Source organism: Flavobacterium jejuense (assembly GCF_006491595.2).
Taxonomy (GTDB): domain Bacteria; phylum Bacteroidota; class Bacteroidia; order Flavobacteriales; family Flavobacteriaceae; genus Flavobacterium; species Flavobacterium jejuense.
The window spans coordinates 173,014-224,815 of sequence record NZ_VEVQ02000008.1; the positions used below are offsets into that span (position 1 = coordinate 173,014).

General features: G+C 30.7%; 38 protein-coding genes (1 of these 38 cut by a window edge). 13 read left to right on the top strand and 25 right to left on the bottom strand.

Annotation, left to right across the window (positions count from 1 at the left end; all coding sequences use genetic code 11):
* Positions 1–819, top strand: the 3' portion of a protein-coding gene (locus FIA58_RS13425; RefSeq protein ID WP_165928923.1) for a TlpA family protein disulfide reductase. The gene continues 528 nt to the left of window position 1, outside the view; the window shows 819 of its 1,347 coding nt (coding positions 529–1,347); the start codon falls outside the window, past its left edge; its stop codon occupies positions 817–819.
* 282 nt (positions 820–1,101) lie between these two features.
* Here FIA58_RS13425 and rodA read toward each other — a convergent pair whose 3' ends face one another.
* The 7 genes from rodA to FIA58_RS13460 all read right to left on the bottom strand — a co-directional run bounded on the left by rodA (position 1,102) and on the right by FIA58_RS13460 (position 8,715).
* Positions 1,102–2,355: a rod shape-determining protein RodA gene (rodA, locus tag FIA58_RS13430; protein WP_140962993.1), complete on the bottom strand. Its 1,254-nt coding sequence runs from the start codon at positions 2,353–2,355 to the stop codon at positions 1,102–1,104.
* On the bottom strand, positions 2,356–4,269 hold the full coding sequence (mrdA, locus tag FIA58_RS13435; protein ID WP_140962994.1) for a penicillin-binding protein 2: 1,914 nt from the start codon (positions 4,267–4,269) through the stop codon (positions 2,356–2,358). It abuts the gene before it with no gap.
* On the bottom strand, positions 4,266–4,769 hold the full coding sequence (gene mreD / locus FIA58_RS13440) for a rod shape-determining protein MreD (protein WP_140962995.1): 504 nt from the start codon (positions 4,767–4,769) through the stop codon (positions 4,266–4,268). The genes mrdA and mreD overlap by 4 nt, the downstream gene beginning before the upstream one ends.
* Before the next feature lies 1 nt (position 4,770).
* The gene (mreC, locus tag FIA58_RS13445; protein WP_140962996.1) at positions 4,771–5,595 is read right to left on the bottom strand and encodes a rod shape-determining protein MreC; all 825 of its coding nucleotides are present in this window, start codon (positions 5,593–5,595) and stop codon (positions 4,771–4,773) included.
* Positions 5,596–5,604: 9 nt separating this feature from the next.
* Entirely contained in the window at positions 5,605–6,633 is a 1,029-nt protein-coding gene (locus FIA58_RS13450; protein ID WP_140962997.1) for a rod shape-determining protein, read from the bottom strand.
* Between the two features lie 57 nt (positions 6,634–6,690).
* Positions 6,691–8,217, bottom strand: a complete 1,527-nt coding sequence (gene purH, locus FIA58_RS13455; protein WP_140962998.1) for a bifunctional phosphoribosylaminoimidazolecarboxamide formyltransferase/IMP cyclohydrolase — start codon at positions 8,215–8,217, stop codon at positions 6,691–6,693.
* A gap of 297 nt (positions 8,218–8,514) precedes the next feature.
* Positions 8,515–8,715 (bottom strand): hypothetical protein, encoded by a 201-nt coding sequence (locus FIA58_RS13460; RefSeq protein WP_140962999.1) that lies wholly within the window; start codon positions 8,713–8,715, stop codon positions 8,515–8,517.
* A 732-nt stretch (positions 8,716–9,447) separates the two neighbouring features.
* Here FIA58_RS13460 and FIA58_RS13465 point away from each other — a divergent pair.
* Positions 9,448–10,698 (top strand): ABC transporter permease, encoded by a 1,251-nt coding sequence (locus FIA58_RS13465; protein WP_140963000.1) that lies wholly within the window; start codon positions 9,448–9,450, stop codon positions 10,696–10,698.
* Positions 10,699–10,758: 60 nt separating this feature from the next.
* Here the strand turns inward: FIA58_RS13465 and FIA58_RS13470 are convergent, their stop codons facing one another.
* From FIA58_RS13470 to lepA, 3 genes are all read right to left on the bottom strand, one after another.
* On the bottom strand, positions 10,759–14,928 hold the full coding sequence (locus tag FIA58_RS13470) for a T9SS type B sorting domain-containing protein (RefSeq protein ID WP_165928924.1): 4,170 nt from the start codon (positions 14,926–14,928) through the stop codon (positions 10,759–10,761).
* 286 nt (positions 14,929–15,214) lie between these two features.
* Positions 15,215–16,696 (bottom strand): pentapeptide repeat-containing protein, encoded by a 1,482-nt coding sequence (locus tag FIA58_RS13475; protein WP_140963002.1) that lies wholly within the window; start codon positions 16,694–16,696, stop codon positions 15,215–15,217.
* Positions 16,697–16,787: 91 nt separating this feature from the next.
* Positions 16,788–18,584: a translation elongation factor 4 gene (gene lepA / locus FIA58_RS13480; protein ID WP_140963003.1), complete on the bottom strand. Its 1,797-nt coding sequence runs from the start codon at positions 18,582–18,584 to the stop codon at positions 16,788–16,790.
* A gap of 147 nt (positions 18,585–18,731) precedes the next feature.
* Between lepA and dusB the strand changes: the two genes are divergently transcribed.
* The 3 genes from dusB (at position 18,732) to FIA58_RS13495 (ending at position 21,031) form a co-directional block, all read left to right on the top strand.
* The gene (gene dusB / locus FIA58_RS13485; RefSeq protein WP_140963004.1) at positions 18,732–19,727 is read left to right on the top strand and encodes a tRNA dihydrouridine synthase DusB; all 996 of its coding nucleotides are present in this window, start codon (positions 18,732–18,734) and stop codon (positions 19,725–19,727) included.
* 538 nt (positions 19,728–20,265) lie between these two features.
* Positions 20,266–20,604, top strand: a complete 339-nt coding sequence (locus FIA58_RS13490) for a roadblock/LC7 domain-containing protein (RefSeq protein ID WP_140963005.1) — start codon at positions 20,266–20,268, stop codon at positions 20,602–20,604.
* Positions 20,605–20,656: 52 nt separating this feature from the next.
* A complete protein-coding gene (locus tag FIA58_RS13495) occupies positions 20,657–21,031 on the top strand; it encodes a hypothetical protein (RefSeq protein WP_140963006.1) in 375 nt (124 codons plus the stop codon).
* Positions 21,032–21,185: 154 nt separating this feature from the next.
* On the opposite strand, the gene FIA58_RS13500 is transcribed toward FIA58_RS13495, so the two are convergent.
* From FIA58_RS13500 to mvaD, 5 genes are all read right to left on the bottom strand, one after another.
* Positions 21,186–21,545, bottom strand: a complete 360-nt coding sequence (locus FIA58_RS13500; protein WP_140963007.1) for a nuclear transport factor 2 family protein — start codon at positions 21,543–21,545, stop codon at positions 21,186–21,188.
* A 54-nt stretch (positions 21,546–21,599) separates the two neighbouring features.
* Positions 21,600–22,493, bottom strand: coding sequence for a pseudouridine synthase (locus FIA58_RS13505; protein ID WP_140963008.1), 894 nt, complete (start codon positions 22,491–22,493; stop codon positions 21,600–21,602).
* Positions 22,494–22,580: 87 nt separating this feature from the next.
* Positions 22,581–23,528: a geranylgeranylglycerol-phosphate geranylgeranyltransferase gene (locus FIA58_RS13510; protein ID WP_140963009.1), complete on the bottom strand. Its 948-nt coding sequence runs from the start codon at positions 23,526–23,528 to the stop codon at positions 22,581–22,583.
* A 54-nt stretch (positions 23,529–23,582) separates the two neighbouring features.
* A complete protein-coding gene (locus FIA58_RS13515; RefSeq protein WP_140963010.1) occupies positions 23,583–24,521 on the bottom strand; it encodes a mevalonate kinase family protein in 939 nt (312 codons plus the stop codon).
* Positions 24,522–24,556: 35 nt separating this feature from the next.
* Positions 24,557–25,633: a diphosphomevalonate decarboxylase gene (mvaD, locus tag FIA58_RS13520; protein WP_140963011.1), complete on the bottom strand. Its 1,077-nt coding sequence runs from the start codon at positions 25,631–25,633 to the stop codon at positions 24,557–24,559.
* An 83-nt stretch (positions 25,634–25,716) separates the two neighbouring features.
* Between mvaD and FIA58_RS13525 the strand changes: the two genes are divergently transcribed.
* The 3 genes from FIA58_RS13525 (at position 25,717) to FIA58_RS13535 (ending at position 27,795) form a co-directional block, all read left to right on the top strand.
* Positions 25,717–26,193, top strand: a complete 477-nt coding sequence (locus tag FIA58_RS13525; RefSeq protein ID WP_140963012.1) for a TspO/MBR family protein — start codon at positions 25,717–25,719, stop codon at positions 26,191–26,193.
* Positions 26,194–26,288: 95 nt separating this feature from the next.
* Positions 26,289–27,215 carry an OmpA family protein gene (locus tag FIA58_RS13530; protein ID WP_140963013.1) on the top strand — a complete coding sequence of 309 codons (927 nt, stop codon included), beginning with the start codon at positions 26,289–26,291 and terminating at the stop codon, positions 27,213–27,215.
* Positions 27,216–27,240: 25 nt separating this feature from the next.
* Entirely contained in the window at positions 27,241–27,795 is a 555-nt protein-coding gene (locus tag FIA58_RS13535) for a hypothetical protein (protein WP_140963014.1), read from the top strand.
* Between the two features lie 33 nt (positions 27,796–27,828).
* Here the strand turns inward: FIA58_RS13535 and FIA58_RS13540 are convergent, their stop codons facing one another.
* The 10 genes from FIA58_RS13540 to FIA58_RS13585 all read right to left on the bottom strand — a co-directional run bounded on the left by FIA58_RS13540 (position 27,829) and on the right by FIA58_RS13585 (position 41,740).
* A complete protein-coding gene (locus tag FIA58_RS13540; protein WP_140963015.1) occupies positions 27,829–29,037 on the bottom strand; it encodes a BaiN/RdsA family NAD(P)/FAD-dependent oxidoreductase in 1,209 nt (402 codons plus the stop codon).
* Entirely contained in the window at positions 29,034–29,711 is a 678-nt protein-coding gene (locus FIA58_RS13545; RefSeq protein WP_140963016.1) for a glycerophosphodiester phosphodiesterase, read from the bottom strand. Before FIA58_RS13545 ends, FIA58_RS13540 begins: the two co-directional genes overlap by 4 nt.
* A gap of 82 nt (positions 29,712–29,793) precedes the next feature.
* Positions 29,794–31,233: an alpha-amylase family glycosyl hydrolase gene (locus FIA58_RS13550; protein ID WP_140963017.1), complete on the bottom strand. Its 1,440-nt coding sequence runs from the start codon at positions 31,231–31,233 to the stop codon at positions 29,794–29,796.
* A gap of 7 nt (positions 31,234–31,240) precedes the next feature.
* On the bottom strand, positions 31,241–32,179 hold the full coding sequence (locus tag FIA58_RS13555) for an alpha/beta hydrolase (protein ID WP_140963018.1): 939 nt from the start codon (positions 32,177–32,179) through the stop codon (positions 31,241–31,243).
* Positions 32,180–32,198: 19 nt separating this feature from the next.
* Positions 32,199–34,040: a glycoside hydrolase family 13 protein gene (locus tag FIA58_RS13560; protein WP_140963019.1), complete on the bottom strand. Its 1,842-nt coding sequence runs from the start codon at positions 34,038–34,040 to the stop codon at positions 32,199–32,201.
* 56 nt (positions 34,041–34,096) lie between these two features.
* Entirely contained in the window at positions 34,097–36,211 is a 2,115-nt protein-coding gene (locus tag FIA58_RS13565; protein ID WP_140963020.1) for a glycoside hydrolase family 97 protein, read from the bottom strand.
* A 1-nt stretch (position 36,212) separates the two neighbouring features.
* Positions 36,213–38,510: a glycoside hydrolase family 65 protein gene (locus tag FIA58_RS13570; RefSeq protein ID WP_140963021.1), complete on the bottom strand. Its 2,298-nt coding sequence runs from the start codon at positions 38,508–38,510 to the stop codon at positions 36,213–36,215.
* 2 nt (positions 38,511–38,512) lie between these two features.
* The gene (gene pgmB, locus FIA58_RS13575; protein ID WP_140963022.1) at positions 38,513–39,169 is read right to left on the bottom strand and encodes a beta-phosphoglucomutase; all 657 of its coding nucleotides are present in this window, start codon (positions 39,167–39,169) and stop codon (positions 38,513–38,515) included.
* Positions 39,170–39,174: 5 nt separating this feature from the next.
* Positions 39,175–40,515 carry an MFS transporter gene (locus FIA58_RS13580; RefSeq protein WP_140963023.1) on the bottom strand — a complete coding sequence of 447 codons (1,341 nt, stop codon included), beginning with the start codon at positions 40,513–40,515 and terminating at the stop codon, positions 39,175–39,177.
* A 202-nt stretch (positions 40,516–40,717) separates the two neighbouring features.
* Positions 40,718–41,740 (bottom strand): LacI family DNA-binding transcriptional regulator, encoded by a 1,023-nt coding sequence (locus FIA58_RS13585; RefSeq protein WP_140963024.1) that lies wholly within the window; start codon positions 41,738–41,740, stop codon positions 40,718–40,720.
* Between the two features lie 226 nt (positions 41,741–41,966).
* On the opposite strand from FIA58_RS13585, the gene FIA58_RS13590 reads away from it, so the two are divergent.
* The 5 genes from FIA58_RS13590 (at position 41,967) to FIA58_RS13610 (ending at position 51,130) form a co-directional block, all read left to right on the top strand.
* Complete coding sequence (locus FIA58_RS13590; RefSeq protein WP_140963025.1) at positions 41,967–44,912, top strand: SusC/RagA family TonB-linked outer membrane protein; 2,946 nt, start codon at positions 41,967–41,969, stop codon at positions 44,910–44,912.
* A 12-nt stretch (positions 44,913–44,924) separates the two neighbouring features.
* A complete protein-coding gene (locus FIA58_RS13595; protein WP_140963026.1) occupies positions 44,925–46,520 on the top strand; it encodes a RagB/SusD family nutrient uptake outer membrane protein in 1,596 nt (531 codons plus the stop codon).
* A 29-nt stretch (positions 46,521–46,549) separates the two neighbouring features.
* Positions 46,550–47,671 carry a SusE domain-containing protein gene (locus FIA58_RS13600; RefSeq protein ID WP_140963027.1) on the top strand — a complete coding sequence of 374 codons (1,122 nt, stop codon included), beginning with the start codon at positions 46,550–46,552 and terminating at the stop codon, positions 47,669–47,671.
* Between the two features lie 50 nt (positions 47,672–47,721).
* The gene (locus FIA58_RS13605; RefSeq protein ID WP_140963028.1) at positions 47,722–50,589 is read left to right on the top strand and encodes an alpha-amylase family glycosyl hydrolase; all 2,868 of its coding nucleotides are present in this window, start codon (positions 47,722–47,724) and stop codon (positions 50,587–50,589) included.
* Positions 50,590–50,680: 91 nt separating this feature from the next.
* Entirely contained in the window at positions 50,681–51,130 is a 450-nt protein-coding gene (locus FIA58_RS13610; RefSeq protein WP_140963029.1) for a hypothetical protein, read from the top strand.
* Positions 51,131–51,802: the final 672 nt, after the last annotated feature.

Sequence of the window (51,802 nt, forward strand, 5' to 3'; positions counted from 1 at the left end):
GAGAAGGCAAGTAAAATAGAGAAAGAATTAATCAAAACGTATTATATTTCTATACTTCAAAAAATCTATCCTCAAGATAAAAGAATTGATGATTTTATGAAAAATATTAAATCTCCAATGGCATGTAATCCATTTTCTTCAATTCTTTTTAACTATACAGACGATAGGATAGAAATGTTTAATTTTAGTAAATTAAACGAAACCAATTACACTAAGGAATATATTGATATACTTTCTATTGGAATATTTAATTTTTTAAGATTTGAAGGCAATAAAGGGAATGAAAAATATAAGTTAGCTAAAGATTGGTTGATTAAAACAGATTTATATAGTAATGATTCAATTTATATTAAAAATGAAATTACACCTAAAGATAGTTTAATATTAAAGCAAAAATTAGAAAAGCTTACTTTTATTGATGTAAAGGATAATCCTTATGGGATTCGTCAAGTTGTTAAAAACAAAACGTCTAAATATTATTTAATTGATTTTTGGACAACATGGTGTTCACCTTGTATTCAAAACATTAAGAGTATACATAAAATGGATTTACCAAAGAATTTAAGTATTATATACATAAGTATGGATAAAGGAAAAGATAAAGGAAAATGGTCAGCTAAATCTGAGGAACTTAATCTCAATAATTCATTTTTATTTGTAGAAAATGAAAGTAATAAAAATATAATTAATGAAATTGAGTTAAACCAATTACCAAGATATATTTTAATTGATAAAGATTTCAATATGTTAAATACAAATATGATTACACCACAAGAAGGAGATTTTTTAAAAGAATTAAAAAGCTATATTAAGGAATAATAAGTTTTCTGCACCTTCAGAAAGCCTAATTTTAAAAAGTACGTTCAGTTTTATGAAAATTATTTTGAAATATTATATTATTTAAGATGTTTAAACTTTATCAGTAATAATACTAGAAGTTATTGTATTAATAAATAGTATAATAACAATAGTGTTTGAAATATTAGTGATAAAGGAGAGTAATGAGGGTAATAAATTAAAGTATGAAAAAATCAAGATTCAATTCAAAAGAATTTAGGAATAGATATTGGCTACGAAATAATTTATTCAGATTAAAATTTATTACCATTCATTTACTTTGTTGGCATCCAGCTTAATAAAAATAAACAGCATAATTGTAAAGGCCCACAAACTAGAACCACCATAGGAGAAAAAGGGAAGAGGAACACCTATTGTAGGAAAAAGTTTTATTAACATAGCTATGTTAACAAAGAAATGCGTAAACAAATAACTAGCAACGCAATAACCATACACTCTACTAAATTTGGTTTTTTGTTTTTCAGCTAGACTAATTATTCGTAAAAATAAAGTTACAAAAAGAAGAATAACTAGAGAACTACCTATAAAACCCCATTCTTCTCCTACAGTTGTAAAAATATAATCTGTGTGTTGTTCTGGTACGAAACCTCCTTTAGTTTGTGTACCTTCTAGGTAACCTTTACCTGTTAATCCACCAGAGCCTATAGCAATCATAGATTGGTTTAAATTGTAACCTTCTTTCTTGACATCAACATTGTCTCCCAAAAGCACATCAATTCTATCTTTTTGATGTGACTCTAAAACATTATTATAAACATAGTTTACAGAAAAAACAAATCCAGAAATAATGATAAAAATAAATAAAAAAAGAATTGGATTTCTAGTAACTTTTCTACTCCTTAAGTAATAAATAAGCATAATTATTGCAATGCAAAGCATTATATATTTAGGGTCTATTTTAAGGGCAACAAAGAAAAGTACAATAGCACCAAAACCTGAAAATAAATACCATCCTGGAAGGCCTTCTCTATTTAGTACAAAAATTAAGGATAAAAAGATCATAGCGCTACCAGCATCAGGCTGTAGTAAGATTAAAAATATTGGCAATAGAATAATACCAAAACCAATAAGTTGATGCTTTACATTTTTTAAGTTAATTTGAGGAAAACTCAAATATTTAGCTAGTAATAAAGCAACTCCAGTTTTAACAAATTCAGAAGGTTGAAATCCAAAACCTCCAAATTTATACCAATTGGTTTGTCCTTTTATTGTAGAGCCAAAAACGAACAAACCTAATAGTAATAAAATACCTATGCCATAAAAAACAAAAGAAAAGCGTTCGAAAATTTTAGCGTCTAAAAAAAGTAAAATAAAAATTAAAGGAATACTCAAAAGAATAAATAGCATTTGCCTTCCATAAATTTGTTTGGTGTCAAATATAGATGTTACTTCAGGAGGTAAGGAGGCTGAATAAATAGTTAGCCAACCCATAGTAACCAAAGTGATATATAACAAAATAGTAAGCCAATCTATGTTCCCTATGCTTTTGCCTCTCATTTAATTTGTTTCTTCTTCTTTTAGTGTTAAACTCTGTTTTGTATTATCTACTGTTACGGTTTCTGTAAATCGTTGATAAATGATGTTCTCAATTTTTTTATATTCGTCTTCTAGTGATCCATTCAACATTCTATTTTCTAAATCTGTTCTTGTTATTTCTCCATTAACATATTTTTCAATCATCAAAGTTGCTATTGGGCCAGCCCAGCGGTTTCCCCAATATCCATTTTCTACAAAAACTGCTATTGCTATAGTCGGGTTTTCTTTAGGTGCAAAAGCAACAAATATGGAATGATCCTTTAATTGATAGGTTTTGCCTCCAACCCTAATTTTGTTTTCAGCTGTCCCAGTCTTTCCACAGATTTGCATGTCTTTTACTTTTAAACTAGCTGCGGTACCTTTGTTATAAACATCAGCTAAACCTTCTATTACAGGGTCAAAATATTTAGAATCGACAGTTGAAATATTCTTAGTGGTGTACTTTTTGTCTAATGGTTTGTCTTTTATTTTCTTTACGATATGTGGTGTGAAAAAATAGCCTTTATTAGCTACTACAGCCATCATATTTGCTAATTGAAGAGGAGTGGTTAAAACTTCTCCTTGCCCAATTCCGTTTGAGATTATCGTAGAGCCTTTCCAACCACCATTAGGATAAATTCTTTGATATGTTTTTGATGTAGGAATATTTCCTTTTTTTCCAATTGGTAAGTCGGTACCCATGTAGTTACCAAGACCAAAACTTTTAACATGATCTGACCAAACATCAACTCCTTTTGAAGAGTTTTTAAATTTATCAATAGTATTTCTATAAACACTACAAAAATAAGTATTACATGAATTGTAGATTCCGTTGTTTAATTTTGATAAACCAGAATCATGGCACTTCATAAAACGACCAGCACCGTATGAGAATCCATGATGACAAACAAAACCTGTTTCTGTATTAATTACTTCTTCTTGAAGACCAATAAGTCCTGTCAAAATTTTAAATGGAGAACCAGGAGGATATTGGGCTAAAAGACCTCTATCAAATAAGGGATTTGCAATTGAATCGCGATATAAAGCAGTATAGTTTTTTGATCTTTGTCTTCCTACAAGTAAGGCTGGATCAAAAGTAGGAGCAGAGACAAGTGCAAGAATTTCACCTGTTTTAGGTTCTATAGCAACTATTCCACCTCTTTTGTTTACCATTAACTCAGTTCCGTATTTTTGTAACTCATAATCAATAGTTAATGTTAAGTCTTTTCCTTGTTGGGCTAGAGTATCAAACTTTCCTTCTTTATATGGTCCAATAACTTTATTGTATTTATTTCTCAATAAATACTTCACTCCTTTTACACCTCTTAGTATGTCTTCATATTCTTGTTCAACACCCTGTTTGCCTATTAAGTCACCACTATTATAATAAGGAGATTTGTTAATAATAGCTTCGTTAACTTGGGTAATGAAACCAAAAATATTTGCCCCAAATGCTACTTGATAATCTCTTAAGGCTCTTTTTTGAGTATAAAATCCTTCAAATTTTCTTTCTTTTTCTTGAAAAGCAGCGTATTCTCTCTTGCTTAATTCTGAAAGAAATACAGAAGGTAATCTTGGACTATAATCAGTTGCTTTTTTTACTTTTTTTATAAATTCTTCTTTGTCTATTTTTAATGAATTACAAAAATCAAGTGTGTCAAAATTCTTTATTTCTCTAGGAATTACCATGATATCATAGGAAGGTTGATTAGCTACTAATAACTCCCCATTTCTATCATATATATATCCTCTTTCAGGAAAATCAAAAACTTTTTTTATGGCATTATTTTCAGATTGAAGTTTTAGTGAATCATCAATTATTTGTAAATAGAATATACGAGCAATTAGAATTATTGCTACTACAATTATAAAAGAGGGTAATACAATTCTTCTCATCGTTTACTAGGTTTAATTAAATAAATTATGAGTAAACAAACAATAAATGAAAGTAAAGTTGAAAATAATGTTCTTGCTATTATTGTAAAAAATAAAGTAATTCTAAAGTACTCAAATGAAAACAAAATAAAGTGATGAATGAAAATAGCAAGTAAAATATAAGACACTCTTTCAGATGTTATTTTATCTGCTATTTTAACAGTTTGGTATTCGTAACTTATACCAAATGCAAAACGAAACAGATTGGGTCTAATGAAAGCAAGAACAGTACAGGCCATGGCATGAATTCCATTTGAATTACTAAACATGTCAATGATTAATCCTAAAAGGAAACTAGTTATTAATAGTATGTTTTTGTTTCCGTTAACGGGAAATAATAATATAAATAAAATATACGGATAAGGATTTGCATATCCTTGCATATTAATATTGTTGAAGACGATTACTTGTAAAAATATAAGTAATACAAATCGAATTATATTTAGAATGTTGTTATTCAATTTATTTAGCTAATGTTTCTTTTTCTAATTTTTGTTTTTCTTCTTTATGAGAGTTACTAATGATGTACACATATCCTAAAGCTGTCATATCATTAAATAATCTAATATTAATAGTGTAATAGTTGGTTTGTTTATTAATAAACAACTGGTCTATTTTTCCAATAGGTATGTTTTCAGGAAAGATATCGGAATTAGCTCCAGTAACAATAGAGTCTCCTTTCTTGATGTTAGCTAACCTAGGTACGTCTATTAATTGAATATAGCCTACATTTTTTCCGTCCCAATTTAAAGAACCAAAATGATTGGAACTCTTTATTTTTGCATTAATTTTTAATTCGGTGTTTAAAATGCTAATTATGGTAGCATAATTTTTAGATGTCTTTTCAATGATGCCTACTATTCCTTTTTCATTTATAACACCCATACTGTTTTTTATACTGTCTTTTTCACCTGCGTTTATGGTTAAAAAATTCTCTTTAACATTGAACGAATTTTTAATGACTTTAGCTTTTGTAACCGTGTAATATAAAGAATCTTTAAGCTTAAGTTTTTTTAAATTAAGTAAAGTGTCTTTCTTGTTGAATAATAATTCTTTTAATCTTGTATTTTCTTCTGCTAAAACTTCATTTTTCTCTTTTAAACTTAAATATTCATTTATTGAATTAATATTTTCGTAAACTCCTCCGGTTAAATTATTAGCACTATTTATGTACTCACTTCTATGAAAAGAATGTGATTGTATAATTAGAGCAAATGAAATGCCCAAAAGCAGCAAAAACAGCAATCTGTAGCTGTTTTTTATAAAGAAATAGAGTATTTGCTGCATGAATTATTTTTATTTTATAAGGATGCTTTTATATTTATTTAGATTTTTTAATGCTATTCCTGTTCCTCTTACTACAGCCCTTAAAGGATCTTCTGCAATATAAACAGGTAAGTCAGTTTTTATAGAGATGCGTTTGTCTAATCCTCTTAACATAGAACCACCACCTGCAAGATAAATACCTGTATTGTAAATATCAGCAGCTAGCTCTGGAGGTGTTTGTGATAACGTTTCCATTACTGCATCTTCAATACGTTGTATCGATTTGTCAAGAGCTTTGGCTATTTCTCGATAAGAAATATCAACCTGTTTGGGTTTACCTGTTAACAAATCTCTACCTTGAACTTGCATTTCTTCTGGTGGACTGTCTAAATCTTCAGTTGCAGCTCCTATTTGAATTTTAATTTTTTCAGCAGTAGTTTCTCCCACAAATAAATTATGTTGGGTTCTCATGTAATATATTATATCATTGGTAAATACATCACCAGCAATTTTAACTGATTTATCACAAACGATACCTCCTAATGCTATAACAGCAATTTCGGTAGTTCCACCACCAATATCAACAATCATATTTCCTTTTGGTTGCATGATGTCTACTCCAATACCTATAGCTGCTGCCATAGGTTCATGAATTAAATAAACTTCTTTTCCGTTTACTCTTTCACATGATTCTTTTACCGCTCTCATTTCAACTTCGGTAATACCAGAGGGAATGCACACTACCATTCTCAATGCAGGTGTAAAAAGTCTTTTCTTTAATGCTGGAATACTCTTGATAAGCATACTTATCATTTTTTCAGAAGCATCAAAGTCTGCAATTACACCATCTTTAAGTGGGCGTATGGTTTTAATGTTTTCATGAGTCTTACCTTGCATCATATTGGCTTCTTTACCAACAGCTATAATTTTTCCAGTTATTCGGTCTCTAGCAACAATAGAAGGACTGTCTATTACTACTTTATCGTTGTGAATGATTAAGGTATTTGCTGTACCAAGGTCAATTGCTATGTCCTCAGTCATGAAATCAAAAAATCCCATATGCTTTTTTAGGGTTTTATATTAGTATAATGTTCGTGTTCTACAAATGTAATAAAATTAATGTTTAAAATGACGTGTTCCTGTAAATACCATTGATACATTATTTTCATTACAATAGGCTATGCTTAATTCATCTTTAATTGATCCACCAGGTTGAATGACGGAAGTTATACCAGCTTTGTTTGCAATTTCTACGCAATCAGGAAATGGGAAGAAAGCATCACTAGCCATAACTGCTCCCGTTAAATCAAATTCAAAAGTAGTTGCTTTTTCAATAGCCTGTTTTAAAGCGTCAACTCTGGAAGTTTGTCCTGTTCCTGAAGCACACAATTGTTTGTTTTTTGCTAAAACAATAGTGTTAGATTTTGTGTTTTTACAAATTTTAGAAGCAAAAATTAAATCTTCAATTTCTTCTTCTGTTGGATTAGTATGGGTAACGTTTTTTAAGTGTTGTTTAGTATCAGTAATGTTATCTTTATCTTGAACAAGCATTCCGTTTAAGCAAGTTCTTATCTGTTTTGTAGGTAAATCAACATCATTTATTACTAATAAAATTCTATTTTTCTTTTCTTCTAATAAGTCGATAGCATTTTTATCGAAAGAAGGAGCGATAACTACTTCACAAAATAAATTATGGATTTCTTCAGCAGTTGCTAAATCAATATTTCCATTAGCAATTAAGACACCTCCAAAGGCAGAAGTTGGATCACCAGCTAAAGCATCTAAGTATGCTTCTTTCATTGTATCTCTTGTTGCTATTCCGCAAGCATTATTGTGTTTTAAAATAGCAAAAGTAGGAGCGTCATTTTTGAATTCATTCATTAAAGTAACAGCTGCATCTACATCTAGTAAGTTGTTGTAAGATAAGGCTTTTCCGTTTAATTTGGTGAACATAGCATCAAAATCCCCAAAGAAAAATCCTTTTTGATGTGGGTTTTCACCATATCGTAAGGTTTCACCGTTAGCAATACTAGTTTTTAAATAGGTTTCATCTGTGTTGAAATAGTTGAAAATAGCTGTGTCATAATGAGAAGAAACATGAAATGCTTTTGTAGCTAATAGCTTTCTTTGTTCTATTGTTGTTGCTCCATTCTCTTTGGTATAGAAATCTAAAAAAGAAGTATATTCTTCCACAGAAGGCACAATTACGGTGTCTTTAAAGTTTTTTGCGGCCGCTCTAATTAATGAAATACCTCCAATGTCTATTTTCTCAATAATATCGGCTTCACTTGCTCCAGAAGCAACAGTTTTTTCAAAAGGATATAAGTCAACTATTACTAAATCTATTTGTGGAATGTTGTATTCTTCCATTTGAGCTACATCTGTAGTGTTGTCTTGACGATTTAAAATACCACCAAAGACTTTAGGATGTAAAGTTTTTACTCTTCCTCCTAGAATAGAAGGATAATCAGTTACTTCCTCTACTGGAACAACTGGAATACCTAATTCTTTAATAAAAGCTTCGGTTCCACCTGTTGAATAGATGGTTACGTGATTTTGGTGAAGCGTTTTTACAATTGGTTCTAATCCAGTTTTATCAAATACCGAAATTAAGGCAGCAGTGATTTTTTTTGTTGTGCTCATAGTGTGTGTTGTGTTGTTGTTACGAATAAAATCAATTTTTTAATCGAATTTATTTGGATATGGTTTTTCGTTTTGCAAAAGTAGTTATACTTATTAAAACTTTCAACAATTATGAACACAGAAAAAAAGATTTTATTAATAAATTATTGTTTAAAAGATGATTTTAATTTTTAAGTGGAAATTTATTAAAATGAGTAGCTGTTTTTTGAACATGTTTGAAGTCTTCTTTTTTAAATAGAACGAATATCGAAAATTGCTTTCAAAATTGTTTTTTACTTATAATTCTCAACGCTTGGATTATAACAATTCTGGTGAAGCTAGAACAATTACATTTTTTAAATAAGCATTGTTGAGTGATTCAAAAACTGCTTCTTGACTATAATTTTCTAATAATGAAGTATAATAAGAAACAGGAAATAAAAGTGTTCTTATAACAAACGTGGAAAAAGTAGAAAAATCATTTATAAAAGGGTGAGTTTTAAGGAAAAATAACTCCATTTATCCAAGTTTAAAAACAATCTAAAACAGATTAAAGAAAGGAGAGAAAGCTCATTAATCCGCGTGCTTTTTAAACACAAACCATCCCCACAAACTTGTCATCTTGACGAAGGAAAGACCCCACATCAACTTCCACTTTCAATTTAAATCAGTAAAATACGCGTGCTTTTTAGACACAAACCACATCCCCAAACTTGTCATCTTGACGAAGGAAAGACCCCACATCAACTTCCACAATCAAACACCTCAAACTAGTTAAATCTCATTAGTTAGATGTTTAGCTTCTTGTGAGTTCCCTCCTTTGTCGGCATGACAAGTTTATGGAAGCGATTTGCTGATAAAAAATGATATAATTAAAAAGACATCAAGACAACACAAATTAAGAAATTTTCAACCACAATATTCACATTCAATCTTGTCATCTTAACTAAGGAAAATCCACATCAACTTCCACTTTCAATTTAAAATCTGCGAAATCTGCGAGCTATTTTATCCCAAACAAACACAACAATCTTGTCATCTTTCCCGAATAGTCGGGAGAAGGAAAGATCCTATAATCAACTTCTACCATCAACCATTCCTTCATCCTTACTTGCTTCTTACTCCCAATCAAAGGTTAATCAAAGGTTAGGATACTAGGAACAAATAGTATGAAAACCAAAATAATCTTTCTTCCTATATTTTGTAACATTTTTTACATTCGCTCTACTAATAAGATAATCAAACTGTATTATGTTATTATATCTTCGATTACTAAAGGAAAGTTTAAGTTTTGCGCTCAATGCATTGCGAAATAACAAATTACGAACCCTATTGTCTCTTCTTGGAGTTACTATAGGTATTTTTTCTATAATAGCTGTTTTAGCAGCTGTAGATTCTATGGATAAAAAAATTAAAGAAGATTTAAGTGATATGGATTTAAATACCGTTTACTTAATTCGTTTTTCTTTTGGTCCTTCAGAGGTACCTAGATGGAAAAGAGAGCAATTCCCAGATGTAACTTATGAGGAATATGAATACATCAGGCGTTCAGTGAATAATATTGATAAGATGTCTTTTAATCTTTTTACACGAAATGAAAATATTAAATATGAAGACAAAACGGTCAATTCCATTCGTGTAAAACCTTCAACAAATGAGTTTATAGATATTGAGCCTATAAAAGTACAGTCGGGTCGTTTTTTTAATGAATCTGAATCTAATTCTGGTGCTCCAGTAATTGTAATTGGTAGTGAGGTTGCAACAGGTCTTTTTGGAGATTTAGATCCTTTGGGTAAAAAGATCAGATTATATGGGCAAAAATTAACGGTTATAGGAGTGTTAAAAAAACAAGGGCAATCTACTTTTGGAGATAGTGGGGATGTGGCTGTTTTTTTTCCAGTTAATTTTTTAAGAAGAATGTATGGAGATAATAATAAAACGATAACACCTGCTATATTAATCAAACCCGAAAAAGGAATTGATATGGAGGAGTTTAAAGCGGAATTAACCCAGAAATTGCGTACTTTTAGAAGTATTAAGCCTGGAGAAATTAATAATTTTTTTATTAATGTGTTATCGGGCTTTACAGACTTTATTGATAATATTATTGGTCAGATGAATATGGTGGGTTGGGGAATAAGTTTCTTTTCACTTTTAGTAGGAGGTTTTGGAATAGCAAATATTATGTTTGTCTCTGTAAAAGAAAGAACTAATCTTATAGGTATCCAAAAGGCATTAGGGGCAAAAAATAAATTTATACTGTTTCAGTTTTTATTTGAAGCTGTTATTTTATCTTTAATAGGTGGTGTAGTAGGAATGCTTCTCGTTTGGCTATGTTCTTTGGGACTTAGTGCAGCCTTAGATTTTGATTTTGTATTAAGTACACAAAATTTATTAATAGGTAGTGGTTTAGCTACATTTATAGGTTTAGTTTCGGGTATTATTCCTGCGATTTCAGCATCTAAATTAGACCCTGTTGAAGCTATAAGAACAGGAATGTAATTCGGTAAGTTCATAATAATAAAAAGAAACGCTTGGATATCCAAGCGTTTCTTTTTATTATTACCTCTTCATAGTAAAGTGAGCTTTAAATGTTCTGCTTTGATCTTTGTATTTGTAATCTAGAATAAACCAATAATCGGTGGAAGGTAGAGCTGTTCCATTATAGGTTCCGTCCCAACCAATTCCGTTTGGAGATATTTGTTTGATTAATTTACCATAGCGATCAAAAATAGAAATTAAGGCATCTGGATTGTCTTTTAAATCAAAAATATTCCATCTGTCATTGTAACCATCACCATTAGGAGTAAAGAATTTAGGATATTTAATAACGGTGAATGTTACTGTGCTGTCTCCACAATTTCCATATATGTCATTAATAGTTATAGTGTGATCTCCAGAACTTACATCAGTAAAAATGTTACTTTCTTGAGATGATCCATCGTCTAATTGATATTCATAAGTTCCAAGTCCATTTATGATATTTACTGTTGCAATGGCAACTTCTTCAAAAGTGTCGGTTACAATTACTTCAGCTACAGCTGTACTGGATTGTGTAACCTCAACTGTTGTAGGGTTGTAAGAACAATCAGGTGCGTTTTCTGGAGTTAATTTAATAGGAATTACATCATAAGTTCCAATTTCATCAGCGGTATATTGAAAGCCAGTTCCCATAAGTGTTCCGTTCAAATACCATTCTATATTGTAATTATTGATGTTAAGGTTACTGTCTTGGACTACTTCTAAAACCGTTGTTTGCTCTACTACATTAGTTTCTGGATTAATACAAATAATTCCATCTTCGACAGAAAAAACGGCTCTTGGATAAACTGTAAACTGAAAATGAGTCTCGTTATTACAATTTACGTTATTAGTAGCTTCTGCATATACCCAAATATCATAAGTTTGACTAGGTGATAATGCGTCTACTGAAAAAGTATAATCATTAGGGTTGATTAAATCAGCAGGATTTCCTCCAGGTTGACTGAAATAATTAATGTTGTAAGTTGTTTGGATAAGTGTAGGTAAGGTAAATTCACCACAATAATTAGTTCCGTCAATAGCTGAAAAATCAATTGAATATGTACTTAAATCGGGTGTTTGTGAAATAGTTACTGTGAAACTTTTTTCTTCCGTACAAGGGAAACGATCTCCATTACTAGCAAATACATATATGGTTTGCGTAGTAGTGATTGTATAATCACTTGTGTTGATTAAATCAGCTGGATTTCCACCAGGTTGTGAATAATAATTGATAGAATAATTATCAGGAAATGGTGGATTATGTGTAAGGGTTTCTAAAGTGAAAGAATCACAATTCGCGATATCATTATAATCTGGTAGTCCAATGTAATTGTAATAAACGGTAAAAGGGATATCTTGGAAACAACCTGTATTTGGGTTAATGTTGTGAATATAAAAGGTTTGTGTTTCATCAAACACCATTGTGTTGTTTACTAAAGTTCCAGTAGCGTTTGGTCCCGTGTAGTAAACCCCATCTATTGGAGTTGTTAGTGAATAAGAAGTGCAATAGTACAAATCTCCAACGGTGTCAACTGTTGGTAACGGATTAATGGTTATAGTAAACGAACTTTCGTTATCACAGCCTGCAGAATTTGCAGGAGTATAAACATAATAAGTTCCTGGAGCATAATTATTACCTGTCAAATCAATCCTATCTCCAGTATTTAACATGGTTCCTGCTCCATTAGGTTCAGTAAAATAATTTCCATTGGTTAGTGCGGGTAAAATATAATAATCACATGTGATGACATCATTTGGACTATCTACAGGAGGAACTGGTAATATGGTTACGTCAAAAGACATGTTATCTGTACAGTTTGGAGCTGTACTGGTATTAGCATAGATATATATAGTTTGCGAATTTGTAATAGCTGTTTGAGCAGGAATAATTGTTCCTGTACCTGTCGGACCTGTGTAATAATTACCTGCGTCTAAAAGAGGTAAAATGTAGCTGCCACAAGCTGTTTGATTACCTACATTATTAATAATATAAATAGTAAAAGTTGTGCTATCACTACAGCCGTTTACATCTGGTCCGTTTGTTATAGTTATTGTTTGTGTAGTTGTAATAGCATCACCTATATTTAGGGGGTTCCCTTGTTCGTTAAAATAACTTCCATTAGTTAAAGGTTGTAAGTTGTAACTCACACATGTTGTGACATCGTTTAAAGAATCTACTGGAGGTAATGGGTGAATGATTAAGGGAAAGGCTTCTTCTTTGCAAAATGTTCCATTTACTTCGGCATAATAATATATGGTTTGATCTGTAGTAATTATAGTTCCAGAAGGAATAAGCACATTATTAGTATTGGCTGGTCCACCAGCTTGTTCATAAAAGTCTCCCACAATAGGATTAGGAATAATAAATTGTCCACAATGTTCAAGTGGAATTTCATATTCATCAATAAGTGTAATTTGGAAACTAGATTGGTTAGTACAACTATTATTGTCTGGTCCATTAAAAATATAATAAACTCCACCAGCGTCGATTACATCACCAGCGTTATAAGAAGTTCCAGTACCGTCAGGTCCAGAAAAATAATTTCCATTTGTAATGCTAGGTAATGTGTAATTATGGCATTCGATTACATCGGTAATTGTATCAACAATAGGTAAAGGGTTTATGATAATGTCAAAATTACTAATAGCAAAACACTGTGGATTTGTAATGGATTCAATTCTAACCCATACAGTTTGTGTTGATGCTCCAGAGGCTACTGGGTAATTGGTTGGGTTTGTATAATTTCCAGTTCCTCCAGTTTGTGCTTCGTTTTGAGAAGGGTAGAAGTAAAAGCTGTAATTTGTTGAAAGTTGAGGGTTGTTTAGTAAGGTTTGATTTACTAAATCTATTGTTTGACCAGAAGGAGAATCGCAATTTTCAAAATTGTCGATTGTGTTAACAGTTATTGGTGCGCTAACTAATAAATCAAATGGATAAATTGCATCACAAAAACTAGAGGTGTTTGTGTTGAATAAAGCCAAGTAGATTGTTTCATTGCCAGGACTCGAATAATTGGTGATTTGTGCTTGAGGGATAGAATTTGTATTTGAACTAGCATTGGCTAATGAGGTATAGTAAAATACATCATAAATGGTATCATCTATGCCTAAAGTTGTTTCGTTATTTTGTGTTAAATCATAGTTGTAATTTGTACTTCCGTTATTACAAGCAGTTAGATTTAGTGGGCTATTTACAGACAGATCGTAAAAAACTATTTGATCTGTAATTACACAATTAGTATTAGGTTTTGTTAAAGTAACTTCATACAAACCACTTTGGGTAACTGTCAAGGTATTGCTGGTTTCTGATAAAGGGCCTCCGTTTAATGTCCAATTATGGATGAATTCCACATCACTTAAACCTGAAGTTATGGTTCTGCTGTCTCCACTACAGATATTAGAATCTGGACCTAAGTCGATTGTAGTTATGAAGCTGCCAGAAGCTAAAAACACTGCAGAATCATATCTGTAATCTTGATAATCTCCTATAACTAAACGAATTCGATAGGAATTGTTTGGAGTTACTGAAGAAGAAGCATTCATAACGGTTGTGAAACCTCTCATATTTACGGTTGATGCACTAGGATTGTTTACATTGTAGGTACTAAATAAACCTGCATTTGCAGAAGTACAATTACCGTTGTAAGCTTGGTCTCTTATGTTTAATACCGATACAGGAGTAGTTGTAGTAGGAATTACGGCTAAATTAGTAGTTGTATTAGTCGTTAAATCTGTTAGGAAAAAGGCAAAAGTGTCAAAAGAGGCACATTGCCATTGTCCGTATTCATTAGAAGCAAATAAGAAATCAAAACTAAAATTTGATGACAGAGGTACAAAGTCAAATTGTAGGAAAGCCACATCGGTTATGTTTCCAGATTGACCTGTGCTGTTTACTATGTTTTGTAAACCAGGATCTCCAGTGCTGTTTACTTGGCTGTCAAGGTCGCTTCCTGTGTAAGGACCTTCAGAATGTTTAGCAATACCACTTCTAATAATGATACCTTCATTAATTGGAAATGCGGAACCATTGTTGTTAAATGAAGCAACGGATTGACTTGATGAAATAATAACATTAGAAACATCTGTACAAGAGTTTCCTAATAGTAAATCGACTAGTTGACTAGGTGAATTACTGGTATCGTCAACCGTTATAGATTGCGAATAGCATAACATTGGCAATAGCCAAAATAAAATTAGTAGTTTTTTCATTATGATATCTTTGGGGGTGAAAATCATTTTGATGGGTGTAAAATTAAGTATTTTTTTAGTATAAGAAGGTTTTTATTTTAAAAAAGAATTAACATTTGTGTTTTGAAGTTAATTAAGTAACGTGTTGATAATCTTTTTACTAGAACAAATAGTGGTTGTTTATGTGGGCTTTTAAAGGCTGATTTTGATAGTTGAATTAGGTTTTTTTAATGGAGTTGTGAATAGTAGAGAAAAGTAATAAATTTAATTATTGGTTTTGTTGAAACCTAAAATGATGATAGAAAAGTTATACTTTAAATTTTCTGAAAGATTGTATCATTTCATAAATCCCAAAAGCAATAAAAATTTTCCCAAAAATAAAAGGAATCCAGCTCCAAAAACTTTTTATATAAGTTCTTCCTTCTTCTAATGGACTATAGAAATCTGTAATTAAGAAAAAACGAATATATCCTTTTGCAAAATCTTGCCAGTTTCCTATATCGAATGAGTTATTATAATTTTCAGAAATAAAGAAAATGGAAAAGAAAAATAAAGCAATTAAAAGTGTGAAAATTAAAGCTTTTGTCCAACTGTTACCAAAATCTGTTGATAATTTAGTCATATAAAGAATTGATTTATCCATGAAGTTATTTTTCCAGCTTAACTCTTTAAAATAAGTTGCCATTTCATAACTTTTAAATCGATTATAGTCTATTCTATTTTCTGTTTTTTGTAGTTCTTGTTTTATTGTTCGTATAGTTATTTTCCAATATCTAATTTGATTTGATTGCAGGTAAGAATTGTTAAGTAATGAATTAATTTGTGTATAATCAAAATAAGCAACATTATCGAATTTTACTTGTATAAAGAATAATTTATTTAATTTTGAGTTATTAAATGAGGTCGTTTTTTTGAATGAACATTGTGAGAAGTTTAAAATATTTAAAACACAATCATTAAAATATGTTACTCCATTAAAGTCACAATCTGAAAAAAGTAAGATTCCATCTTCATGGTTTTTCAAGTTACTAAAATCGGCTCGTGAATTAAAATGACATGAAATAAATTCAGATAACTTAATGAATTGAGAATTAGTAAAGCTTACATTTTCAAAATAATTATTTAAAAAAAGGGGATGTCCTTTATTTGGTTCAATTTCATTCTTATTATTAATTAAAACATTATTATAGAAAAATACATTTCTAAAACTAACTTTTTTATCAAATCTATTGTTTGTAAAATTTGCAAAGGAAAGTTGGCAATCATTGAATTTCCATTCTATGTAGTCATCACTTATAGCTTTATCTGTAATATTATAAATAAAAGAGAATGAACCATTGATTTGTTTGATTTTTTCTATTCTTAAATTTTTAAAAATACATTTTCTAATTGATATATCTCCATTTAATTTATAAATTGGATTTTCTGAAAAACCATTAATAAAACTAAATGTATCAAATTCACAAAAATCATTACCAAGTGTACGGATGTCTATTTTTGTAATTTTTTTAATATCAAAAAACATTAAGTTTTTTATTTTACAATTGTAGAAATTAATTTCGCAATTGAATTCGCAATGTTGAAAACTTATTGATAAATTTTTATTGTTTAAACCTTGGAAAACCAACTCATTTTTATTGAAAATGCAATCTTTAAAGTGAATTAAGTTGGTGGTAATTAATGATTCATCAATAATGTTTTCTTCTTTAAAAAAATCAAATGTATATCCAATAATAGATTTCCCAGAGTTTATTAATTCAAGAAAATTTTGTCTTTCGTCTGCTGTCATTATGAATCATTTAAAAAAGTAAATTTAAACAAAAAACCCAATAACGAAAGTTATTGGGTTTTTCTTTATTCTATTCTCAATGTTCTCTATATTAATCATTCAACTTCAAAACAGCCATGAATGCTTCCTGTGGAATTTCTACATTTCCTACCTGGCGCATGCGTTTTTTACCTTTTTTCTGTTTTTCTAATAATTTTCTTTTACGAGAAATATCACCACCATAACATTTGGCAGTTACGTCTTTACGTAGAGCTTTTATTGTTTCACGGGCAATAATTTTAGCACCAATTGCGGCTTGAATTGGAATGTCAAATTGTTGTCTTGGAATTAATTCACGTAATTTTTCACACATTTTTTTACCAATGTAATAAGCATTGTCTTCATGAATTAAAGCTGATAAAGCGTCTACAGACTGTGCATTTAATAAAACATCTAGTTTTACTAATTTTGAAGTACGCATCCCAATAGGATGATAATCAAACGAAGCGTATCCCTTAGAAACGGTTTTTAATCTATCGTAAAAATCAAAAACTATCTCTGCTAAAGGCATGTCAAAGTTCAATTCAACACGTTCAGTAGTTAAGTAAGTTTGATTAGTAATAACACCTCTCTTTTCGATACATAGGCTCATTACATTTCCTACAAAATCAGATTTAGTAATGATGGTTGCTTTGATATAAGGTTCTTCAACCCGATCTAATTTAGAAGGTTCTGGTAAATCAGATGGGTTGTTAACAGTGATAGCTGTGTCAGGTTCTTTTTTGGTGTAAGCCAAATACGAAACGTTAGGAACAGTTGTGATCACAGTCATGTCAAACTCACGCTCTAAACGCTCTTGGATGATTTCTAAGTGTAACATTCCTAAGAATCCACAACGGAAACCAAAACCTAAGGCAGCCGAACTTTCTGGTGCAAAAACTAAAGAAGCATCGTTTAGTTGTAATTTTTCCATAGAAGCTCTTAAGTCTTCAAAGTCTTCCGTGTCTACTGGATAAATTCCAGCGAAAACCATTGGCTTTACGTTTTCGAAACCAGTAATCATATTGGTAGTAGGTGTTTTCGCATCGGTAATAGTATCACCTACTTTTACTTCTTTGGCTTCTTTAATTCCAGAAACCAAATAACCAACATCTCCACTTGAAATTTTATTTTTAGGAACCTGATTTAATTTTAAAGTTCCAACTTCATCAGCAAAATATTCTTTTCCAGTAGCCATGAATTTAATTTTCTGACCTTTGGTTATTTCTCCATTAATAACTCGGAAAATAACTTCAATTCCTCTGAAAGGATTATAATGTGAATCGAAAATTAAAGCCTGTAAGGGTTCGTCAGGATTTCCTTTTGGAGCTGGTACTTTGTTGATAATAGCTTCTAGAATTTTATCTACTCCAAAACCAGTTTTACCAGAAGCATGAATAATATCTTCTAGTTTGCAACCTAACAAGTCAATAATATCATCACTTACTTCTTCAGGATTAGCACTTGGTAAATCAACTTTATTTAAAACAGGAATGATTTCTAAGTCATTTTCTAAAGCTAAATACAAATTAGATATCGTTTGTGCTTGAATGCTTTGGGCAGCATCTACAATTAGTAAAGCCCCTTCACAAGCTGCAATAGAACGAGAAACTTCATATGAGAAATCCACGTGACCAGGAGTGTCGATTAAATTTAGAATATATTCTTCCCCATTGTGGATATAATTCATTTGAATCGCATGACTTTTAATAGTGATTCCTCGCTCACGTTCTAAATCCATATTGTCTAGCAACTGCGCTTTTTCTTCTCTAGCTGTAACAGTTTGAGTAGCTCCCAATAATCGGTCAGCCAAAGTACTTTTACCATGGTCAATGTGCGCAATAATGCAAAAATTTCTTATGTTCTTCATCTTCTGATTCTATCAATTTTTCTAAAAAATACTTTCGTATTTAATCTGCAAATATAAAGTAAAGTTTTGACTTAAAAAGGACTAAAGTAGAAAGCTAGAAAGAGAAATAAAAAAAAGTAGTATTTTTGCAAAAAATATTTGAGTGATATGCCAAAAATAGGCAACATAGAATTACCAGAATTCCCACTTTTACTTGCACCTATGGAAGATGTGAGTGATCCTCCTTTTCGTCGTTTGTGTAAGTTGCATGGAGCCGATTTAATGTATTCCGAGTTTATTTCTTCGGAAGGACTAATTCGTGATGCTATGAAAAGTATGAAAAAACTGGATATTTTTGATTATGAAAGACCTGTTGGTATTCAAATATTTGGTGGTGATGAAGAAGCTATGTCTGAAAGCGCAAGAATTGTTGAAACGGTTCAGCCTGATTTAGTGGATATTAATTTTGGTTGTCCTGTAAAAAAAGTGGTTACAAAAGGAGCAGGAGCAGGAGTTTTAAAAGATGTAGATCTAATGATTCGTTTGACAAAAGCAGTTATTAAAGGAACTTCTTTGCCGGTTACTGTAAAAACTCGTTTGGGTTGGGATGAAAATTCCATTAATATAGACGAAGTTGCAGAGCGTTTACAAGATATAGGCGTTCAAGCTTTAACAGTTCATGCTAGAACAAGGGCTCAAATGTATAAAGGACATTCTGACTGGACGCATATTGCTCGTGTGAAAAATAATCCAAGAATTACTATGCCTATTTTTGGAAACGGTGACATTGATTCACCTGAAAAAGCATTGGAATATAAAAATAAATTTGGCTTAGATGGTATGATGATTGGTCGTGCTGCTATTGGTTATCCATGGATTTTTAATGAAATAAAGCATTTTTTTCAAACGGGAGAACATTTGCCATCACCAACAATGAAAGACCGTATTGAAGCTGCAAGAAATCATTTAATCTGGTCTGTGGAATGGAAAAATGAAAGAGTAGGAGTTGTAGAAATGCGTAGACATTATACCAATTATTTTAAAGGAATTCATAGTTTTAAAGAATACAAACAAAAATTAGTCACGACAGATGGTTTGCACCAATTGCTAGATGTTTTTACAGAAATTGAGGAAGTGTTTGGTGATTATCAGTTTACAGAATAGAAAAAGGTCAAACTTTAAAGTTTGGCTTTTTTTAACATAATATATACTCGAGAAAAGTCTTTTTTTTCTTCATTAATTTCTAAAGTTTCAGTTACTCACAATTTCTCTTCTTATTTCATTCCGCTTGGTTAAAAAAAGCAATTGAATACAATTCGTATTTGTTGGTAAGAATTTTTGTTAGGTAGTTTTCAAAGATTTCTTTTTGCTAAATACGCAACTCTTTTTCGATTCAACTCTTTTTTAAGCGATTAATTAATAATGGAATAATTTCAAATAATTATATTAACTGAAAATTTTCTTGAAAAGGCCTCTTTTTTTTGTTATTAGTCCATTTTCAGTAGAATATTTTCTAAATTCAACTAATCTTTTTTGTAAGTCTTTGTTTAGTTTTTTTAAGCTTTTTGTTTTCATGATTATAGTTTTTCTGTAATTAAATGGTGATAATTTAACTTTTTTATGAAGTAAATTTAGTATATTTTTGTTAAAACTCTAAATATATTTTAATAAAAATTTTAATACAAATAAAAACTAAATATTTATGAGCAGTAGACCAAATAAACAGGATTTGAAAAACATGATAACAGATACAGGAGTAGAAAATGTTCTTCTATTTGATATTGATGGAGACTTAATTGATTCAAGTGAATTTGAGTATGATGGAAATTACTCGGCTATGTCTGGAATGATTGCTACCATGTGTAAAGAAATTATTTTGGATCTCGAATATGGAGAAATGGACAAAATTACTATACATGCTGATAAAGGGCTTATAGTTATTAATAAGTTTAGCAAAGATTACTATTTAGCATCGTTTTCCAAGGATGGTTCTAAATTAGGATTGATAATGAAAACTATGGATACTATTATAAATAAATAACAAAGTCTTTAAAAGAAAAATTAAACATCATAAACTAAATAAACAAGAATATATGTCAGATTTTTTAACCACATTCGTAGACGATTTGAAATCAAATGTTTCAGGTTTTATTGCTGTTGCAGTAACTGAAGTAAAAACAGGAATGTCTTACAAATCGTTATCAGTAAATCAATCATTTGATCCAGAATTAGCTTCAGCTTATAATTTAGAAGTTGTAAAGGCAAAAATGACAGCTATTAAAGCACTCGGTCTTAAGGAGGATATTGAAGATATTATGATTACATTGACAAATCAAATTCATATCATTAGTATTTCAGAAAATGGAGAATATTTTGTCTATTTAGCTGTAGATAGTAGTAAGGCTAATTTAGGGATGAGTAGGGCTATTTTGAAAAGGTATAGTAAAGAAATTGCTTCAAAAATGTAAAAAAACTTAATTATTTTACTATAAAAAAACTTAGAAGTTGGAATCAACAACTTCTAAGTTTTTTTTATTTAATGTAAAAATTAAATTAGGTTTTTTTGAAAATGGCTTAAAAAACGACTTTTTTACGTCATTTTATACTTTCTTAATGTGTTTTTTATCCATGATATACTCGAGAAAAAATAATTTTCTCCTCTTTAATTTCTAAGACTTCAGCAACTAATAAATCTTCTTCATTTTTCACTTGACGAATGTATTCCATAAAAACTCTATCTGTATTAGCTGTTAGAGAAGTTACTTTGTAGTGTAATGTTGGTAGTTTTTCAAAGGCATCTTGCCACCATTTGTGCAATGCTTCTTTTCCCTCAATTATGCCATTGGTTTCAGGTTGACGAATTTTTAATTTAGGACTATAATGTTTGGCTTCATCGTCATATAATGCTAATAAATTTTCTAAATTTTTAGTATTAAAAGCTTCAAACCAGCGAATAGCTATTTGTTGTAATTGATTGGACATGTGTTTATGAAAAAAACCACGAATTTCAATGCTTTATTATTCGTGGTTTGTTGTTTATGAGTTTTTTAAATTGATGATTTCTTGTTCGGTAAGGAATCTCCAATTACCACGAGGTAAATTCTTTTTGGTTAAACCTGCAAAAGTTACACGGTCTAGCTTGATTACATTATATTTTAAATGTTCAAAAATCTTACGTACAATTTTTACATTAGCTGTTTTCATTTTGATGCCTATTTCGCTTTTTGGTTCATTTTCTATATAAGTTACTTCTTCTACATATACTCTATATTCATCAATGGTTATTCCAGAAGCAATTTTTTCTAAATCTTCGTATCTTAAGTTTTTATCTAAAGTTACTTGATATAGCTTGGAGGAACGTTGATTTGGTGTAGTGAATTTACGAGCCATATCAGTATCATTTGTAAATAATAATAAACCAGTAGTGGTTTTGTCCATTCTTCCAACTGGTAGGATTTTTGCCTTTGTAGCACCACGAACTAAATCTAAGACATTTCCATCTCCTTTTTCATCATCACCTACAGTAGAGAAATTTTTAGGCTTGTTTAGTAAAATATATTCTTTTTTCTCTGGTGAAATTGTAGAACCATCAAAAACAACTACATCGCTTAGTTTTACTTTATAACCCATTTCCGTAACTACAACTCCGTTAACTTTTACGTTGCCACTTTGGATATAAATATCAGCTTCTCTTCGGCTACACATGCCAGAATTTGAAATGTATTTATTCAAACGCATTTCATCTGGGTTTGATGTTGTTTTTGGAGTTTTAGGAGCTTTGTTCTCTTCTGCTTTTCCTGAAGGTTTAACTGAAAATTTGGAAGGTGTTTTTCTTATTGGAGCATTTCCTCTTGAGTTGCTTGACTTTTTAAAACCACCTTGTCTTCCTGAGCCTGGTCTACTTTTATCATTTCCTTGGTGACGTGACATATTCTATTGTATTTTTTGCAAAGATATAACTAATAAGTTGAATCGCATATTTTTATTATAAATTACAATTGGTTTGTTTATAAGAACTTAAATAAAAGTTGTAATAAAATCATCATAATGTTGTGATAATAATTTTTGTCCGCGTAAAAGGACTGATGGGTCTATTAATATGATGCAAAAAACACCAGCTACAATAATGAATTTTAATAGAAAATGTAATTTAAGAAAATCTGCTTTTTGTTTGGATTTCCAAAGTTGAATAAAAAAATAAAGCAATAAAAGTAAACTGAAATAAAAATAGATGTCCATGTAGCCTACATCATAGACGTCTGTTAAAAAATAGACAGGTATTAAAGTAGTTATTGTTAGTGTAGAAATGATTGTTTTAGCTGTCTTTTCATTAAATAAAACAGGTATTGTTTTGTATTCATTCACCAAATCTCCTTCAATGTTTTCTAGATCTTTAATCAGTTCACGAATTAATATAAGTAAAAACAAAAAGGTAGCATGAGCAAAAATTACATGGTAAAAATTTTTATAGTACATTAAAATACCAAAAAATGGTAAAACTGCTAATATTGCTGCTGTTAGGTTTCCTATTATAGGGTATTTTTTCAATTTATGGGAATAATACCAAATCAAAAAAATATAGCTAGAGAAAAACAAAACGGCTTTCCAAGAAATAAAACTAACAAGAGCTACTATAAAAAAATTAACTGCAAAATATACTTTTAATTTTGTGGATTGACTTACTAATCGGTCAATCATAGCTTTTCTAGGTCGGTTTATTAAGTCTTTTTTGGCATCATAGAAATTGTTGATAATGTAACCTGAAGCTATGGTTAATGAGGATGCTATGACTATTAAGAATAATTGCCAATCAAGTAAGATATCTAAAGCTCTTCTTTCTGGAGCTAAAATAAAAATTGAAGCTAAATATTGTGCCAAAGCTATTACCCAAATATTATAACCTCTAACAACAGAAAAGAAACTGAATATTTTGGTTAACAATAATTTGGATTTACGACTCAGCATTTTTTATCAAAAAATAGACATTTTTCTATAACAAAATTTCGAAATAAGATTCTTTTAAAAATTATAAACGATTTCTAATTTGTAGTCTTTCAGTGATGCTTTTGCTTTTTCAAGGTCTTCTGTAAAGCCAAGAATATAGCCACCACCACCTGAACCACATAATTTTAAATAATAATCGTTTGTTTCAATTCCATTTTGCCAAACTTTATGAAATTGTTCAGGAATCATAGGTTTAAAGTGGTTTAAAACTACTTTTGATAATTTTTTTGTATTAGCAAATAAAGATTTAATATCTCCATGTAAAAAATTTTCCACACAAGCATCTGTATGCTTTATAAATTGTGATTTAAGCATTTTTCTAAAACCATTATCTTTCAGGTTTTCCATGAAAATATTAACCATAGGAGCCGTTTCTCCTACAATACCAGAATCAATTAAGAAAACAGCTCCTTTGCCTTGTGTACTTTGACTAGGAATTCCTGTTGGTTCAATATTATCTTTTGAATTTATTAATATAGGTAAACTTAAATAGCTATTTAAAGGGTCTAAACCAGAACTTTTACCGTGAAAAAAAGATTCCATTTGTGCAAAAATTCCTTTAAGTTGTATTAGTTTGTCTCTAGTTAAATTTTCTAAAACAGTAATTTTATTAGAAGCATATTTGTCATAAATAGCAGCTACTAAAGCACCACTGCTTCCTACACCATAGCCTTGTGGAATACTTGAATCAAAATACATTCCTTTGGAAATGTCGTTTTGTAATGCTGTAATGTTAAAAGTAACTAATTCAGGATTATTAGATTGTAAATCATTTAAATAAACTGAAAACCGTAATAAACTTTCGTTGGATTTTATAGCTTCAGTAGAAGGATTTTCATCTGTTTTTAAAGCTCCTTTATAAAAATTATAAGGTATTGAAAGTCCTTTAGAGTCTTGGATGATTCCATATTCTCCAAAGAGTAATATTTTTGAGTAAAATAAGGGTCCTTTCATAGGTTTTTAATATTGGGTATAGTAAAGATACAAAATTAAATTGATTTTGAACCTGTGCCAATTTGGTCGCAAATATACTGACCATTTTGACAATAGCCAACTAATTCATTCTTAATAAATTCTAAAATTTTTTCTTTTACGTTTTCAGGGTATAAAACATGCACATTTGCACCTGCATCTAGTGTAAAACAAACTGGAATTTGGTTTTGATTTCTGTATTTCCAAATGGCATTGATGATTTCTAAAGTATTTGGTTTCATTAGTATGAAATAAGGCATTGATGTCATCATCATGGCATGTAAAGTCAGGGCTTCACTTTCTACTATTTTCATAAATTCTGAAATATTTCCTTCTTTTAAGGCAGCTTTTATTTTTAATAAATGATCATGCGCTTGTTCAAAACGTCTTTCGGCATAAGTATGATTGTGCATTAAATCGTGTCCAACTGTACTTGAAACTTGTTTTTCTCCTTTGTCAACTAGTAAAATAGTGTCTTGATAAGCTTTAAAATTAGCATGAACTTCAGAAAACTCGACTCCAAATAAATCTGAACTGTTTGTTATTTCAGCATGATTTCCCCAAACCACAACTTTTCCTTTTATACTTCTGCAAGCACTTCCGCTTCCTAAACGAGCAAGAAAAGACGCTTTTTGGTAAAAATAATCCTCAGAAATTGATGGGCTTAATTCTTTTTCCAAACTCATAATGTTCATAGCTAAAGCTGCCATTCCTGAAGCTGAAGACGCTATTCCTGAGCTATGAGGAAAAGTGTTTTTTGTATCTATGGTTAAGTGGTATTCTTTTAAATATGGACAATAAACATCAATACGTTCTAAGAATTTTTGAATTTTTGGTTTAAAATCTTCTTTTGGTTTACCTTCAAATAACAAATCAAATACAAAATCATTTTGGTCTTCTTTTTTTGCAAATGCAATGCTGGTAATGGTTTTACAGTTTTCTAAAGTGAAGCTAACTGAAGGATTAGCAGGTACTTGATTGTCTTTTTTTCCCCAATATTTTACTAATGCAATATTGCTAGGCGCAGACCATTGAAAATGAGCAAAATCTATGGATGTGTATTTAGAAGCGATAAAATCCTTTTCAGATAACATAATTGAAAATTTCAGCAAAAATACCAATTTTTAATTTACTTGTTTGTGAGTTTATTCGTTAATTTGTTGTAAAAAAAATAGAAATGCAAAAGTATTTGAGGGTTATATATGTGGTTGCCATTTGTTTGACAGTTGGTTATTTGTCTAGTATGGTTACTATTGAAAGTGTAAAAACGTGGTATCCAACATTAAAAAAACCTTTTTTTAATCCACCAAATGAGATTTTTGCACCTGTTTGGACAGTTTTGTATATTTTAATGGGAATTGCAGCAGGTTTAGTTTGGAATCAATTAGAGCACAATAAAGAATTGGTAAAAAAAGGACTTTTCTTTTTTACGGCTCAATTATTATTAAATGCCTTATGGTCTTATTTGTTTTTTGGTTTGCATAATATTTTATTAGCTTTAATTGAAATTATACTTTTATGGCTTATTATTTTTGAAACTTATCTGATTTTTAAGAAGATAGATAAAACAGCGGCAAACTTACTTATTCCTTATATTTTGTGGGTTTCTTTCGCATCTGTTTTAACTATTTCTATCTATATTCTTAATTTTTAATTATTATATTTTATTAAAACGTTATTTTTCAGCTTTTTATAGTTGTTTTTTTGTTAATTTTTTATATTTTTGAGAAAAATCAAAACTGTAAAGTTATGTCCAAAAAAGCACTCTATCTTCTTGGGATTTTAGCTACAATCCTTCTTGGAACTTGGTTGTATGTAACTTTTTGTTGTAATTGTTGTTCAGTAGAATGTCCTTCTTTAAAAAAGGAAAACCATTCAAAAGAGAATCCTACTAAAGCAATTCATTTTGCTAAAACTAGTGGTTTTCATTTTACATCTCCTGATTTAAGCTACAATTGCAATAATAATTTTAATTTTTTGGCTTCCAATTTTAATATTTTAATTCCTGTTTCAGATTCTATTGATTTAGGTATTTCTAAATTACGAACAGTACTTGAAAAGAATAATACTACTGTTAAGATTGTTGGAGTTTATGCTAACAATGAAGAGAATAGTTCTATTTTTACTAATCTAGGTTTGGCAAGAGCTAATTCAGTTAAAAATTATTTTTTGAGTAAAGGAATTGCTGAAAAAAATATTGAAATTTCAGAGCAACTTCAAGATGAATTAACAATAAAAGATGATACACTTATAGGGTCAATTCATTTTGAGATTTTAGATTTTAACGTAAATATTTCGAAAATTAAAAATTGGCAAACTATAAAAAAGAATATAAACGCTACCCCTTTAACTTTGTATTTTAATACTGGACAATCTTCGATTACGCTTACTCAATTACAAAAGCAACAGATAGCTGATATAATAGATTACATTAATCATGTTGAAGGTTCAAAAATAAATATTACTGGTCATAGTGATAATGATCCAGGTGTTAGAAATACTAACCAATATTATTCTGAAGAGCGTGCTAAGTTTGCTAAAAAATATTTTGTTTCCAATGGTATTCCTGAAAATAAAATTGAAGCTTCAGGAAAAGGAGAATTACAACCTATAGCAGATAATACAACAGAAGAAGGTAGGGCAAAAAATAGACGTACAGAAATTACTATTAAGTAACAACAACTAACTAAACTATATACTTATGAATTTACCTTGTTTTTTAATTCCTGCCTTGGTTGGTCTTATATGTGGAATATTGGGCTATTTACTTGGAAAAATGTCTTCAAAACCATCGACTATAGATACGGATTCTTTACAAGATGATTTGGATAGCTGTAATAGGAGAAATTCGCAATTAAGACTTGATATAGATAAATTACGCTCTCAATTAAATGATCAATCTAGAGCAAGTAAATCAAATTTAGTTGCGGAGGTACCTGTTTCTGTTTTAATTCCATTTGATGGTTCGGAAGCCAAAGCTGTTTTTGGTAAAAAGATAAATGAAAATGATTTAAAAATTATTGAAGGAATTGGACCCAAAATTGAAGAATTATTTAAAACTTCTGGAATTTTAACTTGGAAATCCTTATCTGAAACTTCTATTGATAGATGTAAAGAGATTTTGAGTAAAGCAGGAGAACGTTTTCAAATTCATGATCCAGGAACTTGGCCTAGACAAGCCAAACTATGTTATGAAGGAAAATGGCAAGAATTAAAAGATTGGCAAGGAATTTTAGATGGAGGAAGAGAACGCTAAAAAATTAAAAACCAGTAAATACTGGTTTTTTTATTAAATAGACTCGCTTATTATAAAGCCACCAGTCCAAGCGTTTTGGAAATTAAAACCACCAGTAATAGCATCGATATTTACTATTTCACCTGCTAAATAAAGATTAGGTAAGATTTTACTTTCCATAGTTTTAAAATTTATTTCTTTCAAATCAATACCACCAGCGGTCACAAACTCTTCTTTAAAAGTACTTTTCCCATTTACTTGAAATTGACCATTTGTTAATTGTTCAGCAAGTAAAATCAATTGTTTTTTTGAAACATCAGCCCATTTTAACTCATTTGAAATTCCAGAAGCAAAAGTTAAACTTTCCCATAAGCGCTTAGGAAAATCAAAAGGACAAAATTTTGAAATTAATTTTTTGTTATTAACTTCTTTTAGTTCTTTTAACTCATCCAAACATTCTTCGAAAATAGTTTCGTTTAACCAATTTACTTGAAGTGTAAAGTGATAGTTTTTGTCGAATAATTCTCTTGCTCCCCAAGCGGATAATCGTAAAATTCCAGGTCCACTCATTCCCCAATGTGTAATTAATAATGGGCCAGAAGCTTTTAAATTACTGCCTTTCACTTTAACTGTGGCAAGAGCGGAAACACCCATTAAATCTTTTATTCGTGAATCTTTGATATTAAAAGTAAACAATGAAGGTACTGGAGGAACAATTGTATGGCCTAAGTTAGTTAACATTTCCCATACTTTAGTATTGCTTCCAGTGGTTAAAATTATTTTTTGACATTGAAAAGTGTCAGAGTTTGTGTCAATTTTCCAACTGTTCTCTTTTTGAAAAATTGATTGAACACTTTGTAGAGTTAAAATGTCAATTTTGAGCTTTTCTGTGGCTTTTATAAAACAGTCAATAATAGTTTGGGATGAGTCCGTTGTTGGAAACATTCTCCCGTCGTCTTCAATTTTTAATTCAACACCATGATTTTCGAACCATTCAATCGTATCACCAGAACAAAATTGATTAAAAGGTCCTTTTAGTTCTCTTTCTCCTCTTGGGTAGTACTTTACTAGGTCATTTGGTATAAAACAAGCATGTGTAACATTGCAACGTCCACCACCAGAAACTCTAACTTTAGATAAAACTTCTTTTCCGCGTTCTAAGATAGCAATCTTGTACTTTTTATTTTTTTCTGCAATATTTATAGCAGTAAAAAAACCAGCTGCACCACCACCAATAATTATTATGTCGTATTTTGAATTCATATCCTATCGGGAAAATCAGAAATGATGCCATCAATATTAAATCTTTTTACATGTTCAATATCTATAGTTTCATTGACTGTCCATGTATTGATTTTTAATCCTTTTTCTTTCGCAAAATTACAATTATCTGTGGTTAATAATGAAAAATGAGGATGAATATGTGTTGCTTTAAATTCAATAGCCCATTCAATGGCTTGTTCAACACTTGCTTGAGTTAATACCGCAAGAGGAATATTAGGATTAAATTCACTAAAATTATAAAGTTCTTCATATTGAAAGCTAGAAATAATAAAATTGGAATACTTCCAGTTTTTATTTTGCACGTATTCTTCAATTATTTTTGAAGTAGGTTGAGCTGTATTACGACCTTTTAATTCGATGTTAATGTTACATCTTTTATCAATTAAATCTAAAGTTTCAATTAATGTAGGAATTTTATGTGTTTCTAAAATTCTTAATCTTTTAAGTTGTTCCAAAGTAAATTTTGCAATTTCTCCTTCTCCGTTTGTTAAGCGTTCTAAAGTAAAATCATGGAAAACAATAAGTTCACCACTTTTGCAAACATGAATATCTAATTCTATAGTATCAACATTTAGTTCGATTGCTTTTTGAAAAGAGTCAAATGTGTTTTCAATACTGTATCCTTTTGCCCCTCTATGACCAATTTTTTGCATAGTTTAAAGATATAAAAAAGCGCGAATCTAATAATAAGATTCGCGCAATTCAAACAAACAAACAGGTAAACATGAACCTGTACTACTGCAAAATTACAAATTTCCAAGATTCCATTTGAACTTTTTGGCCTTTATTTAACGAAAATTTTGTATTTGTGTACATATTTTTGAAATTTCCATCTAATTCTATCGTGAATTCTTGATTGTTTTTTGATAGATTACCTATAAAAATCATTTTTTTACCTTCTTTTTCTCTTTCAAAAGCTAAAATTTTATCATTTGAAGAGGTGGCTATTTTTTTATATGAAGCTTTGTTTTTTCCGCCATGTAATGCTACTTTGGTTGTTTTTAATTCACCTAGTTTTTTAAAAATTTCCCAGTTTCTGCCTTTTTCTTTAGGAATAGAGTCTTTTTCAAAAAATTTTAAACGATGATTTAAACCATATTCGTCACCACTATAGATTAAAGGCATTCCAGGAGTCATGAAGGAAAGAGCTATCATTAGTTCAGAGGCATCACCTAATCTTTCTTCAATGGTTCCGTTCCAAGAATTTTCATCATGATTATCCACAAAATTCATTGCAATATCATCTGTTTCATATTCTTTTGTTGCTTTCTCCATGAAAGCATCCCAATTTGCAACTGTTTCTTTTCCTTGGGCTATTTTATTCATGGTGTGATGTCCTTCCCAAGAATAATACATGTCAAATAAATTTTCTTTTATTAATTCTGGTTGCCAAGCTTCTGCTAACATGAAAATACTTTTTTCTTTTCTTAAAGTAGGAATAGCTTGTTGCCAAAAATCGGTTGGAACATTACTAGCTACATCACAACGAAAACCATCAATTTTTTCGTTTTTTATCCAATATAACATATCATTAGTCATTTCTTTTCGAAGTTCTTGATTGTTATAATTTAAGTCGGCAACATCTGTCCAACCCCAAGTTTCTCCAGTTTCTGGATTAATTGGGTCAATAATTTCTCCTTTTTCATTTTGGGTATAAAATTCGGGATGTTCTTTAATCCAAACATGATCCCAGCCTGTATGATTGGGTACCCAATCTAAAATCACATAGATGCCGTTTTCATGAGCTGTTTTAACTAAATTTCTGAAATCTTCAATAGTTCCAAATTCTGGATTTACTTTTTTGAAATCGGAAACCGCATAATAACTTCCTAAATATTTCGATTGTTCTTCTGCTGGCATTTCTGAGGCAAATTTGCTATCATCACCTCCAGTAGCTTTTCGTTTGGTTTCTGAAATGGGGAAAATAGGCATTAACCAAATAATCTTTACTCCTAATTCTTTTAATTGTGGAATATCTTTGGTAAACTGATTAAAAGTGCCTTCTGATGAATATTGACGGATATTTGCTTCGTAAATAACTGCATTTTCAGTTATTTCCGAAGTAAATGGTTCAATTTCTTGCGTTTTAACTATAGGTATTTCTGTTACTTCTTTTTTCTCCTCTTTACAACTAAATAAAGTTACTAAGAGTAAGGTTAAAATAGTTTTTTTCATTTTATATTTATTTTTCTAATAGGAATAATAAAGGAATATCAAAACGTTTTTGCCATGATAATTCGGAATGATTTTCTCCTTCAAATCGCAAGTTTTTATAGTTTTCGGTTGAATATTCTTTGTTGTAGAAAAGTTGATTTACTGTTTCTTCATATTGCGGATAATATTGATCTAAAGTTTCTGTTCCAAAGTCAAAATAGAATTTGTGCGAATTAGGAGAAGGAATGTTTTCTTTCAAATAAGCAAAAAAGGAATCAGGAATAGGATTATTGTCTTGTGGATACATACCTGGCCAATGTGTTGAAATACAAATTGCACCACTAAAAACATCTGGATATTCACAAATACCATACATAGACATTAAACCACCCATACTAGAACCTCCTATAAATGTGTTTTCAGCATCTTTTAAAGTGAAAAAATTGGCATCGATATATGGTTTTAATTCGTCTACTATAAATTTTAAATAGTTATCGCCTTTAAAACTAGCTTCTGTAATGTTTAACCCTTTTTTCTTCGAGTCTTCGAAAATGGAGTCTTTTATTTTCTTTGGTAAATAATTTAAAGTCTTTTTTGGATATAAATCTAAAAAACGAATTTCTGGAATATTGTGAATACCAACAATAATGAAATCTTTTATTTCTTGTTTGTCTATCAATCGCATTCCAATGTCATCAGCCATCCATTCTTGTTTGTTCCAAGTCGTATTAGCATCAAACAAATTTTGACCATCGTGCATGTAAATAACACTGTATTTCTTTTTTGGAGAATACCCAACAGGAATCCAAACATCCACAGATCTCGGTTTGATTAATTTTGTTGGAAAACTATCTAAACGAATTACATTTCCTTTTACTTTATCTGATTTAGGTAAAATTCTAGGTTTTAGTTTTATTTGAGCAAATGTAAATGTGGTTAGCAATAAAAATAAAAGTATTTTTTTCATCGTGTTGTTTTTTTGAAAGCTAATTTAATTCTAAAATTAAAAAAGATTTACTTTCTATCGCAATTTCTTTATTTAATTCGAAAGTTATATTCGATAAAACATCTTTTCCAGAAGTGTATTTTTTTAAATTTTCTTCAAAACGAGATAGATTTATCTTTTGATTGTCCAAGGAATTGTTAATTACTACCATTACACTTTCAGTATCATTATGACGAAAATAAACGTAGACATTATTTTCTGGAATATAATGTGTTAGTTTTCCAGTATGAATTACGTGTTTGTTTTTTCTCCAGTTCAAGAGTTTTTTAGAAAAATCAAAATATTGTTTTTGAACTGCAGTTCTTCCAGCACTTGAAAATGCATTGTTTGTATCACCTTTCCATCCACCAGGAAAATCTTGACGAATATCTGCATCTCCTTTCCCTTTATCACCAGCCATTCCAATTTCTGAACCATAATAAATTTGAGGAATTCCACGCATTGTTGCTAAAATGGTCATTCCTAACTGGTACTTTTTAAAATCGTTTTTATAGTTTTGATTGAAACGACCTGTATCATGATTTTCTAGAAATATTAATAAATTATTGGGATTATCATACAAGAAATCATTAGCAAAATTATCATAAAACTTAATCATTCCATCATTCCAAGAAGCATTGTCTTCATTAAAAACATTTCCAAAAGCATCATGTAATGTAAAATCCATTACACTTGGTAAATAGGAATTATAACTTTGAATTCTTGAAATAGGGCTGTTTCTTTGCCAATAAGATATTTGTGCTTGATCGTGCATCCAAACTTCTCCAACGATGTTGAAATAAGGATATTCATCAGTGATAGCTTTTGTCCATTTGGCAATGCCTTCTTTGTCATTATAGGAATAGGTATCTACTCGATAACCATCTAAATTAGCATATTCAATCCACCAAATTGCATTTTGAATCAAGTAATTTAAAACCAAAGGATTGGATTGGTTTAAATCAGGCATGCTTGGTACAAACCATCCATCCATGCAATATTTAGCATCGTGTTTTGAACTATTAGTATCATATTGCGTAGTCATTCGATAATTACTTTGAGCATAGCCTGGAAATTGATGAAACCAATCGTATGTTGGCATGTCTTTAAACATCCAATGTTCGGCTCCCCAATGATTCGTTACATAATCTTTGATTAACTTCATATCCCGTTTGTGCATTTCAGCTGCTAATCGTTTGTATTCTTCATTGGTTCCATAACGAGCATCAATTTGGTACACATCAGATTGACCATAAGTATGATACGAATATCCTTTGTCATTATCTTCGCACATTGGAGTACTCCAAATGGCTGTTGCACCTAATTCTTGGATGTAATCTAAATTTTTAATAATTCCTTCTATATCACCACCATGTCTTCCACCTGGTAAACTTCTATTTGCTTCTTCTTGTAATTTTGAAGAAGAATCATTGGCTTCATTTCCATTCGCAAAACGATCTGGCATAAGTAAATATATAACATCTGAAGCATCAAAGCTTTTTCGGTTGGCTGAATTCTCTCTTCGTTTTTTGATTTCAAAATCTTTAGTAAATGATTTTTTACCGCTTTTAAAAGTAAATTTTAAAGTTTGAGCAGTTATATTTTTTGTGTCAATTGTAACGAAAAGATAATTTGGATTTTCCGTTTTTGTAATATTTGTGATTATAATACTATTTGAAACAGAAATGCCATTTTCAGCTATGTTTTTTCCGTAAAATAAAACTTGGACTTCACTTTTATTCATGTTTTCATACCAAAAAGGAGGTTCCATTTTTTCTATTTGAGCAAAAGTAAAATTCACAAAGAGTAAGGTAATCAGTATTTGAAACCAACTTATTTTCATGTCATTATTTTTTAAATAAAAAAGACAGAAGTTAGTTGTCCTCTGTCTTTTTATAATTATTTTATTTCTACAATGCTGATAGCATAACCACCACCAGCTGCTGAAGTCATTTTTAGTTTTGACTTATCCGTTACTTTTTGTTTTGTAATGGTATAAGCTTGGGGATTTGTTTTGTAATCAGCTCCTTTTGCATCTGCATAAATAGTAGCTTCGTATTTTTTACCTTTTTCAAGGAAATCTAAATTTATGGTTGCTGTTCTTGGATTGACTCCATTATTATTTCCAACAAACCAATTATTTGAATTTTTATCTTTCCTAGCTATTGTGATATAATAACCAGGTTCTGCTTCCAAATATTTTGATTCTGTCCATTCTACTGGAACATCTTTTATAAATTGAAAAGCATCTAAAAAGCGATTGTAATTTTCTGGTAAATCAGCAGCCATTTGTAAAGGGCTGTATAGGATTACATATAATCCTAATTGGTTTGCCAAAGTTGTATTTACATGTGAATTGTTATCAGGGTTTATTTTTGAGATGTCCATTTCAAAGATTCCTGGAGTGTAATCCATTGGTCCACCCATTAATCTAGTGAATGGTAAAATAGTGGTGTGATTTGGTTTTGAACCTCCAAAAGCTTGAAATTCTGTTCCTCTAGCGGATTCATTTCCTATCATATTCGGATAGGTTCTGCAAATACCTGTAGGACGAACTGCTTCATGAGCATTCACCATGATTTTATAATCAACGGCTTTTTCTATAACATATTGGTAATGATTTAAAATCCATTGACTGTAATGATGTTCGCCTCTTGGTAACATGTTTCCAACGTAACCTGTTTTTACCGCTTCATAACCATTTTCATTCATAAATTGGAAAGCTTTATCCAAATGACGTTCGTAATTTCTAGCAGAACCAGAAGTTTCATGATGCATAATCATTTTTACCCCTTTCGATTTTGCGTATGCATGAATTCCTTTAACATCAAAATCTGGATAGGGCGAAACGAAATCAAAAACATAATCTTTGGATTGACCAAACCAATCTTCCCAACCTTGATTCCAACCTTCCACTAAAACGCCATCAAAACCGTGAAGAGCAGCGAAATCGATTAATTCTTTAACGTGTTTTGTAGTGGCTCCGTGGGTTCCGTTTGGTTTTGCTTTGGAATAATCTGTAACTCCTAATTGAATAGATGGAAAATCATTGGTGTATGACCACGAACTTTTTCCTGTAATCATTTCCCACCAAACGCCTACATATTTTACAGGTCTTATCCATGAAGTGTCTTCAATTTTACAAGGTTCGTTTAAATTTAATGTCATTCTTGAAGCTAAAATAGCTCTTGCATCATTACTAATTACTAAAGTTCTCCATGGTGAAACACTAGGAGCTTGTATATATCCTTTATCTCCTTTTGCATCTGGTGTTAAGTGCGATTGAAAAACAAAAGTTTTATCATTTAAATCTAAACTCATGCATGAATAATTAATCAAAGCTGCTTCGTGTATATTGATGTAAATTCCATCAGCAGTTTTCATCATTAAAGATGTTTGAACTCCTGTCTCAGAAAATTGTTCTTGAGAAGCATTATCAGTTACGGCTTTTTTGAATAAATTTCTAATTTCAGAAAGTTTAGATTCTGTATAATCATATTCTTGCGTATCATAATCTCCTGGAATCCAAAATGCTGTGTGATCTCCAGTCATGGCAAATTCTGTACGTTCTTCCTTAATTACGAAGTAAACAAGACTTTTTTGTTGAGGAAATTCGTATCTAAAACCTAAACCATCATTGAATAAACGGAAACGAATAATCATTTCTCTTTCTGTTCCGTTTTGTTTCAATTTAACAGCTAATTCATTGTAATGATTTTGAATTTGCGTTTCTTCACCCCAAACTGTATTCCAAGTTTCATTAAAAGTTGAAGGATTTGTGCTAATTACTTTAAAATCATTTAAAAGAGATTTAGTGTCATTTTTTAGTTCTAAACCTAATTTACTTGATTTAATGACTTCTTTGTTTAGATAATTAAGTTGGTACGTTGGAGTTCCATCACTCAATAAGGAAAATTTCATTTCAAAATTACCATTAGGTGATTTCAAGTTTTGTGCATTAGCTCCAAAAAAGGAAACCAAAAGTATGACGATTAATGTTTTACATTTTTTCATTTTAATAACTTTTAACTAATTGTGATTTTCCGTTTATGATAACATCAATTTCTTGATCCCCTTCAACGCTTACTTTTGTTTCTTGATGGTTTACTTCCACCTTAACGATGGTGTTTCTGAAATTTACTTTGAATGAATAAGCATTCCATTCTTTAGGGATTTTTGGTTCAAAGTAAAGTTGGTTGTTTTTTACACGCATACCTCCAAAGCCTTCAACAATACTCATCCAAGTTCCTGCCATTGATGTAATGTGCAAGCCTTCGTGAACTTCTTTGTTGTAATCATCAAGATCCAAACGTGATGTTCGTAAATAAAAAGTATAAGCTTGTTCCATTCGGCCTAAAACTGCTGCTTGAATAGAGTGTACGCAAGGAGAAAGAGAACTTTCGTGAACCGTAAATGGTTCGTAAAAATCGAAATGTTTTTCTAGTTGATCTTTCGTAAAACGATCTTCAAAGAAGTAGAAACCTTGTAAAGTATCAGCTTGTTTGATGTATGGAGAGCGTAAAATTCTATCCCATGACCATTTTTGATTGATGGGACGTTGTGATTTATCTAAATCAGCGACTTTTACTAATTCTTTATCCAAGAAACCATCCTGTTGTAAATAGATTCCATATTCTTCCGAATAGGGGAAATACATATTTTCTGCTACTTTATTCCATGAAATTAGTTCATTTTCGTTTAAATTTACTTTTGTCATTATTCGGCTATAATCAGTAGTGTAATCCGATTTGACTTTTTCAATTTGTTCTACTGCATAATCAATACACCATTTTGCAATATAATTGGTATAGAAATTATTATTTACATTATTTTCATATTCATTTGGACCAGTAACACCAAGAATGACATATTTATTTTTGTGTGTAGAAAAAGTGGCTCTTTGGAACCAAAAACGAGCAATTCCAATTAAAACTTCTAACCCTTTTTCAGGAATATAAGAATAATCACCTGTGTATCTATAATAATTAAAAATGGCAAAAGCGATAGCACCATTACGATGAATTTCTTCGTGAGTGATTTCCCATTCGTTGTGGCATTCTTCACCGTTCATGGTAACCATTGGATATAAGGCAGCACCATTTTTAAAGCCTAAATTATTCTGGGCATTTTCAATGGCTTTATCTAATTGATTGTAACGATATTCCAATAAACTTCTAGCAACTTTTTGATCTTTAGTAGCCATGTAAAAAGGAATGCAATAAGCTTCTGTGTCCCAATAGGTTGATCCGCCATATTTTTCACCTGTAAATCCTTTTGGACCAATATTCAAGCGTGAATCTTTTCCTAAATACGTTTGATTTAAATGGAAAATATTGAAACGAATACCTTGTTGGGCTTTAACATCTCCATCAATAGTAATATCGCTCATTTCCCAAATTTTTGCCCAAGCTTCTTTTTGTTGGTTCAATAATCTTTCAAATCCTAATTCTTGCGCTTTTTGTAATACTTTTTTGGCAGCTATTACTAAATTATCTTCAGTATGATTGGTAGAAACGGTATAGCCTCCTAATTTTTGAATAGCAACGGTTTGTCCTTTAGTTGCCGCAATTTCGTAAGAAAAAGAAATTTTAGAAGCTTCTTTTTTTATTTCCACAGGTAATACATCTGCTGAAGTATTATTAACTGATATGCTATTTTGCATAAAAGTAGCTACAATGAAGTTTGTTTTCAATGTACGAGCGACTATAAATGCTTTGTTTTCATTACTTTTAACAGTTGAGGTTTCCCAAAATTTTTCTTCCCAATTGGTGTCTTCATTTTCAATACCTGAATCTAAGTAAGGTTTGAAAACCACTTTAGCATCTGAATTGATAGCAGTTACTTCGTATTTAATGGCTCCAAGTTCATCAATATCTAAAGAAAGAAAGCGGGTAACATTTATTTTAACTTGGCTTTCATTGTTAAGAACTACTTCAAATGAGCGGTTATACCAACCTTCTTTCATATTTAACTCTCTACGAAAGCTTTTAATCTCTTTGCAAGTAGCTAAATCTAAATTTTCACCATTAATTTCGACATTAATTCCAATCCAATTGGGTGCGTTTAATACTTTGGCAAAATATTTAGGATACCCATTTTTCCACCAGCCCACTTTCGTTTTGTCTGGATAGTATACTCCAGCGATATAACTTCCTTGAAAAGTGTCTCCAGAATACTGTTCTTCAAAGTTTGCTCTTTGTCCCATGGCTCCATTGCCAATACTAAAGAGGCTTTCTGACGATTTTACGCTTGCTGCATTAAAACCCTCTTCGATAATCGACCAGTTATTTGGTAGTATATAATCCTGATTCATTTTTATTTTTTCACTAAATTTTCTAAAAAAGTTGTGTCTATATGAGTAAAGTCTGGAAACACAAATTGTGCTTCATACAATACTTCTTTTTCACCAACTCCTATGCTGATCATATTGGCACTATTAGCCGCTTGAATTCCTGCTACAGAATCTTCAAATACGATACAATTAGTAGGAGTAGCATTTATTTTTTTTGCTCCTTGAAGAAATACTTCGGGATCTGGTTTTGCATTAGTAACATCATTACCATCAACTATAGCATCAAAATAATGTATAATGCTAGTTTTTTCTAATATTGGTCTCGCATTTTTGCTTGCGCTACCTAAAACGATATTCTGTTTATGTTCTTTCAAGTAATTTAAAACCGTTAAGATACCTGGAAGTATTTCAGATTGATCGATTTCTTCAATATAAGAAAGGTATTCTGTGTTTTTTTGAACCAACCATTTGTTTTTATCTTCTTGGGAAGCTTCAATATTACCTAGTTCTAATATTAAATCTAATGAGCGTACTCGACTGACTCCTTTTAGCTGTTCGTTATGTTCTGGAGTAAATTCTATACCTAATTGTGATGCTAATCGTTGCCAAGCTAAAAAATGGTATCTAGCTGTATCAACAATAACTCCATCTAGGTCAAATATGAAAGTTTTAGTATTCATTTTAATTATAAATCTTTTTTATCTTTTACTTTAAGTACTAAAATAGCAGCTATAATGAAACTTAATCCACTAGTAATCAATGCGTATATTGCATGGTCTCCATAAACATATTTAACCAAGGGACCACCAATAAGAGCGTTTACTATTTGAGGGATAACAATAAAAAAATTGAAAATACCCATATATACACCCATTTTTTTAGGATTTATTGATCCAGCTAAAATCGCATAAGGCATTGCTAAAATGCTTGCCCAAGCTATTCCTACTAAAGCCATCGAAGCAATTAAAGATTCTTTGTTAGGCATAAAATAAATAGAAATCAAACCAATACCACCTAAAACAAGTGAAAAAGCATGCGTTTTTTTACGGCCAATTTGTTTAGCAATATATGGAAGTGTGAATGCGACAATTGCTGATACAAAATTATAAACACCAAAAATAATTCCTACCCAATCACCAGCTGATTGAAATGCTTCGCTTTTAGTATCTGTAATTTCCAATCCATATATATGTTGTGCTATTGCAGGTGTTGTAAAAACCCACATACCAAATAATCCAAACCAAGAAAAAAACTGAACCCAACTTAGTTGACGCATGGTTTCTGGCATCTTAGCAAAATCAGTAAAAATATCAGTTAACTTTGATTCTGTAATTGTATCCTCCTTGTCTTGGCTTTCATTATCAAATTGAGATAACTCTTCTGGAGAATATTCTTTTGTTGAAATAACGGTAACTAAAATTGATACTACCAAAATAAGCGCACCAATGATAAAAGAGTAAATTAAATTATCTGGAATAGCTGAAATATCAGTCGAGGAGTTGCTTACACCGAACCATTCATGAAGAACATACGGTAGCCATGATCCTACAACTGCTCCGATTCCAATTAGAGCGGTTTGAATACTAAAACCTTGAGTATGCTGGTCGGCTCTTAAATTATCACCAACTAAAGCCCTAAAGGGTTCCATGGCTATATTAAAGGAGGCATCCATAATCATTAACATTCCTGCGCCTACCCATAGAGCTGGCATAATAGCTATAAAAATTTCTGCTTGTGGCATTAATATTAAACCAATAGAGGCCAATATAGCACCAACTAAAAAATAGGGTTTTCTTCTGCCAAATTTGCTCCAAGTTTTATCACTGTAGTGACCTATGATGGGTTGAACAATTAATCCCATTAAAGGAGCAATTATCCAAAACCACGATAATTCATGTACGTCAGCACCAAAAATTTGTAGTATACGACTTGCATTTGCATTTTGTAATGCAAAACCCATTTGTATTCCTAAAAAACCGAAACTCATGTTCCAAATTTCCCAGAAACCTAACTTACGCTTTTCCATGTATCGTAATGTATTAATTTATTTACGATAAGCGTTTTTGCTTATCAAAACTTATTTTTTTAGAAGTGTATTATAAGCTTTGATTGGATACAAATATATATTTAATTTTAAACTAACAATACATTTTCTTCTTTTTTTTTCAGACCTAAAACAGAAAATAAAAAACATAAAATGTTGATATTTAAAAAGTTGAGTGAAGCTATCACGTTTTCGTAGATTCTCTAGAAATTAAATTTGTTTCGATTACTTCTGTGCGATATCTCTCATCTTCTTCGTCTTCAGTTTCTAATCTTTCAATTAGCATTTCAGCAGCTTTTCTGCCCATTTTTACTCCGTTTTGACTTACTGTTGTTATAGTAGGAGTAGAGAATTTGGAAATAATTCCATCTGTGAACGCAATTACTGAAAGTTCTTCTGGGATTTTTACTGCTTTTTTTAAGGCTTCTTTTATAGCTACAACAGCAAATAGCTCGTTAACAGCAAAGATACCATCAATATCATTTTCTATAATTAATTTTTGAATTACATCAGAGCAATTGTCAATATCCTCAATTTTTAGAATTATCTTTTCATCAATGGAAATGTTATGATCTTTCAGTGCTTTAAGATATCCTTCTGTTCTTAATTTTCCTACACTTACATAATCTACGGTTGTGATTAAGGCTATTTTTTTTCTACCTTCTTCTATTAAATAATTCACGGCTTGATAGGCAGCTAACAAATCATCAATAATAACTTTATCAGCTAATATTTCATTAGCTACTCTGTCAAACATAACAATTGGCATTCCTTGATTAATAACTTCTTGTAAATGATGAAAATCTTTCTTCTGTTGAGTTTCTTTTGAAAGTGACATGATGAACCCATCCGTACTTCCATTCGCTAACATCTCTAAATTGATGACTTCTTTATCAAAAGATTCATCAGAAAGACATACAATAACATTATAACCTTTTTCATTAGCCACTTGTTCAATACCACTAATTACTGTAGCAAAAAAATGATGTACAATTTCAGGAATGATTATCCCAATTGTCTTTGTTTTTTTATTTTTTAAGCTTAAAGCAATGTTATTAGGCTTGTAATTATATAATTTTGCAAATGCTTGAACTTTTAAACGAGTATCTTCACTAATTTCAGAGCTGTTTTTTAAAGATTTAGAAACAGTTGATATAGAGACATCTAGTTCTTTAGCAATTTGTTTTAAAGTTACTTTTCTTTTCATTGAATTTTTAGTAAATTTAATATTTTTAATAAAAGTACTTTTATTTTTCTTAGTATCGCAATTTTAGTGTAAAAAACACTCTAATTTAATAAAGTTTTCAACACGAAAACGTTTTCGGTAACCCATAATCTGAACTCGATTTTTTTTTACGCTTTTTTTACATAGATTTAACATTAGAAGTGAATTATAAGCGAAAAAATTAAAGATTTAACCCTAAACAAATTGTATGAAAACATTACAAAAAAAGCTATTATTTTTCATGCTGGTAGTACTGCCGTTTGGTGTGTTTGCGCAAAATATTTTAAAAGGTAGAGTGTTAGACAGTGCAACACAAATGCCTTTGCCAAGTGTGAATATATCAGTAGTAAATAATAAGACAGGAACATCAACAGATTTTGATGGAAATTTTACGCTTTCAAATTTATCAGTAGGAGATGAAATTGTATTTTCTTACGTAGGATTTGTAAAGAAGACTTTTACATATAATAACCAAAAAGAAATTACAATATTACTAGTTGAGGATGCAAATCAATTAGAAGGTGTAGTGGTAATAGGTTATGGTACGGTTAAGAAAAAAGATGCAACTGGTGCAGTAACTAAAATTGATGCTAAAGATTTTAATAAAGGTGCTGTTGTTACAGCTGAAAATTTATTGAATGGTAGAGTAGCTGGACTTACTGTTAACACGAGTGGTGCTCCAGGATCTGGTTCAGAAATTAGAATTAGAGGAGGCTCATCTCTTTTTGCTTCAAATGATCCTTTAATTGTGATTGATGGATTGCCTATTGAGAATAGCGCGAATACAGGATCAACTTCTATTTTAGCTGCTTTAAACCCTAGTGATATTGAGTCTTTTACAGTTTTAAAAGACGCCTCAGCGACAGCCATATATGGTTCAAGAGCATCTAATGGAGTGATAATTATAACTACGAAAAAAGGAGGAAAAACCTTAAGTGTAGATTATAATTTTCAATATGGCTCTGGAAAACTAGTTAAAAAAGTAGACGTTTTTTCTGCTAATGAATTTAGAAAAGTTGTTGCTGAAAAATTACCAGGTAGTATTTCTCAGTTAGGAACGGCTAACACCGATTGGCAAGATGCAATTTATAGAAAAACAGATTTAGTTGATAATAATGTTTCCATAAGAGGAAATTTATTTAATTCTATTCCATCAAGATTGTCTTTAGGAAATACATATCAAGAAGGATTGAGATTAACTAATAAGTTTAATAGAAATACGATAGGAGTATCTTTAAATCCTAGTTTTTTAGATAATCATTTGAAAATTAGAGCTTCTGCTAATTACGCAAACGAAAGAAATAGATTTGCAGAAGGTGTAGAAGGAGCAGCACTTCGTTTTGATCCTACTCAACCTGTATATGATGAGAATTCTTATTATGGAGGTTTTTTTGAATATTGGAATCAAAATTCTGACCCAACTTTAGCAGAATTAACTCCAAATGTTGTAAGAAATCCAGTTTCTCAGTTATTGCAAACAAATGATAATGGAATTAATAATAGATTGTTTGGTAATTTTGAAATTGATTATAAGTTTCATTTTCTTCCAGAACTTAGAGGAGTTGTAAATTTAGGTTTTGATGAGTCAAAAGGAGAGAGAACAAAATCGGTTACTAGATTTACTGGATCTTCTCCAAGTAACAATAATAAGCCATATGGAACTAATGAATATTCAGAAGCTTTAAGAAAGAATAGATCATTTGATGGTTATTTTAATTATAAAAAATTATTTAATAGATTTGAGGTTGATGCGACTATGGGATATTCTTATCAAAAATTTGAAGGATATAGTTTTAGTACAGGAAATATATTTCAACCAAATTATTCTACTGCAATTGCAGATGTAGATACCTATGCGGATATTGTTTTAATAGGTCTTTTCGCGAGAACTAATTTTACATATGATGACAAATACATTTTAACTTTATCTTATAGAAGAGATGGCTCTTCTCGTTTTTCTGAAGAAAATAGATGGGGTAATTTTCCAGCTGCATCATTTGCTTGGAAATTAAAAGAAGAGTTTTTTGAAGACTCAACTCTAATTTCTGACCTTAAATTGAGATTAGGTTATGGTATTACTGGTCAACAAGAGATTGGAGATCGTCTTTCTTATTTGCAACAGTATGTTACTGGTAGTAATCAATCGCAATATATTTTTGGCACAACTGCTACACCAATTGCTGTTTCTACGGCTTATAATTCTAATTTAAAGTGGGAGGAAACAACAACTTATAATGTTGGATTTGATTATGGTTTGTTAGATGATAAGATAACAGGAACTATAGATGCTTTTTATAAAAAATCTGAAGATTTATTGGTGCGTTCAGCTTTGCCAGATGGAGGTAACTTCTCTAATAGAGGTATTCAAAATATTGGAGATTTAACCGTTAAAGGTATAGAGTTTGCAATCGATGCTAAGTTAGTTGAGAAGGATAATTTGAAATGGAATGTAAATTTCAATGCTACTAAGTTTGAGAGAAGAATTGATAAATTAGCATTGAATGCAGATATTTTAATTGGAGGTGTAGGATCTGGAACTGGAGGTACTGCTCAAATATATAGAGAAGGATTTACACCTTATTCATTTTATGTTTATAAACAATTATATGATTCAAACAATCAACCTATAGAAGGAGCTTATGCTGACTTAAATGGTGATGGAATTGTTAACGGAGATGATAGATATATTTATAAAAATGCTGATCCAGATGTGACTTTTGGATTTGCTTCGTATCTAAATTATAAGAATATTGATTTTTCATTCAATTTTAGAGCAAGTATAGGAAATAGGATTTATAATGCTGTGAATGCTGGAAGAGCGCAGTATGATTTGTTAAATCAAGCTTCAGGTGTATTAGGAAATATTCCATCATCTGTTCAAGAAACAAGTTTTAACACAACATCTGATGTTATATTATCTGATTTGTATGTTGAGAATGCTTCCTTTTTAAGATTAGATAATATTACTCTAGGATACACTTTCCCTAAGTGGTTAGAAGGAAAAGCTTCATTAAGACTTTATACAGGTATTCAAAATGCTTTTGTTATAACTAAATATTCTGGATTAGATCCTGAAATCACAAATAACGGTATAGATAATACTATATATCCTAGACAAAGATCTTTATTATTTGGTGGAAATATTAAATTTTAAAAAATAATGATTATGAAAAATTTTAAGTTTAACTTTTTAGCGTTCATTGGATTACTTTCAATGTTCATCTCTTGTACAGATGACTTGAATGTGTCTCCAGAGGATGATGATGTTTTTACTGCTGATAACTTTTATTCACAACCAGGTGCTTACAAACAAGCTCTAGCAGGAGTTTATGGGAATTTATCATTAACAGGTACAGGAGGAGCGGAATCATCTTTTCTTGAAGGAGTGGATGCAGGTACAAGTCAATATGGAAGATGTTTGTGGTATTTACAAGATCTAACTACTGATCAAGTTATCTGGAGTTATGAAAACGACCCTGGTACTAGAGAATTGCAACGTAATATTTGGTCTGCTGAAAATCCAATTCTTTTGGGGATGTTTAGTAGAACTATGGTTGAGGTAGCTTTGGTAAATGAGTTTTTAAGACAATCAACTTCTGAGAAGCTTAGCGCAAGAGGTATAACTGATGCAAGTCAGTTAGCAGATATAAGTTTATATAGAAGTGAAGCTAGAGTATTAAGAGCTTTGGCTTATTACAACTTAATGGACTTATTTGGAAAAGCACCATTTATTACAGAAAATGATCCAATTAATTTTCAAGGACCAGAATATAATAGACAACAATTGTTCGATTATGTTGAATCTGAGATTAATGCTGTTTTTCCTAGTTTGAAAGCTCCTAGGGCAAATGAATATGGTCGATTAGATCAAGGGGTTGCTAATATGATTTTAGCAAAATTATACTTAAACGCAGAAGTATTCATAGGTCAAAATAGATATGCTGATTGTGTTACAAAATGCAATGAAGTAATTGCTGGTGGATATACTTTAAATCCAAATTATTTAAATAATTTTAAAAAGGATAATGATGGCTCTTCTGAATTAATTTTTACTCTTCAAGCTGATGCTGTTACTACTCAAAATTATGGACCTACAACTGTTTTTTGTAATGGACAAGTTGGTTCACTAGAAGAAAACGGAAGTTCGTTCGGTGTTGGTGGATGGGGAGGAGCTATAAGGCTAAGAAAACAATTTTCACTTTTATTTGATGGTCCTGCTTTTAATAATGATGCAAGAAATACGATTATTTCAGCAAATAGAAATATAGAAATTACAAATATAGCAGATAGAAATCAAGGCTATGTTTTTGGAAAATACTCAAATATTTCGTCAACAGGTGTTGTAGGGTCAAATTCTACTTTTGTAGATACAGATTTTCCTTTATTCCGTTTAGCGGACGTATATTTAATGTATGCTGAATGTGCAGTTAGAGGAGCATCTAACGCTACAATGTCTCAAGCCTTAACTTACGTAAACATGTTGAGAGAAAGAGCAAATAATAGCTCAACTGTTGCAAACATAGTAATGGGAGATCTAGATTTGGATTTTCTTATTGATGAAAGAGCAAGAGAATTATATATGGAATCGCATAGAAGACAAGATTTAATCCGTTTTGGGAAATTTACAGGAGGAAGCTATAATTGGGCTTGGAAAGGAAATGGATCAAATGGTATTGCTTTATCGAATAATTTAAGAGTTTTTCCTCTTCCAACAGCTTCATTAGCATCTAATCCTAATTTAACTCAGAATACTGGATACTAGTACACTATTAATTATAAATTTAAAAAAAAATGAAAAATATATATAAATCATTATTTGCCTTGGGACTAATTTTTAGTTTAAATTCTTGTGAAGATGAGCAAGATCTTATGTTTTTACAACCTGAAGCAACTTTCGAAATATTATCACCAGTTTCTGGTGAAAGTTCGGTTTTAAACCCGGATACGCCATTAAATCCTGGAGTTTCATTGACTTGGTCAAAAGCTGACTTTGGAACACCAACAGAAATAACATATTCAGTTGAAGTTGATAAAAGTGGTGATAATTTCGATACACCTACTGTAATTACTTCTACAACAAATAACTATGTAACAATAACATCAGATGTTTTAAATTCAGCATCAGTTGGAGTAGGTTTAGTTCCTTTCTCTGAGGGTGGATTAGAAATCAGAATTAAAGCTACAGTTGGAACTACCGCATCTAATGAATCTTTTTCAGATGTTATTACTTATTTAGTTACACCTTATTCTACAGATCTACCTAAAATATATGTTGTTGGGAATTTTTTATCATCTAGTGGTTATGGAAACGATTGGACAGCAGCTGATGCAGTTCCAATTGCAGCTTCTGCATTCGGTAAAACTGATTTTGAAGGATATGTATATATGAATGGAACTTCTAATGAATTTAAATTTTTACCAACAAATATAAGTTTTGATGGTGATTATGGTGATGATGGTTCTTTTTCAGGTGTATTAGTTCAAACAGGCGAGTCAAATTGTCAATTGAATGGAGCTGGTTACTATAATGTAAAAGCTAATACAGGAGAAGTTTCAGCGGACAATCCAAATGGGTTGACTTATTCAACTACTTTGACTAATTGGGCAATTACAGGTTCAGCAACTCCTTTGTCTTGGCCTTCAGGTCCCGAAGGAACAGACGGTCAAGATCATGATATGACTTATAATCAAACTACAAAAAAGTGGGAAATAACGATTAATTTAACAGGAGGTAATGAGATTAAGTTTAGGGCTAATAATGCATGGGCATTAAATTTTGGTGACGACGATACATCTGATAATCTATTAAATGCTGGTGGTGGTAATATTGCGGTTAATGCTAGCGGGACTTATTTTGTGGAGTTGGATTTTTCAAATCCCAGAGAATATTCTTATACACTTACTTTACAATAAAATTTTAATTAAAAAGGCTACTTAGGTAGCCTTTTTTAAACATATAAATAATGAAGAAAATTACTTTTCTATTTGTTTTATTTCTTACACAAGTTTTTTCGCAACAACAAAGCGTTACCTATTCCGTTACTCCTACTTCTTTTGAAGAAAATCAAAGCATCACCATTACCATAAATGGAAGTTCTGTTAACGAAGCTACATGGGGAATTGCCGGTAATGCATTGTATTTATGGGCTTGGTCGTTTGATAGTAATGATACTAATATTCAAGATTGTCCTACAAATGGTTCATGGACCAATTCAAGTGAAACGAATCGTTTGACATATAATTCAGGAAATGATACGTACAGTATTTCCTTTGTACCTAACACTTTCTATTCAAGAACTGGAATAGGAAGAATTGGTTTCTTGGTAAAGGCTAAAGATGGAACAGGGGATAAGAAATCTCAAGATATTTTAGTTGAGGTAGGTGTTTTTTCTTCTACTTTGACTGCACCAGGACTTAATTCAACTACAATTCTAAATTCAGGAGGGAGTTTATTAGTGACTGCTACTAATAATAACGGAAATGCTGACTATAATTTGAAAGCGAATGGTGTTTCTATTAATACTATGAATGCTGTTACTAGTTATTCTTTTAATCATACAGGAATTACAAGTAATCAGAATTATGAATTAGATATTACGCAAGGTACAGTGACGCAAACAAAAACTTTTTCGGTAGTAATTAATCCTGGAACGGTTAGTGAAATTTTGCCTAATGGATTAGAAGATGGTATTAATTATAATGGTTCTGATAATACCAAAGCGACTTTAGTTTTAGAAGCTCCAGGGAAAGATTTTGTTTATGTAGCAGGTTCATTTAACAATTGGCAACCTTCTGCAACTTATGCCATGAAGAAAGACCCAATTTCTGGAAAATTTTGGTTGGAGTTAACAGGTTTAACTGCAACACAAACAGAATCCTATCAATATTGGGTAGTGGATGAAACGCCAATAGCTAATTCTCCAGCTATAGTAAAAGTGGCAGATCCTTGCTCTACTGTAGTATTGTCTCCATTTGATGATCCTTATATTCCAGCAGCTTCATATCCTAATTTACCGATATATCCAGCCGGACAAGAAAGAGAAGTTACGGTTTTGAAAACAGGACAGACTCCTTACAATTGGCAGGTGACCAATTTTATAAAACCGAATAAAGACAACTTAGTTGTATATGAACTATTAGTGCGTGATTTTGATGCTAATAGAAATTATCAAGATGTGATAAACAAAATTTCATATCTTAAAGATTTAGGGATTAATGCGATTGAATTAATGCCAGTTATGGAATATGAAGGCAATGAAAGCTGGGGTTACAACACTTCTTTTCATATGGCTTTAGATAAATTCTATGGAACAGAAGATAAATTTAAAGAGCTAGTGGACATTTGTCACCAAAATGGAATTGCTGTGATTTTAGATATTGCTTTTAATCATGCTTTCGGAAGAAATCCTATGGTTAGAATGTGGATGAATGATCCTGATGGAGACGGTTGGGGTAGCCCAAGTACTGAAAATCCGTATTTCAATACTGTGGCAAGACATACTTATAGTGTTGGAGAAGATTTTAATCATGCTTCAAATTACACTAGAGCTTATGTAAAAAGAACGTTGAAACATTGGATATCCGATTTTAAAATTGATGGTTTCCGTTGGGATCTAACCAAAGGATTTACGCAAAATTGTAATTCAAGTGATCAAGGTTGTACCAATGATTATCAACAAGATAGGGTGGATGTTTTAAAAGAATATGTGGATTATTCTTGGAGCTTAGATCCTAATCATTATGCGATTTTTGAACATTTAGGTTCGGATTCGGAAGAACAACAATGGGCGAATTATAAAATTGCTGAAGGTAAAGGAATTATGATGTGGGGCGAATTGCATGAAGCTTATAAACAATTAGCCATGGGGTATTCTACAAATGCTGATATTTCTAGAATGGGACATGTGAGTAGAGGTTTTACAGGTAAGAGGCTAATAGGCTATCCAGAAAGTCATGATAAAGATCGATTAATGTATGAAGCGGTTACATATGGTAATAGTGCTGGAGCTAATCCAGTAAATGGGAATTTAACTAATGCATTGAATAGAGTAGGAGCAATAGGTGCAACAAGTATTTTGGTTCCAGGACCAAAAATGATTTGGCATTTTCAAGAACTAGGAATGGACGACTCCATTTATACGTGTAACAACGGTAGTGTTAATACAGAAGCTGATGCAATTGCGGGTGACTGTAAATTAGATACAAAACCACAACCTCAATGGGCTGAAAACTGGTTAAGTGATCCAATAAGAGGCCTTATTTATCAAAAATATGCTCGTTTAATTAATTTAAAAACTACGGAAGCTGTTTTTAATGGAGATTATACAATTAGTCCAGACGGAAATAACATAAAGCAAAGAATTTATGTTTACGATAATAGTTTACCTACAACTCAATTGAAAAACGTAGTTATTTTAGCTAATTTTTCTGTAGCTGATTTAAGTATAATTCCTGATTTTCCATATACAGGAGCATGGTATGATTTAATGGACGACACTCCTTATAATGTAACTAATACGGCTACACCAATCACTATTCCTTCAGGTCAATTTAGAATATTTGGAAACCAACCGAGTGCGTTGAGTGTTACTACATTTGAAAATGATGAAAAAGTAGTAGTCTATCCAAATCCTGCTGAAAATAGTTTGTTTATTTCTTTAGATTCAAAAAAAATAGAGATTTATACTATTACTGGTCAACTTGTTAAAAGTTTTGCAGCAGTAGTCGCTAATCAGAGTTTAAATATAGATGAAATTCAAAAGGGAATTTATTTTATTAAAATTACTAATGCAGACAACAAAACGGTTAAGAGAAAATTTGTTAAAGAATAATTTGATTTAGATTAGTTTTCTAAAAAAGCATCTTTTTGAAAAAAAAGGTGCTTTTTTTATACTATAAAATTAAATTTTAAGTTAGTAATATATGATGAAATTAAGTTTATATATAGTTTTGTTTTTCTTGCTAATAGGATGTAAGTCAAGTGATGTTTCAACGCAATATAGAGATGATTTTAAAAGTGTCTCTGCTAAAGAAAAAACAATCTTTTTAAAAGAGAATAAGGCAACAGCTGAAAATAAGAGTGTTTTGTTGTTAACCCAAGGTTTTAAAGGTGAAAAAATAACAGTTAAACAAGGAGATAAATCGGTTTACTCTAGTTACCCAATTACTAACTTAAACACTAAATTAGCCGATTATTTTAGTTTTTCTAATGAAAATGAGTTGCTTATTTATGACCAATTTACTAAAAAGCAACTAATAATCCCTTCTGATAAAGCCAAAAAATACAAATTTATTTATCTAATGAAGGAGTATAAAGACGATACTGCCGATTTTTCAATCACGTATAGTAATACGTTACGACCTTTGAAGTAGTAATGTTTAGCAGAATGAATAGTTCAACTTTTTTAATTTTTTTTTAAGTTGTGACAATTAAAGTTGTGACAAATTATTTTGTCACAATTATTTTGTCACATAATTTTGTGACAATTTTTTTTCTAAAAATATTTTGTCACAAGTTTAAAACGTTTACCTTGGTTTTTCTTTTAAGCAATTTAATTGTTTTTGAGGAACTTAAAAGTCATTACATAAGGGGAGGTTTTTATTAATAAAGAAATTTTTGCTTCCCTAGTTAATGATTTTGTATTATAAGTCTTAGATATTTGTTTTGATTTAGGGTGATGGCCAAGGCTTTCAAATCCACGCTATCAGGATTGAATTGTCTAAATCATTATGTCTTGTAGTTTTTTATATACAGTTTAGAATTGAATTATTTTTTATAGTATACTACATTTATTTATACCTTTTTTTTCTTTCAGAAACTTTATTCTCTAAAAAAGAATAGGTTCTCAAAATCCAATAAACCAAATTTTAACACAAACTATAGTTTTTCTATAAACATAGTTAAAGTTGAAAAAAAATAAAAATCTAAAAGAGCTTGGTTCTATTTTTGTTGCAGAAAAAAATAAAAGCCTTTTAACCAACCTTTTAGTGTTTTTTATACTTTTTATTATAAAAAAAGAACGGTTTATATGTAACAAAAAGACA

Excerpts from the sequence above, each read along its gene's own strand:
- lepA (WP_140963003.1), bottom strand. The coding sequence starts at position 18,584 with ATGAAGAACATAAGAAATTTTTGCATTATTGCGCACATTGACCATGGT.
- FIA58_RS13460 (WP_140962999.1), bottom strand. The coding sequence starts at position 8,715 with ATGGAGTTATTTTTCCTTAAAACTCACCCTTTTATAAATGATTTTTCT.
- FIA58_RS13585 (WP_140963024.1), bottom strand. The coding sequence starts at position 41,740 with ATGAAAAGAAAAGTAACTTTAAAACAAATTGCTAAAGAACTAGATGTC.
- FIA58_RS13610 (WP_140963029.1), top strand. The coding sequence starts at position 50,681 with ATGATGAAATTAAGTTTATATATAGTTTTGTTTTTCTTGCTAATAGGA.
- FIA58_RS13560 (WP_140963019.1), bottom strand. The coding sequence starts at position 34,040 with ATGAAAATAAGTTGGTTTCAAATACTGATTACCTTACTCTTTGTGAAT.
- FIA58_RS13525 (WP_140963012.1), top strand. The coding sequence starts at position 25,717 with ATGCAAAAGTATTTGAGGGTTATATATGTGGTTGCCATTTGTTTGACA.
- FIA58_RS13450 (WP_140962997.1), bottom strand. The coding sequence starts at position 6,633 with ATGGGATTTTTTGATTTCATGACTGAGGACATAGCAATTGACCTTGGT.
- mvaD (WP_140963011.1), bottom strand. The coding sequence starts at position 25,633 with ATGTTATCTGAAAAGGATTTTATCGCTTCTAAATACACATCCATAGAT.
- FIA58_RS13570 (WP_140963021.1), bottom strand. The coding sequence starts at position 38,510 with ATGAATCAGGATTATATACTACCAAATAACTGGTCGATTATCGAAGAG.
- FIA58_RS13470 (WP_165928924.1), bottom strand. The coding sequence starts at position 14,928 with ATGAAAAAACTACTAATTTTATTTTGGCTATTGCCAATGTTATGCTAT.
- FIA58_RS13545 (WP_140963016.1), bottom strand. The coding sequence starts at position 29,711 with ATGCAAAAAATTGGTCATAGAGGGGCAAAAGGATACAGTATTGAAAAC.
- FIA58_RS13515 (WP_140963010.1), bottom strand. The coding sequence starts at position 24,521 with ATGAAAGGACCCTTATTTTACTCAAAAATATTACTCTTTGGAGAATAT.
- FIA58_RS13550 (WP_140963017.1), bottom strand. The coding sequence starts at position 31,233 with ATGAAAAAAACTATTTTAACCTTACTCTTAGTAACTTTATTTAGTTGT.
- FIA58_RS13475 (WP_140963002.1), bottom strand. The coding sequence starts at position 16,696 with ATGACAGCAGACGAAAGACAAAATTTTCTTGAATTAATAAACTCTGGG.
- FIA58_RS13535 (WP_140963014.1), top strand. The coding sequence starts at position 27,241 with ATGAATTTACCTTGTTTTTTAATTCCTGCCTTGGTTGGTCTTATATGT.
- pgmB (WP_140963022.1), bottom strand. The coding sequence starts at position 39,169 with ATGAATACTAAAACTTTCATATTTGACCTAGATGGAGTTATTGTTGAT.
- FIA58_RS13530 (WP_140963013.1), top strand. The coding sequence starts at position 26,289 with ATGTCCAAAAAAGCACTCTATCTTCTTGGGATTTTAGCTACAATCCTT.
- mrdA (WP_140962994.1), bottom strand. The coding sequence starts at position 4,269 with ATGAGAAGAATTGTATTACCCTCTTTTATAATTGTAGTAGCAATAATT.
- dusB (WP_140963004.1), top strand. The coding sequence starts at position 18,732 with ATGCCAAAAATAGGCAACATAGAATTACCAGAATTCCCACTTTTACTT.
- purH (WP_140962998.1), bottom strand. The coding sequence starts at position 8,217 with ATGAGCACAACAAAAAAAATCACTGCTGCCTTAATTTCGGTATTTGAT.
- FIA58_RS13600 (WP_140963027.1), top strand. The coding sequence starts at position 46,550 with ATGAAAAATATATATAAATCATTATTTGCCTTGGGACTAATTTTTAGT.
- FIA58_RS13490 (WP_140963005.1), top strand. The coding sequence starts at position 20,266 with ATGAGCAGTAGACCAAATAAACAGGATTTGAAAAACATGATAACAGAT.
- FIA58_RS13495 (WP_140963006.1), top strand. The coding sequence starts at position 20,657 with ATGTCAGATTTTTTAACCACATTCGTAGACGATTTGAAATCAAATGTT.
- FIA58_RS13590 (WP_140963025.1), top strand. The coding sequence starts at position 41,967 with ATGAAAACATTACAAAAAAAGCTATTATTTTTCATGCTGGTAGTACTG.
- FIA58_RS13555 (WP_140963018.1), bottom strand. The coding sequence starts at position 32,179 with ATGAAAAAAATACTTTTATTTTTATTGCTAACCACATTTACATTTGCT.
- FIA58_RS13595 (WP_140963026.1), top strand. The coding sequence starts at position 44,925 with ATGAAAAATTTTAAGTTTAACTTTTTAGCGTTCATTGGATTACTTTCA.
- FIA58_RS13505 (WP_140963008.1), bottom strand. The coding sequence starts at position 22,493 with ATGTCACGTCACCAAGGAAATGATAAAAGTAGACCAGGCTCAGGAAGA.
- mreC (WP_140962996.1), bottom strand. The coding sequence starts at position 5,595 with ATGCAGCAAATACTCTATTTCTTTATAAAAAACAGCTACAGATTGCTG.
- FIA58_RS13565 (WP_140963020.1), bottom strand. The coding sequence starts at position 36,211 with ATGAAAAAATGTAAAACATTAATCGTCATACTTTTGGTTTCCTTTTTT.
- rodA (WP_140962993.1), bottom strand. The coding sequence starts at position 2,355 with ATGAGAGGCAAAAGCATAGGGAACATAGATTGGCTTACTATTTTGTTA.
- FIA58_RS13500 (WP_140963007.1), bottom strand. The coding sequence starts at position 21,545 with ATGTCCAATCAATTACAACAAATAGCTATTCGCTGGTTTGAAGCTTTT.
- FIA58_RS13510 (WP_140963009.1), bottom strand. The coding sequence starts at position 23,528 with ATGCTGAGTCGTAAATCCAAATTATTGTTAACCAAAATATTCAGTTTC.
- FIA58_RS13540 (WP_140963015.1), bottom strand. The coding sequence starts at position 29,037 with ATGAATTCAAAATACGACATAATAATTATTGGTGGTGGTGCAGCTGGT.
- FIA58_RS13465 (WP_140963000.1), top strand. The coding sequence starts at position 9,448 with ATGTTATTATATCTTCGATTACTAAAGGAAAGTTTAAGTTTTGCGCTC.
- FIA58_RS13605 (WP_140963028.1), top strand. The coding sequence starts at position 47,722 with ATGAAGAAAATTACTTTTCTATTTGTTTTATTTCTTACACAAGTTTTT.
- FIA58_RS13580 (WP_140963023.1), bottom strand. The coding sequence starts at position 40,515 with ATGGAAAAGCGTAAGTTAGGTTTCTGGGAAATTTGGAACATGAGTTTC.